This is a genomic window from Methylobacterium platani, from assembly GCF_001653715.1.
GTDB lineage: Bacteria > Pseudomonadota > Alphaproteobacteria > Rhizobiales > Beijerinckiaceae > Methylobacterium > Methylobacterium platani.
The window spans coordinates 112839-169882 of the sequence record NZ_LWHQ01000047.1 but is presented as its reverse complement, the minus strand read 5'-3'; the positions used below and the strand labels follow the sequence as shown (position 1 = coordinate 169882).

Annotated in this window: 49 protein-coding genes and 1 pseudogene (2 of these 50 cut by a window edge); 31 read left to right on the top strand and 19 right to left on the bottom strand. The window is 72.4% G+C overall.

Translation table 11 applies throughout. The features are described 5' to 3' along the window. The 3 genes from A5481_RS23395 to A5481_RS23385 all read right to left on the bottom strand — a co-directional run. A protein-coding gene (locus tag A5481_RS23395; RefSeq protein WP_197514229.1) for an AI-2E family transporter crosses the window boundary here: on the bottom strand, nt 1-1903 show its 5' portion. The gene continues 248 nt to the left of window position 1, outside the view; the window shows 1903 of its 2151 coding nt (coding positions 1-1903); its start codon is at nt 1901-1903; its stop codon lies beyond the left edge, outside the window. Nucleotides 1904-2017: 114 nt separating this feature from the next. Then, a complete protein-coding gene (gene pbpC / locus A5481_RS23390) occupies nt 2018-4075 on the bottom strand; it encodes a penicillin-binding protein 1C (RefSeq protein WP_048435647.1) in 2058 nt (685 codons plus the stop codon). A 155-nt stretch (nt 4076-4230) separates the two neighbouring features. Then, nucleotides 4231-5001: a GntR family transcriptional regulator gene (locus A5481_RS23385; RefSeq protein ID WP_048435646.1), complete on the bottom strand. Its 771-nt coding sequence runs from the start codon at nt 4999-5001 to the stop codon at nt 4231-4233. A 137-nt stretch (nt 5002-5138) separates the two neighbouring features. Here A5481_RS23385 and pcaB point away from each other — a divergent pair, with 137 nt between their 5' ends. The 3 genes from pcaB (at nt 5139) to A5481_RS23370 (ending at nt 9534) form a co-directional block, all read left to right on the top strand. After that, complete coding sequence (gene pcaB / locus A5481_RS23380) at nt 5139-6491, top strand: 3-carboxy-cis,cis-muconate cycloisomerase (protein WP_048435645.1); 1353 nt, start codon at nt 5139-5141, stop codon at nt 6489-6491. Nucleotides 6492-6707: 216 nt separating this feature from the next. Further along, nucleotides 6708-8051 carry a cation:dicarboxylate symporter family transporter gene (locus A5481_RS23375; protein WP_053082490.1) on the top strand — a complete coding sequence of 448 codons (1344 nt, stop codon included), beginning with the start codon at nt 6708-6710 and terminating at the stop codon, nt 8049-8051. Nucleotides 8052-8127: 76 nt separating this feature from the next. Beyond that, a complete protein-coding gene (locus tag A5481_RS23370; RefSeq protein WP_048435644.1) occupies nt 8128-9534 on the top strand; it encodes a class II fumarate hydratase in 1407 nt (468 codons plus the stop codon). 343 nt (nt 9535-9877) lie between these two features. Here A5481_RS23370 and A5481_RS23365 read toward each other — a convergent pair whose 3' ends face one another. From A5481_RS23365 to A5481_RS23350, 4 genes are all read right to left on the bottom strand, one after another. Beyond that, nucleotides 9878-10915, bottom strand: coding sequence for a DUF808 domain-containing protein (locus A5481_RS23365; protein WP_048435643.1), 1038 nt, complete (start codon nt 10913-10915; stop codon nt 9878-9880). 86 nt (nt 10916-11001) lie between these two features. After that, nucleotides 11002-12759, bottom strand: a complete 1758-nt coding sequence (locus tag A5481_RS23360; RefSeq protein ID WP_245239028.1) for an efflux transporter outer membrane subunit — start codon at nt 12757-12759, stop codon at nt 11002-11004. 5 nt (nt 12760-12764) lie between these two features. After that, the gene (locus A5481_RS23355) at nt 12765-15902 is read right to left on the bottom strand and encodes an efflux RND transporter permease subunit (RefSeq protein ID WP_048435642.1); all 3138 of its coding nucleotides are present in this window, start codon (nt 15900-15902) and stop codon (nt 12765-12767) included. A 28-nt stretch (nt 15903-15930) separates the two neighbouring features. Then, nucleotides 15931-17235 (bottom strand): efflux RND transporter periplasmic adaptor subunit, encoded by a 1305-nt coding sequence (locus A5481_RS23350; RefSeq protein WP_048435641.1) that lies wholly within the window; start codon nt 17233-17235, stop codon nt 15931-15933. A gap of 545 nt (nt 17236-17780) precedes the next feature. Between A5481_RS23350 and A5481_RS23345 the strand changes: the two genes are divergently transcribed. The 7 genes from A5481_RS23345 to murC all read left to right on the top strand — a co-directional run bounded on the left by A5481_RS23345 (nt 17781) and on the right by murC (nt 23563). Further along, nucleotides 17781-18398 carry a ParB-like protein gene (locus tag A5481_RS23345; protein WP_048435640.1) on the top strand — a complete coding sequence of 206 codons (618 nt, stop codon included), beginning with the start codon at nt 17781-17783 and terminating at the stop codon, nt 18396-18398. 65 nt (nt 18399-18463) lie between these two features. Then, the gene (locus tag A5481_RS23340; protein WP_245239026.1) at nt 18464-18817 is read left to right on the top strand and encodes a hypothetical protein; all 354 of its coding nucleotides are present in this window, start codon (nt 18464-18466) and stop codon (nt 18815-18817) included. Beyond that, complete coding sequence (locus A5481_RS33835) at nt 18814-18975, top strand: DUF6883 domain-containing protein (protein WP_156311976.1); 162 nt, start codon at nt 18814-18816, stop codon at nt 18973-18975. The genes A5481_RS23340 and A5481_RS33835 overlap by 4 nt, the downstream gene beginning before the upstream one ends. Nucleotides 18976-19288: 313 nt before the next feature. Then, nucleotides 19289-19531, top strand: a complete 243-nt coding sequence (locus tag A5481_RS23330) for a hypothetical protein (RefSeq protein WP_048435638.1) — start codon at nt 19289-19291, stop codon at nt 19529-19531. A 140-nt stretch (nt 19532-19671) separates the two neighbouring features. Next, nucleotides 19672-20811 (top strand): FtsW/RodA/SpoVE family cell cycle protein, encoded by a 1140-nt coding sequence (locus A5481_RS23325; RefSeq protein ID WP_048435637.1) that lies wholly within the window; start codon nt 19672-19674, stop codon nt 20809-20811. Nucleotides 20812-20955: 144 nt separating this feature from the next. Continuing rightward, entirely contained in the window at nt 20956-22074 is a 1119-nt protein-coding gene (locus tag A5481_RS23320; protein ID WP_048435636.1) for a UDP-N-acetylglucosamine--N-acetylmuramyl-(pentapeptide) pyrophosphoryl-undecaprenol N-acetylglucosamine transferase, read from the top strand. Between the two features lie 73 nt (nt 22075-22147). Then, on the top strand, nt 22148-23563 hold the full coding sequence (gene murC / locus A5481_RS23315) for a UDP-N-acetylmuramate--L-alanine ligase (RefSeq protein WP_048435635.1): 1416 nt from the start codon (nt 22148-22150) through the stop codon (nt 23561-23563). Nucleotides 23564-23570: 7 nt separating this feature from the next. Here the strand turns inward: murC and A5481_RS23310 are convergent, their stop codons facing one another. Next, nucleotides 23571-23951, bottom strand: coding sequence for a helix-turn-helix transcriptional regulator (locus A5481_RS23310; protein ID WP_048435634.1), 381 nt, complete (start codon nt 23949-23951; stop codon nt 23571-23573). 10 nt (nt 23952-23961) lie between these two features. Further along, nucleotides 23962-24216, bottom strand: coding sequence for a type II toxin-antitoxin system RelE family toxin (locus tag A5481_RS23305; RefSeq protein WP_342447354.1), 255 nt, complete (start codon nt 24214-24216; stop codon nt 23962-23964). An 89-nt stretch (nt 24217-24305) separates the two neighbouring features. Between A5481_RS23305 and murB the strand changes: the two genes are divergently transcribed. The 9 genes and pseudogenes from murB to A5481_RS23265 all read left to right on the top strand — a co-directional run bounded on the left by murB (nt 24306) and on the right by A5481_RS23265 (nt 34843). After that, nucleotides 24306-25223, top strand: a complete 918-nt coding sequence (murB, locus tag A5481_RS23300) for a UDP-N-acetylmuramate dehydrogenase (RefSeq protein ID WP_048435633.1) — start codon at nt 24306-24308, stop codon at nt 25221-25223. Nucleotides 25224-25507: 284 nt separating this feature from the next. After that, nucleotides 25508-25765, top strand: a pseudogene (locus tag A5481_RS35955) (D-alanine--D-alanine ligase); the annotation flags it as partial. Beyond that, the gene (locus A5481_RS23295; RefSeq protein ID WP_048435632.1) at nt 25732-26754 is read left to right on the top strand and encodes a cell division protein FtsQ/DivIB; all 1023 of its coding nucleotides are present in this window, start codon (nt 25732-25734) and stop codon (nt 26752-26754) included. The pseudogene A5481_RS35955 and the gene A5481_RS23295, both read left to right, overlap by 34 nt. 88 nt (nt 26755-26842) lie before the next feature. Continuing rightward, nucleotides 26843-28168 carry a cell division protein FtsA gene (ftsA, locus tag A5481_RS23290; RefSeq protein ID WP_048435631.1) on the top strand — a complete coding sequence of 442 codons (1326 nt, stop codon included), beginning with the start codon at nt 26843-26845 and terminating at the stop codon, nt 28166-28168. Nucleotides 28169-28283: 115 nt separating this feature from the next. After that, nucleotides 28284-30146: a cell division protein FtsZ gene (gene ftsZ / locus A5481_RS23285; protein ID WP_048435630.1), complete on the top strand. Its 1863-nt coding sequence runs from the start codon at nt 28284-28286 to the stop codon at nt 30144-30146. 399 nt (nt 30147-30545) lie between these two features. Continuing rightward, complete coding sequence (gene lpxC / locus A5481_RS23280; RefSeq protein ID WP_048435629.1) at nt 30546-31493, top strand: UDP-3-O-acyl-N-acetylglucosamine deacetylase; 948 nt, start codon at nt 30546-30548, stop codon at nt 31491-31493. A gap of 248 nt (nt 31494-31741) precedes the next feature. After that, nucleotides 31742-32644: an outer membrane protein assembly factor BamD gene (locus A5481_RS23275; protein WP_048435628.1), complete on the top strand. Its 903-nt coding sequence runs from the start codon at nt 31742-31744 to the stop codon at nt 32642-32644. Nucleotides 32645-32755: 111 nt separating this feature from the next. Beyond that, nucleotides 32756-34429: a DNA repair protein RecN gene (gene recN / locus A5481_RS23270; RefSeq protein ID WP_048435627.1), complete on the top strand. Its 1674-nt coding sequence runs from the start codon at nt 32756-32758 to the stop codon at nt 34427-34429. Nucleotides 34430-34639: 210 nt separating this feature from the next. Then, nucleotides 34640-34843 carry a hypothetical protein gene (locus A5481_RS23265; protein WP_048435626.1) on the top strand — a complete coding sequence of 68 codons (204 nt, stop codon included), beginning with the start codon at nt 34640-34642 and terminating at the stop codon, nt 34841-34843. A 123-nt stretch (nt 34844-34966) separates the two neighbouring features. Here the strand turns inward: A5481_RS23265 and A5481_RS23260 are convergent, their stop codons facing one another. After that, entirely contained in the window at nt 34967-35164 is a 198-nt protein-coding gene (locus A5481_RS23260; protein ID WP_048435625.1) for a hypothetical protein, read from the bottom strand. A 203-nt stretch (nt 35165-35367) separates the two neighbouring features. Here A5481_RS23260 and A5481_RS23255 point away from each other — a divergent pair, with 203 nt between their 5' ends. Continuing rightward, on the top strand, nt 35368-35544 hold the full coding sequence (locus A5481_RS23255; protein ID WP_048435624.1) for a DUF1328 domain-containing protein: 177 nt from the start codon (nt 35368-35370) through the stop codon (nt 35542-35544). Nucleotides 35545-35607: 63 nt separating this feature from the next. Here A5481_RS23255 and A5481_RS23250 read toward each other — a convergent pair whose 3' ends face one another. Then, entirely contained in the window at nt 35608-35847 is a 240-nt protein-coding gene (locus tag A5481_RS23250; protein ID WP_048435623.1) for a NepR family anti-sigma factor, read from the bottom strand. Between the two features lie 190 nt (nt 35848-36037). Here A5481_RS23250 and A5481_RS23245 point away from each other — a divergent pair, with 190 nt between their 5' ends. From A5481_RS23245 to A5481_RS23235, 3 genes are all read left to right on the top strand, one after another. After that, nucleotides 36038-36841: a response regulator gene (locus A5481_RS23245; RefSeq protein WP_048429093.1), complete on the top strand. Its 804-nt coding sequence runs from the start codon at nt 36038-36040 to the stop codon at nt 36839-36841. A 759-nt stretch (nt 36842-37600) separates the two neighbouring features. Continuing rightward, nucleotides 37601-38122, top strand: coding sequence for a hypothetical protein (locus A5481_RS35380; protein WP_048435622.1), 522 nt, complete (start codon nt 37601-37603; stop codon nt 38120-38122). Between the two features lie 37 nt (nt 38123-38159). Further along, nucleotides 38160-38366: a hypothetical protein gene (locus tag A5481_RS23235; RefSeq protein ID WP_048435621.1), complete on the top strand. Its 207-nt coding sequence runs from the start codon at nt 38160-38162 to the stop codon at nt 38364-38366. Nucleotides 38367-38623: 257 nt separating this feature from the next. On the opposite strand, the gene A5481_RS23230 is transcribed toward A5481_RS23235, so the two are convergent. After that, the gene (locus A5481_RS23230; RefSeq protein WP_048435620.1) at nt 38624-38818 is read right to left on the bottom strand and encodes a con-10 family general stress protein; all 195 of its coding nucleotides are present in this window, start codon (nt 38816-38818) and stop codon (nt 38624-38626) included. A gap of 336 nt (nt 38819-39154) precedes the next feature. Here A5481_RS23230 and A5481_RS23225 point away from each other — a divergent pair, with 336 nt between their 5' ends. From A5481_RS23225 to A5481_RS23210, 4 genes are all read left to right on the top strand, one after another. Beyond that, nucleotides 39155-39373: a hypothetical protein gene (locus A5481_RS23225; protein ID WP_064504340.1), complete on the top strand. Its 219-nt coding sequence runs from the start codon at nt 39155-39157 to the stop codon at nt 39371-39373. A gap of 93 nt (nt 39374-39466) precedes the next feature. Continuing rightward, nucleotides 39467-42466, top strand: a complete 3000-nt coding sequence (locus A5481_RS23220; RefSeq protein WP_245298656.1) for an ABC transporter ATP-binding protein/permease — start codon at nt 39467-39469, stop codon at nt 42464-42466. Continuing rightward, the gene (locus A5481_RS23215; protein ID WP_048436568.1) at nt 42463-42909 is read left to right on the top strand and encodes a Crp/Fnr family transcriptional regulator; all 447 of its coding nucleotides are present in this window, start codon (nt 42463-42465) and stop codon (nt 42907-42909) included. The genes A5481_RS23220 and A5481_RS23215 overlap by 4 nt, the downstream gene beginning before the upstream one ends. Before the next feature lie 60 nt (nt 42910-42969). Next, nucleotides 42970-43731, top strand: a complete 762-nt coding sequence (locus tag A5481_RS23210; RefSeq protein WP_048436569.1) for an SDR family NAD(P)-dependent oxidoreductase — start codon at nt 42970-42972, stop codon at nt 43729-43731. 108 nt (nt 43732-43839) lie between these two features. Here A5481_RS23210 and A5481_RS23205 read toward each other — a convergent pair whose 3' ends face one another. The 3 genes from A5481_RS23205 to A5481_RS23195 form a co-directional block, all read right to left on the bottom strand. Next, nucleotides 43840-45210, bottom strand: a complete 1371-nt coding sequence (locus tag A5481_RS23205) for a pilus assembly protein (protein ID WP_048436570.1) — start codon at nt 45208-45210, stop codon at nt 43840-43842. A gap of 149 nt (nt 45211-45359) precedes the next feature. Continuing rightward, the gene (locus A5481_RS23200) at nt 45360-45803 is read right to left on the bottom strand and encodes a VOC family protein (RefSeq protein WP_048436571.1); all 444 of its coding nucleotides are present in this window, start codon (nt 45801-45803) and stop codon (nt 45360-45362) included. Between the two features lie 80 nt (nt 45804-45883). Beyond that, nucleotides 45884-46081, bottom strand: coding sequence for a DUF1127 domain-containing protein (locus tag A5481_RS23195; protein WP_048436572.1), 198 nt, complete (start codon nt 46079-46081; stop codon nt 45884-45886). Between the two features lie 104 nt (nt 46082-46185). On the opposite strand from A5481_RS23195, the gene A5481_RS23190 reads away from it, so the two are divergent. Continuing rightward, nucleotides 46186-47523 (top strand): aminotransferase-like domain-containing protein, encoded by a 1338-nt coding sequence (locus A5481_RS23190; protein WP_048436573.1) that lies wholly within the window; start codon nt 46186-46188, stop codon nt 47521-47523. A 16-nt stretch (nt 47524-47539) separates the two neighbouring features. Here the strand turns inward: A5481_RS23190 and A5481_RS23185 are convergent, their stop codons facing one another. From A5481_RS23185 to A5481_RS23175, 3 genes are all read right to left on the bottom strand, one after another. Continuing rightward, nucleotides 47540-48790: a Tad domain-containing protein gene (locus A5481_RS23185; RefSeq protein ID WP_048436574.1), complete on the bottom strand. Its 1251-nt coding sequence runs from the start codon at nt 48788-48790 to the stop codon at nt 47540-47542. A gap of 228 nt (nt 48791-49018) precedes the next feature. Then, complete coding sequence (locus A5481_RS23180) at nt 49019-50017, bottom strand: fumarylacetoacetate hydrolase family protein (RefSeq protein WP_048436575.1); 999 nt, start codon at nt 50015-50017, stop codon at nt 49019-49021. Nucleotides 50018-50159: 142 nt separating this feature from the next. Next, nucleotides 50160-51221 (bottom strand): zinc-binding metallopeptidase family protein, encoded by a 1062-nt coding sequence (locus A5481_RS23175; RefSeq protein ID WP_048436576.1) that lies wholly within the window; start codon nt 51219-51221, stop codon nt 50160-50162. Between the two features lie 242 nt (nt 51222-51463). Here A5481_RS23175 and A5481_RS23170 point away from each other — a divergent pair, with 242 nt between their 5' ends. The 3 genes from A5481_RS23170 (at nt 51464) to A5481_RS23160 (ending at nt 56381) form a co-directional block, all read left to right on the top strand. Next, nucleotides 51464-53014: an acetolactate synthase large subunit gene (locus A5481_RS23170; RefSeq protein WP_048436577.1), complete on the top strand. Its 1551-nt coding sequence runs from the start codon at nt 51464-51466 to the stop codon at nt 53012-53014. A 119-nt stretch (nt 53015-53133) separates the two neighbouring features. Continuing rightward, nucleotides 53134-55608: a putative bifunctional diguanylate cyclase/phosphodiesterase gene (locus A5481_RS23165; protein ID WP_064504339.1), complete on the top strand. Its 2475-nt coding sequence runs from the start codon at nt 53134-53136 to the stop codon at nt 55606-55608. Nucleotides 55609-55736: 128 nt separating this feature from the next. Continuing rightward, the gene (locus A5481_RS23160; protein WP_048436578.1) at nt 55737-56381 is read left to right on the top strand and encodes a L,D-transpeptidase; all 645 of its coding nucleotides are present in this window, start codon (nt 55737-55739) and stop codon (nt 56379-56381) included. Between the two features lie 91 nt (nt 56382-56472). Here A5481_RS23160 and A5481_RS23155 read toward each other — a convergent pair whose 3' ends face one another. Next, nucleotides 56473-57044, bottom strand: partial view of a DUF3100 domain-containing protein gene (locus A5481_RS23155; RefSeq protein ID WP_048436579.1) — the end only. 790 nt of this gene lie beyond the right edge of the window; 572 of the gene's 1362 nt are visible here — the last part of the coding sequence; its start codon lies off the right edge, out of view; the stop codon is at nt 56473-56475.

Here is a 57044-nt window from a genome sequence, read left to right as displayed (position 1 = left end):
CGCCCGGATCGGTCAGCACCGCGTCGTCCGCCGGCCACAGCCCGACCAGCACCTGCGCCTCCGGCGCCCGCCGCCGCACCCGCTGGACCAGGTAGCGCAGATGGGCCGGCGTGCCGCTGATCTCGAGGTAGGAGATGCAGACCATCCGCGCGCCCGCGATGTCGAGCGCGGCGATCTCGGAGCGCGTGACGGCCTCGAACGGCACCACCCGGGTGCCGAAGCCGTGCTTGGCCAGGAGCTGGGCCAGCATCATCGAGGCCGCCTCGTCGAGGGGCCCGCGGCCGGCGACGCACAGGATCGCGCCCTCGCGCCGCCACGCCTCGGGCAGCTCGTCCGGGGCGGGGGCGTCGGGCACCGCGGGGGCGGCCTCGCACGGCGCCTCCTCGTCCTGGCGCCCCGACAGGAGGCGGCCGGCCAGGGTCTCGCGCTTCTCCGGCGCCGCGTCGTCGCGGTCGGCGAGGTCCTCGATCAGCTGGGCGATGCCGACGCGGATGCGGTCGAGCTGGCTCTCGGTGAGCACCCCGCGCCGGGCATCCGTCGCGGCGAGCTGGAGCCCCTTGAGCGCCACCTCGTCGTAGTAGGACGAGAGCGAGCACTGGGCGAGGATGGCCTCGGCCAGCTCCTGGGCCTCGTCCGGGTCGTCGGCGAGCATGCGCTGGTAGAAGTTCTCGACCGGGGTCAGCGCCGGCCGGTCGCCGAACAGCACGTCGAGGAATTCGAGCTTGTCGACGTGCCGGCCGAGCACCACGAGGCAGACGGTGAGCGGGGTCGAGAGCAGGAGCCCGACCGGTCCCCACAGCCAGGTCCAGAACAGGGCCGAGACCAGCACCGCGAAGGGCGACAGGCCGGTCGAGTGGCCGTAGACCAGCGGCTCGATGAACTGGCCGACGAGCGGCTCGAGCACCAGGAACAGGGCGGCGGTCGCCAGCACCATGTTCCAGCCCGGATCGACCGCGGCGGCGAGCGCCAGCGGCAGGAGCGCCGACAGGAAGGCGCCGATATAGGGCACGAAGCGCATCAGCGCCGAGAAGATGCCCCACAGGATCGGGTTCGGCACCCCGATCAGCCACAGGCCCGTGCCGATGACGAGGCCGAACCCGGCATTGAGCGCGAGCTGGACCAGGAAGAACCGGCTCAGGCGCAGCGCCGCGTCGTCCATCGCCACGGTGGTGCGGTGCAGGTCGCTCGAGCCGACGAGGCGGATCATCCGGTCGCGCAGGTCCTCGCGCTGCACCAGGATGAAGATCAGCACCACGAAGACGATGCCGAGGGTGGCGAGCGGCGAGATCACCGGCGCCAGCACCTTCTCGGCGAGCTCGACCGGGCCGGGCTCGCGGTCGCGCACCTCGACCAGCACCGGCTTGTCGGGATTCTGCACCGCGGGCGGCGGGGCGGGCTTGCCGGAGGCGGGCTTCGGCTCCGGAGGTTTCTCGGCCGGCTTCGGCTCGGGCGCGCCGGCCTGCTGGATCTGGTGGTTGATGCTGCGCAGGTACCCGGCGAGGTCGCCCAGCGGCCCGGCCTTCAGGTTCTCGGCCTTCTGGGCGATGGTGCGCTGGTAGCGCGGCAGGCCGGTCGAGAGGTCGGCGACCTGCATGCCGATCAGCCCGCCGAGGCCCGCCACCACGGCGAGCAGCAGCAGCACCGCGACGCCGACCGAGGGGATCCGGCCGAGCCGGATCTTGCGCAGGAGCGCCACCAGCGGGCCCATCACGAAGCTGAGCAGCACCGCGATGGCGATCGGGATCAGGATCTCGCGGCCGAAATACAGGGCCGCCACGATCACCGCCCCGATCACGAGCGGCGCCGCGAGGCCGTCGCCGGGGGTCTCCGCGGCCTGGACCCGGGCCGGCTTCGTCGGCAGGAGGCCCCTGCGATCGTCTCGCCCATCCGCCATGCGACGCATACTCCCGCACGCGGCGCCCATCGTCGCGCCACGCTTCCACCGGGGAGGAACGGGATCGGCGCAGAAACGATCCGCCGGTGACGCTGGGCCATCCTCGCGAAAACGTGTGCGGGCCTACTCGATCCGCACCGTCACGCTGTCGCTGGCGCCCGCGGCGTCGAGGACCGAGATGCGGGCGAAGCCGGCGCCGTCGGGCTGCCATTCGGCCTGGCGCCGGTCCGATCCGGTCACCGGCAGGCCGCCGACGAGCCAGGTCAGCGGCGGGGTGCCGCCGAGCGCCTTGAGGGCGAGGCCGGCGGGCGCGCCGCCCTCCGCCCCGAGGTCGATCCGGGCGCCGTCCGGCGGGTAGGCGATGCGCAGGCGGTCGGCCGGGCCGGCCTCGCCGCGCAGGCGGCGCAGGGGAGGGGGCAGGGCGCCCGTCGCCGCCACCAGGGCGTCGCGGGGACGCGGCACCGGCTCGGGATCCCGGCCGAGGCGGGCGAAGGCGTCGAACAGCAGGGGCGCGGCGGCGACCCGCCCGACGAGGCCCGGCACCCCGGCCCCGTCCGGCCGCCCGAGCCAGACCGCCACGGTGGTTCGCCGGTCGAACCCCACCGCCCAGGCGTCGCGGTAGCCGTAGGAGGTGCCGGTCTTGTAGGCGAGGCGGTTCGGCAGGGCGCTCTCCGGCGGGGGCGTGCCCCGCAGGGTATCGGCGACGTACCAGGCCGCCACCGGCTCGGCGATGCGCGGCAGGACCGCCTCCGCCGCCGGGGCGTCGAGGCGGCGGCGCAGGTCCGGCACCTCGCCGCCGCGGGCGAGCCCGGCATAGAGCCGGGCGAGGTCGGACAGCGTGATCCCGAGGCCCCCGAGCGCCACCGGCAGGCCCGGCGCGGCGTCCCGGGGCAGGGCGATGCCGGCGCCGGCCGCCCGCAGGCGGGCGATGAAGCGGGCCGGCCCCACCGCCTCCATCAGCGCCACCGCCGGCACGTTGAGGGAGAGCTGGAGCGCGCGCCGCGCCGTCACCGTGCCCTGGAAGGTGAGGTCGAAGTTCTCGGGCGCGTAGGACGCGCCGAAGCGAGACGGGCGGTCCTCGATCAGGGTCTCGGGATGGGCGACTCCGCTCTCGAACGCCATCGCGTAGACGAAGGGCTTGAGCGCCGAGCCCGGCGAGCGCACCGCCCGCGTCATGTCGACGGCGCCGGAGCGCGCGGCGTCGCGGTAGCCGGCGCTGCCGACCTGCGCCCGCACCTCGCCGGTGGCGTTGTCGACGACGAGAACCGCCGCCGACAGCCCGGGACCGAGCGCCGCCGCCCGCTCCGCCGCCAGGGGCTCGAGCCGGGCCTGCAGGCGGGCATCGAGGGCCAGGCGGTGGACGCGCCGGCCCGGCTCCTGAGCGACCGCCGCCTCGGCGGCGTGGGCGGCGAGCATCGGGAACGGCATGCGCGACCGCGGCACCGGCTCGGCCTTGGCGGATGCGGCGTCCGCCGCCGGCACGATCCCGGTCGCGGCCGCGATGTCGAGCACCCGGTCGCGGGCCCGGCGGGCGGCGTCCGGGAAGCGATCGGGCCGGCGCGCCTCCGGCGCCTGGGGCAGCGCCACCAGGAGCGCCGATTCGGCGAGCGTCAGGCGGGCCGGCTCGCGCCCGAAATAGGCGAGGCTCGCCGCCCTGAGGCCCTCGACCGGCCCGCCATAGGGGGCCAGCGCCAGGTAGAGCCGCAGCACCCCGGCCTTGCCGAGGCGCCGTTCCAGCGCGACCGCCCGGGCGATCTGGCGCAGCTTCGCCGTGAGCGAGCGCGCCCCCCGCGGCTCGACGAGGCGCGCCACCTGCATCGACAGGGTCGAGGCGCCCGACACGATCCGCCCGGCCGCGAGCCACTGCCCGGCGGCCCGCAGCAGCGCCAGCGGATCGACGCCCGGATGGGCGCGGAAGCGCCGGTCCTCGTAGGCCGTCAGCAGGGCGAGGAAGCGCGGATCGACCGCCGCCGGCTCGAGCGGCAGCCGCCAGCGGCCGTCCGCGGTCGCGAAGGGGCGCAGCAGGGTGCCGGCGCGGTCGAGGACGATCGGGGAGCGGGCCTCGGCCGCCGCGAGGTCGAGGGGCGGGAGCCGCGCGAGGGCGAGCCAGAGCCAGCCGGCAGCGACGAGGGCGGAGCCGATCAGGACCCGGGCGGCGAGGCGGCGCCGCGTGGCCGGCAACGTGCGCACTCTCGCCCTCCCGGCCGTTCCTCCCGCCGTCTCGGGCCGATCCTGTCACAGGTCGCGGGCCGGCGCGATGGGGGGCCGGGAGATGGCCAAGGCTGCTCGGCCCAAGGCTGCCTCGGCAAAGGCTGCTTCGGCTGCGGGGCGGCCCGTCACGCACGGGGCATGTCGGCGGGGTCGGACGGATCGCCGGCGTGTCGCTTGAGGACGCTTTGGTAGCTGTAGCGCTCGGCAGGATGGATGCTGAGGGACACCTCCGCCATGCCGTGGGGACTGAGGAAGTACTGGCGGCGGATGGCGAGCGCGTGGCTTCCCGGCTCGGCCTGCAGGGCGCAGGCGCAGGCGGCGGGCACCCCGACCGCGCGGATGCTCTGGCGGATCTCGACGATGCGCCGGCCGGACACCGCTTCCAGCAGCGTGCCGAAGATGCCCGAATGCGACGCGATGCGCTCGCGCAGCGGCTCGGCGTAATCCGCGTCGAGATAGACGTCGGTCCAGCAGATCGGCGGCGCCTCCGGGGTGTCGGGAATGCGCCGCAGGAACGACACGCGCAGCCAGCGCCGTCCCGGCTGGCAGTCGAGCGCCGCCGCGAGATCGGCATCGGCGACGATGTCGGCGACACCCTGGACGTGCCGCTCGGTCTCGGCGCCGAATTGCTGCACCGCCTCGATGGATTCGAGGTTCTGCGAGAAGCCCGAGGCCGGCGAGGCCGTCGCCGCCTCGACCCGGGTTCCCGCGCTCTTGCGGCGGCTGATGAGCCCTGAATTCTGCAACTCGCGCATCGCCGCGCGCACCGTCGACCGGCTGACCGCGAACTGGTCGGCGAGGTCGTGCTCGTTCGGCAGGAGCGAGCCCACGGGGTAGCGCCCATCCGCGATCGCCTCGGTGAGCAGGCGCGCGACGTATGCGTAACGGGTTTCCAAGGAGACGGGACCTCCACCTCGGCCGGCCGGCCTGCGGGAAGGAAGAGGGAACGGCCCGCGGCCCGTCAAGAGGGCTTGACAGCCATTATGTTCGAACATAGTTTTATGTACGAACATAAGGTCCGGGAGGAAGGGCCATGGCCGCCACCGTCATCGATTCGCTGCTGTTCCGGGATGCCTTCGGCACGCCGGCGATGCGCGAGGTCTTCTCAGACCAGTCCCTGATCCGGCGCTACATCGAGGCCGAGATCGCCCTGGCGCGGGCGGAAGCCGCCTGCGGCGTGATCCCGGCCGAGGCGGCGGAGGCGATCGCGCGCGACTGCTCCTTCGAGGCCCTCGACCTCGACCTCCTGCGCCGGGAGACCGACATTGTCGGCTACCCGATCCTGCCGCTCGTCCATCAGCTCGTGCGCCAATGCGGCGAGGCCGGCCGCTACGTCCACTGGGGCGCGACCACCCAGGACATCATGGACACCGCCAGCGTGCTCCAGATCCGGGCCGGCCTGGAGATCGTCGAGGCCGACCTCGCCGCCCTGCGGACGATCCTGGCCGACCTCTCGGCGCGCTACCGCGACACGCCGATGGCCGGGCGCACGCACCTGCAGCAGGCCCTGCCCGTCACCTTCGGCTACAAGACGTCGATCTGGCTCGCCATGATCGACCGCCACGCCGTGCGCCTCGAGGAGCTGAAGCCGCGCGTCCTCGTCGGCCAGTTCGCCGGGGCGGCGGGGACGCTCGCGTCGCTCGGCGCCGAGGGGCTGCACGTGCAGGAGGCGTTCTGCCTGGAGCTCGGCCTCGGCGCCCCGGCCTCGACCTGGCACGTCGCCCGCGACGGCTTCGCCGAGGTGGTCAACCTGCTCGCGCTCGTCACCGGGACGCTCGGCAAGATCGCCCTCGACATCATGCTCATGGCCTCGACCGAGTTCGCCGAGGTCGCCGAGCCGTTCGTCACCGGGCGCGGCGCCTCCTCGACCATGCCGCAGAAGCGCAACCCGATCTCCTCCGAGCTGATGCTCGCCGCCGCCAAGGGCGTGCGCCAGCAGGCCGGCCTGATGCTCGACGCGATGGTCCAGGATTTCGAGCGGGCGACCGGGCCCTGGCACGCCGAGTGGATGGCGATCCCCGAGAGCTTCGTGCTCACCGCCGGCGCCCTGCACCAGGCGAAGTTCGCCCTCGGCGGCCTGATCGTCGACGAGGCGCGGATGCGCGAGAACCTCGGGATCAGCCGCGGCCTGATCGTCGCCGAGGCGGTGATGATGGCGCTCGCGCCCCGGACCGGCCGGCAGCAGGCCCACGACCTCGTCTACGCCGCCTGCCGGGTCGTCGACGAACGGGGCGGGACGCTGGCCGAGGCCCTGATGGCCGTCCCCGAGGTGACGGCGCATCTCGACCGCGCGGCGATCGACCGCCTGACCGACCCGGCGAACTATCTCGGCTCGGCGCCCGAGATGGTCGACCGTGTGCTCTCCGGGGCGGCCCGCGGCCGCTGACGCCGGCATGTTCATTTATTGACCTAAGGTCAAAAACAAGTATCGTCCTGTTAAAGTCCAGGTGACGCTCAAGCGAACCGGCCGGAAATCAGCGCATGATTTCCGGGCGCCGCCTCGCCGTGACTTTCGTCGTCTCCGAACGCGCCGCACCGCCCGGGCTCCCGCCCGGCGGCAACGGGAGCGCGTGCCCTCTCAACGTCCCGACCTGAGGAAGCCATGTCCGACGCCACGCTCGATCCACGCGCGATTCCCCCGACACCATCCACCTCCGCCGCGAAGCCGAAGAAGAAGGCGCTCTGGCGCAATCTCGGCGTCCAGATCATCATCGCGATGGTGCTCGGCGCCGCCGTCGGCTTCCTGCTCCCGGGCGTCGCCGTCCAGCTCAAGATCCTCGGCGACATCTTCCTGCGCCTGATCAAGACCGCGGTGGCGCCGCTGGTCTTCCTGTGCGTCGTGATCGGCGTCACCTCGGCCGGCGACTTCAAGCGGGTCGGCAAGGTCGGCCTGATCGCGATGCTCTACTTCGAGATCGTCTCGACCATCGCGCTCGGTATCGGCATGCTCGCCGGCAACCTGCTCGGCGTCGGCGAGGGCATGGCGGCATCGACCCGGGCGAACCTGTCCCACGGCAAGGCGCCGACCGGCGCGACCGCGCCGCACTCCACCCTCGACTTCATCCTCAACGTCTTTCCCGACAACTTCATCGGCGCCTTCGCCAAGGGCGAGCTGCTCCAGGTGCTCGTCATCGCGCTGGTCTTCGGCGCCGCCCTGCTGCACCTCTCGCCCGAGAAGCGCCAGCCGATCGAGAACGGCCTCAACCGCATCTCCGACGCCTTCTTCGAGTTCATCCACCTGATCATGCTGGTGGCGCCGATCGGCACCTTCGGGGCGGTCGCCTTCGCGGTCGGCTCGAGCGGCACCAGCGTGCTCCTGTCGCTGATCTACCTGATCCTGAGCTTCTACGCCGTGGTGATCCTGTTCATCGTGGTGGTGCTCGGCGCGATCTCGGCCATGTTCAAGATCAACCTGTTCCAGTTCCTCGATTTCATCCGCGAGGAGATCTACATCGTGCTCGGCACCGCCTCGTCCGAGAGCGTGCTGCCGCGCCTCCTCGAGAAGCTGCCGACCTACGGCTGCTCGCGCCAGAGCGTCGGCCTCGTGCTGCCGACGGGCTACGCCTTCAACCTCGACGGCACCTCGATCTACATGTCGATGGGCATCGTCTTCCTGGCCAATGCCTACCACGTGCCGCTCGACGTCTGGCAGCAGCTCGGCATCCTCGGGATCATGCTCCTGACCTCGAAGGGCGCGGCGACCGTCTCGGGCGGCAGCTTCGTGGTCTTCGCCGCGACGGTGGCGGCGACCGGCGTCCTGCCGCTCGAGGGCCTGCCGATCCTGTTCGGCGTCTACCGCTTCATGTCGATCGCCGTCGCCACCACCAACGCCATCGGCAACAGCGTCGCCACCGTGGTGACGGCCAAGCTCGCCGGGGAGTTCGATCCCGCCATGGCGCAGGAGGCGATGGCCCGCCTGCGCGCCGAGCGCGCCGCCGCGGCCTGACGCCCCCGGGGAGCCCGCGGGGCTCCCCGCCCCTCCGACACCGCGACCGCCACGACCCATCGAAGGACCTGAGCCCATGACCGTCCAACCGGGCACCCGGATCGAGCACGACGCCTTCGGTCCCGTCGAGATCCCCGCCGACCGCTACTGGGGCGCGCAGACGCAGCGGGCGCTCGGCGTGTTCGAGATCGGCGACGAGCGCTTCCCGGCCTGCCTCGTCTGGACCTTCGGGCTTCAGAAGCTCGCGGCGGCCCGCGCCAACCGGCGCCTGGGCACGCTCGACCCCGCCCTCGCCGAGGCCATCGAGGCGGCGGCCCTGGAAATGTGGAAGGGCCGCTTCGACGGCCATTTCCCGCTGCCGATCTGGCAGACCGGCTCCGGCACCCAGACCAACATGAACGCCAACGAGGTCATCGCCAACCGCGCCAACGAGACCCTCGGCCAGCCGCTCGGCCAGCGCCGCCCGGTCCATCCCAACGACCACGTCAACCGGTCGCAATCCTCGAACGACAGCTTCCCGACCGTCATGCATCTGTGCGTCGGCATCGAGCTGCACGACCGCCTGCTGCCCGAGCTCCGGCTCCTGCGCGACACCCTCGCCGCCAAGGCGGCGGAGTTCGACGACGTCGTGAAGATCGGCCGCACCCACCTCATGGATGCCGTCCCGATGACGGTCGGGCAGGCCTTCGACGCCTTCGCGCGGCAGGTCGGCCTCGGGATCGAGCGGATCGAGGCCGCGTCCCCGCGCCTGTACCGGCTCGCGCAAGGGGGCACCGCCGTCGGCTCGGGCCTCAACGCGCCGGCCGGGTTCGACGAGGCCTTCTGCGAGGAGGTCGCGGCCCTGACCGGGCTTCCCTTCGTTCCCAATCCGAGCAAGTTCGAGGGCATGGGCGCCCACGACGCCCTCGTCGAGGTCTCGGGCGCGCTCAACGTGCTGGCGGTCTCGCTGATCAAGATCGCTAACGACATCCGCCTGCTCGGCTGCGGACCGCGCACCGGTCTCGGCGAACTGGTCTTTCCCGACGACGGCCTGTCGTCGTCGATCATGCCGGGCAAGCGCAACCCGACGATCGCCGAGGCGCTGCTGCAGGTCGCCTTCCAGGTCGTCGGCAACCACGGGGCGATCTCGGCGGCGGGCGCCTCCGGGATGTTCGAGCTGAACGTCGCCAAGCCGGTGATCGTCCACAACCTGCTCCAGTCGATCCGCCTGCTGGCGGACGGGTCGCGCGTCTTCGCGACGAAGTTGGTCCACGGCCTCGACGTCGACCGCGAGCGCCTCGCCGCGAACGTCGCCAACGCACTGCTGCTGGCGACGGCGCTCAATCCGGTGCTCGGCTACGACCGCGTCGCGACGATCACCAAGAAGGCGATGGCCGAGACCATCACCCCGCGCGCGGCGGCCATCGCGCTCGGCTACGTGACGGGCGAGGAGTACGACCGCGTCGTCGACCCGAAGGCGATGATCGCGCCGACGGCTGCCTGAGGCCGGCATCGTCAGCCGGCGCAGCGCCCGCGCGACGCCGATATTCGCCTCGCGAGGCAACCGGTCGAATTTCGCGTGATACCGGCACGCTCGTGCATCGGCCGGTCGATGCACGAGCGTTCGGCGCACCGGCACCTGTCGCCTTCCGCGCAAACCCATCGGCGAGACGGCGGCGTTCGCCGCACGGCCGTCGGACGGACGGGGCACGAAGCGCGTCGGTGACGTTCTGGCAGGCGACGATGGACGGGCGGCCGATCCGCGACCGGATCCTCCTCCCCCCGCTCGCCGGCGCCGGAACAGGGTGCCGGTGTCCGAAGAAGCGATCGGGCCACCGGACAGGCGCTCACGCCCCGGTCTGCGCGGGACGTTTTTCGACGGGGGTCTTTTCGGCGGGGATCTTTTCGGCGGGGGTCTTGCCGCCACCGCCCAGCAGGCGCGAGGCGACGCTCGCGACCGGGATCAGCACCCCGCCGACGAGGAGGCCGACGAGGCCCGACGCCACCGCCGTCACCAGCCACTCGACGACGCCCCGGACCGGGGGGACGCGCGCGCCCAGGCTCGCCGCAGCATCATGCGCCGCATGCGCCGGACCCGACAGGCCGTACTCCTCCAGCCCGTGCAGCAGGATGCCGCCGCCGACCCAGACCATCGCCGCCGTGCCGACGATCGCCAGGAGCTTGAGCAGGACCGGCATGCCCTTGACCACGCCACGGCCGATCCGGCGGATGAGGCCGCCGAAGGGCGGTCCCGCCCGGCTGCCGGCGAGCGCCATCCCGGCATCGTCGGCCTTCACGATCAGGGCCACGGCGCCGTAGACCGCCACGGTGATGCCGATGCCGACGATCGTCAGCACGGCCGCCTTCATCCACACGCTGCCCTCCGGCAGGGCGGCGAGCGTGATGGCCATGATCTCGGCCGACAGGATGAAGTCGGTCTTGACGGCGCCGGCGACGCGGCGCTCCTCCAGCGCCGTGTCGTGGCCCGCGTCGGCTTCCGAGCCCTCCTCGTCGGCATGCGCGCGGTGCGGGAAGACCGCCTCGTAGACCTTCTCGGCGCCCTCGTAGCAGAGATAGGCCCCGCCCAGCATCAGCAGCGGGGTGATCGCCCAAGGAGCGAAGGCGCCGAGCGCCAGGGCGCCGGGGAGCAGGAACAGCAGCTTGTTGCGCAGCGAGCCGAGCGCGATCTTGCCGACGATCGGCAATTCGCGCTCGGCCGCGAAGCCCACGACGTAGCGCGGCGTCACCGCCGCGTCGTCGATGACGACGCCGGCGGCCTTCGTGCCGGCGCGCGCTGCCTGCGCGGCGACGTCGTCGAGGGAGGCCGCCGCGCTCCTCACCAGGAAGGCGACGTCGTCCAGAAGAGCCAGCAACCCGACGCTCACGAAAATCCCCCCGGCCCGTCACGGCTGCGCTGGAAACGGGGCAGAAACGTTTTGGATCCCCGCCGCGTGTCCACCGGGCGGCGGCCCTACAGGAACGGCGCCGGGTCCTTCGGGTCGCGGGCCGGCTTCACGTCGCGCCGGTTCCACCAGCCGCCGCCGAGCGCCTGGAACAGGGCCGCGGTGTCGGCGTACTGGTTGGCCTGGGCCTGGGCCTGCGTCACCACGGCCTGCAGGTAGGACGACTGGGTGATGAGCAGCGAGGCGCTGCTGACCGCGCCGAGGCCGAACTGCTTGCGCACGAGCTCGACGCTCTGCCGGCTCGCCGAGACGGCGGCGTTGGCGGCCGCCACCGCGCGGCCGTCGGACTGGAGGGCGCGCAGGGCGTCCGCGACGTTCTGATAGGCGCCGATGACGGTGGCGCGGTACTGCGCCTGGGCCGCGGCCAGGGTCTCCTCCGCCGCCTGCTGGCGCCGGAACAGGGTGCCGCCGTCGAAGAGCGGCTGGGCCACCGCGCCGGCGATGGTCCACAGGCTCGCCGCCGGGTTGAGGAGCGCCGCGAAGTTGGTCGCGCTGGCGCCGATCGCGCCCGAGATGGTGAATTGCGGCAGGCGGTTCGCCACCGCGACGCCGACCTGGGCGCTGGCTGCATGCACCGCGGCCTCCGCCGCCTTCACGTCGGGGCGCTGCTCGATCAGCCGCGAGGGCAGGCTCACCGGCAGGGAACGGGGCAGGTGCAGCGAGGCGAGGGTGAAGGTCTGGCTCACCTCCTCGCTCGGGAAGCGGCCGGCGAGGGCGGTCAGCAGGTTGCGCTGCTGGGCGAGCGCCCGCTGCAGCGGCGGCAGCAATTGCTGCGACTGGGCGAGCAGCGCGGTCTGCTGCACCACGTCGGCGCCCGCGACCTGGCCGGCATTCGACTGCTTGGTGATCAGCGACAGCAGGTCGGTCTGGGCCTGGATCACCTTCTCGGTCGCGGCGATCTGGGCCCGCAGCGACGCTTCCTGGATCGCCGCCGCGACGACGTTGGAGGTGAGCGTCAGATAGGCCGCCTCGAGCTGCCAGCGCTGCCCCTCCTCCTGCGCCGCCTGCGATTCGAGCGCGCGACGGGTGCCGCCGAACACGTCCGGGGCGAAGCTCACCGTCACCTGCGGGGTGACGAGGCTGTAGAGCAGGTCGTTGTTGTTGAGGGGCGATTGCAGGTCGCCGCCCGGGGCCTTGTTGTAGGAGGCCTGGGAGTTGAAGCCGACCTGCGGGAACAGCGCGCCGCGCTGCGCCTCCGTGGTGGCCCGCGCCGCCCGCAGGCTGGCCTGGGCCGCGTCGAGGGTCGGGTTGCGGGCGAGCGCCTCCGCCACCAGGCTGTCGAGGGCGCGGGAGCGGAACAGCGTCCACCACTCGCCCGGCACGTCGCGCCCCTGGGCGAAGCGCTGACCGAGCGCGCCGTTCCGGCGGTCCTCGTCCGTCACCGCGGGGTTGCGCAGCCCCTCCCTGGTGTAGGAGGAGACGGGCGGCGGCGTCGCGCCCTGGAAGTCGGGCCCGACCATGCAGGCCGAGGCGGACGCGCTCGCGAGGGCGGCCGCCAGGATGCGGGCGGCCGTGCGCACCGCGGGGCGCGCCGCGGCCCGGGCCTCCCGCTCGCCCGATCCCCCGTCGTCCGAAGCCTCGCCGTCCCTGGCCTCGTCTTGCGCGCCCCCGGCATGCAGGGCCCGGCCGTCGGCCCGCCCCTCCGGGGAGCCCGGGGCGGGGGCGACGCCGCGCGGCACCGTGATCGCGGTCGAGAGGCGCAGGATGGCGCGCATGGGATCGGGCAGCTTCGCGTCGGCGGGGGAGGGGGCGGGTCCAGCCAGCATCTAGCTCACTCCGCCGCCTCGGACTGTCGCGCGGAAGCGACAGGCGCCCGGGCACGGTGGCGCGAGAACGCCGCGATGAGCACCGGGAGCACCACCAGGATCAGGATCGGGGCGAGCAGGATGCCGCCCACCACCACCAGCGCCAGGGGCTTCTGCACCTGCGAGCCGATGCCGGTCGAGATCGCCGCCGGCAGCAGGCCGACGCAGGCCGCCACGCAGGTCATCATCACCGGGCGCATCCGCACGTCGGCGGCGTGGTGGATCGCCCGGGCGCGGGCCCAGCCCTCGTCCATCAGCTGGTTGCAGTACGAGAGCAGGATCACGCCCTCCATGGTCGAGATGCCGAACAGCGCGATGAAGCCGATCGCCGCCGAGACCGAGAACGGCGTAGCCGTGAAGACGAGGGCGAAGATGCCGCCGATCAGCGCCATCGGGATCACGCTCAGGGTGAGCAGCGTGTCGGTGAGCGAGGCGAAGTTGACGTAGAGCAGCAGCGCGATCAGCCCGATCGTCAGCGGCACCACGAGCTTCAGCCGCGCGATCGCGCCCTGCAGGTTGCTGAACTCGCCGACCCATTCGAGGTGGTAGCCGGCCGGCAGATCGACCTGCTCCGAGACGCGCCTCTGCGCCTCGATCACCGCGCCGCCGAGGTCGCGCCCGCGCACGCTGAACTTGACCGGGATGTAGCGCTCCTGGTTCTCGCGGTAGATGAAGGCCGCGCCCGAGACGAGCTCGACGCGGGCGATCTCCGAGAGCGGCACCTGGACCACCCCGCCGCTCGGCGGCGTCACGCCGACCGTGATGTTGCGGATGGTCTCGAGCGAGCGGCGGTAGTCCGGCGCCAGCCGCACCCGCATCGGGAAGTGGCGGTCGCTGCCGTACTCGTAGAGGTCGCCGGCGGTCTGGCCGCCGATCGCCGCCGAGATCGTGGTGGCGATGTCGCCGGGCGCGAGCCCGTAGCGGGCGGCCCGGGCCCGGTCGATGTCGATGCGCACCGTCGGCTGGCCCAGCGACGTGAACACCGCGAGGTCGGTGACGCCCGGTACCGTGGCGAGCGCCGCCTTCACCTCGTTGGCGGTGCGGGTGATCTGCTCGAGGTCGGTGCCGTAGACCTTGACCGAGTTCTCGCCCTTCACGCCGGAGGCCGCCTCCTGGACGTTGTCCTGAATGTATTGCGAGAAGTTGAACTCGATGCCGGGCAATTCCTCGCGCAGGCGGCCCGAGATCTCCTCGATCAGCTTGTCCTTGGTGAGCCCCGGCCGCCACTGGTCGGCGGGCTTCAACGGCGCGAAGATCTCGACGTTGAAGAACCCGGTCGCGTCGGTGCCGTCGTCGGGACGGCCCTGGTGCGAGACGACCGTGGTCACCTCCGGGTAGGAGCCGATCAGCTTGCGCATCCGCTCGACGTAGGGGTTGCCGGCCTCCAGCGAGATCGAGGCCGGCATCGTGCCGCGGATGTAGAGGTTGCCCTCCTCCAGCGTCGGCAGGAACTCGAGGCCCAGCGTGCGCATCGCGACCCCGGTGCAGCCGAGCATCGCCACCGTCATCAGGATCGTCAGGATCCGGTTGTTGAGGGTGAAGCCCTGGAGCGGCCGGAACAGCGCCCGCAGGAGCTTGACCACGATGGTGTCGCGCTCCTCGACGTGGTTCGGCAGGATGAGCGCCGAGAGCGCCGGCGACACCGTGTAGGTGGCGAGCAGACCGCCGACGAGCGCGTAGGCATAGGTTTTCGCCATCGGCCCGAAGATGTGGCCCTCGACGCCGGTGAGCGTGAAGAGCGGCAGGAAGCCGACGATGATGATCGAGGCGGAGAAGAAGATCGCCCGGTTCACCTCGCGGGCGGCCGAGGCGATCAGCCCGATCTTGACCCCGCTGCCGCGATGGGTCGGCCCTTTGTGCTCGGCGAGGTGGCGGAAGATGTTCTCCACCATGATCACCGTCGCGTCGACGATGAGGCCGAAATCGATCGCGCCGAGCGACAGGAGGTTGGCCGATTCGCCCCGCGCCACCATGATGGCGATGGCAAATCCGAGCGCGAACGGGATCGTGGCGGCGACGATGATCGCGCTCTTGAGGCTGCCGAGGAACAGCCACTGCACCAGGAACACCAGCACCACGCCGAAGACGAGGTTGTGCATCACCGTGTGGGTGGTGGTGTGGATAAGCGCGCTGCGGTCGTAGAGCGGCACGACCTGCACGCCCGGCGGCAGGATGCCGGAGGAGTTGATCTTCTCGATCTCGGCCTCGACCCGCTGGATCGTCGGCAGGCTCTTGCCGCCGCGGCTCAAGAGCACGATGCCCTCGACGATGTCGCCGTTGTTCTCGTGGCCGACGATGCCGAGGCGCGGCGCGTTGCTGACCTGGACCTCGGCCACGTCCTTCACCAGCACCGGCACGCCGTTGACCTGCGTGATCATGGTGTTGCGGATGTCGTCCATGTCGCGGATCAGGCCGACGCCGCGCACCACCGCCGATTGCTCGCCGACATTGAGCGTCTGGCCGCCGACGTTGGTGCTCGAATTGTTGAGCGCCGAGACGAGCTGGACCAGGGTCAGCCCCTGCGCCTGGAGCTTGTGCAGGTCGACCGCGACCTCGAACTCCTTGGTCTTGCCGCCGAAGGCCGAGACGTCGACGACGCCGGGAATCGCCTTGAAGCGGCGCTGCAGCACCCAGTCCTGCAGGGTCTTCAGGTCGGTCGAGGAGAAGCCCGGCGGTCCCGTCACCTGGTAGCGCATGATCTCGCCGATCGGGCTCGTCGGCGAGATCTGCGGCTGGGCGTTGTTCGGCAGCGGCGGCAGCTGCGACAGCCGGTTGAGCACCCGCTGCAGCGCCTCCTGGTAGGTGAAGTCGTAGGTGAACTGGATCTTCACGTCGGAGAGGCCGAACAGCGAGATCGTCCGGGTCACCGTGGCATTGGGGATGCCGGCGAGCTGCACCTCGAGCGGGATGGTGATGTAGCGCTCGATCTCCTCGGCCGACTGGCCCGGATTCTGGGTGATGACGTCGACGAGCGGCGGCACCGGGTCCGGGTAGGCCTCGATGTTGAGCTGCATGAAGCTCGCGTAGCCGATCCCGAGCATCGCCAGGAACAGGAGCAGCACCAGCACCCGCTGGCGCAGGGCGAAGTCGATCAGGCGGTTCATGGGGCGGAGATCCTCAGGACGCCGACGATCAGGACGCTTTGTCGCCGGAGGCGGCCCGGTCGATGAACAGGCTGCCGCGGGTCACCACGCGCTCGCCGACCTTGAGGCCGTCGACGACCTGGACGAGGCCGCCGCCGGTGAGCCCGAGGGTGACGTTGCGCGACGCGATGGTGCCGTCCGGCCGCTCGATCCAGATCCGGGCGCGGGCGCCCTCGTAGACGATCGCCGAGGCCGGGATCGCCGGGGCGCTCTCGTCGCGGCCGGTCAGGATCGTGAAGGTCGCGAACATCTCGGGCCGCAGCAGGCCCTCGGCATTGTCGATCTCGGCCCGCACCGGCAGGCGGCGGGTCGCGGGATCGAGGGAGGCCGCCATGTAGTTGATGCGCGCCTTGAACACCCGGTCGGGGAAGCCGATCACGCTGGCCTCCAGCTCCTGGCCGAGCTTGATCCGCGGCACCTCGGTCTCGCGCACGTTGGCGACGAGCCACACCGTCGAGAGGTCGCCGATGACGAAGGCCGGGTCGCTGCCCGAGCCGAGATACTGGCCGAGGCCCACCTTGCGCTGCACGATGGTGCCGGCGATCGGCGCGCGGATCTCGGTCTCCGGGCTCATCGCCCCGCTGCGCGCGAAGGCGTCGATCTCCGCATCCGACTTGCCGAGGATGCGCAGGCGGTTGCGCACCGCCTGGAGCGAGGCCTCGGCCGAGCGCTGGTCGCTCTGCGCCGCGATCACGTCGTTCTGGGCCTGCTGCCAGTCCTTCAGCGCCACAGCCTTGGCCTGGAACAGCTCCTGGAGCCGGGCCGCCACGGTCTGGTTGAGCTTGAGCAGGGCCGAATTCTTGGCGAGCGCGTTCGAGGCCGCCTGGAAATCGTTGAGGGCCGAGACCATGTCGGCGGCCTCGAGGGTGAACAGTACCTGGTTGGCCTTCACCCGGTCGCCGGCCCGGACCATCACCTTGGTCACCCGGCCCGCATAGGGCGAGTAGACCGGCACGTTGTCGTCCTCGTTGACGCCGATCCGCCCCTCGGCGAAGCCTTCGGGCCGGAACTCGCGGGCCTGCACGGTCTCGATCCCGAAGCTCGCGAGCTGCTGCTTCGTCGGCCGGAAGACCGGCGGCGCGGCGGTCTCCGCGGTGTCCGGCGCCTGGCCCTCGACTCCCTGGCGCTGCGCCAGCAGCCCTTCCAGGCGCTCGCGCACGGGCGCCAGGGCCGGCACGGACCAGACCGCCAGGCCGGCGCCCGCCAGGAGCAGGATCGCGACGGTCCAGCCGAGGCCGCGCCGGCGCGCCCGCGTGGTCGGGGGCTCCGTGGTCAGAGGATTGTTGGTGTCCATCGCGCGCCGACCATTCGCCGGGACGGTTCGGCCGATCCTGGGACATCCTCGGGCGGGCCGCCCCCGGCGACGGGGCGTATCCGAGAAGTCCCGGGCCAGCCGACCGGCCCCTGTTTACGTGACCCGATACCGGAAGCCACCGGGTCTCCTGCCGTGTCCCTGCGTCAGTTCCATGACAGGGACCGACCGCGGGGCAGGATCCGGGCCGGGATGCCGCGCCTCGCGGTCGGCTTCCCGTGGTCGTCTCTTGGCGAGCAAACCGAACCCAAGTCAAGGACGCCCGCCGGTGCATCGGCCGGGCGCCGCGGCGGCGCGCCCGGTCCCGCCGCGACGGTCGATCCTCGGGCGATACGCCCATGGCGCGAAGGGCTTACGGAACGCGAAAACCGGTGTCCGGCGGCGCGGACTAGGCCGTCCGGCCGAGGCGGTCTCCCGGTCCGTTAGACCGTGCGGCCTCGGTCCGGCACCTTGACCCAGGGGAGGGTGCGACCAACCTTGCCCTGTCAGGCGCGGGCATCCCGCGCGCAAGAACCCCGATGAGCCGCATGTCCGTCCGCGAGCCGATTCTCCACAGCGTGCCGATCGCCGAGCTGCGCCCGACCCAGATGACGGTCGGCTACCGCGAGGTCGCGGCCAAGCGCAAGCGCTGGCGCGAGATCGCCGACGCGGACCGGGAGGCTTTCCTCGCCTCGCACATGATCCCGGTGCTGCTCGGGCCGAAGAAGCGGCGCTACCTCGTCGACCACCACCACCTCGCCCGCGCCCTCAAGGAGGAGGGGGTCGAGAACGTGCTCACGACGGTGGTGGCCGACCTGCACCACCTCGAGAAGGACGCCTTCTGGGTCGTGGCCGACCACCGCGCCTGGGTCCACCCCTACGATGCGGACGGCGTGCGCCGGGACGTCGCCGACCTGCCGAAGAGCATCGAGGACCTCGCGGACGATCCCTTCCGCAGCCTCGCCGGCGAGCTGCGCCGTTCCGGGGGCTTTGCCAAGGACACGACGCCGTTCAGCGAGTTCCTGTGGGCGGATTTCCTGCGCCGGCGCATCAAGCGCAAGGACGTGAAGGACGATTTCTCCGACGCCCTCGAGGAGGCGATGGCCCTCGCCCGCTCCAAGCACGCGGCGTACTTGCCGGGCTGGTGCGGGCCGCACGGGGATTGAGCGTGCCGCCTCGGGGCTCGGACGTGTTGCGAGCGCGCTCTCCGATCCCGCCGCCGCAGAGCTCGGTGGCGGATCGCGACCGATTCTCGTGCATTCAGCGTGCGGGCCGGCTGATCGGGGGCGGCGTTGACACGGCGTCCGACCCGGCCAAATCTCTCCCCATGTCGATCGAATTCGCCTATCGGTTTGAAGAGACGTCAACCTCGTCGAGGTTCCGCGACCTTGACGATGTCGTGCTGACGGCTGCCGTCGTCAGCGACGACGGAATTCCGGTCCCTGCCAGCACGGAAGGGACGATCGTCGCCGTCCATCTGCGTGCCTCGGGCGACAGCTACGTCGTGGAATTCGCGGAGCCGGAATGGACTCTCGCGACCCTCGGGCCTGATCGGATCCGTCTCGTTGAAAGCGCGAAGCGTTGACGCTGCCGCAGGTCCCGGCCGCCTGGTTGATCGACGGCCGCAAGATCTCGGCATATCTGATGAATACCGAGCATCCCCGTGGCGCCTCGAAGGCAAAGTATTTGATGGGCTTCGGCTTCACTCGGATGCTCCTGACATCCTGGCAGATGCAATCGTGATGCACGCGCTGTCGAATCGGCTCGGCATGAGAATCATGCCTTCGTGCGATCCTCCGCGCGTTGTCTTCGAGGGCACCGTGGTCGCGCCGGACGGTCGTGCGATGCCTTTGCGGACCGTGTGGGAAGCGCGGGTCTCGACCGGGATGCACTTCATCACTGCCGTCCCGCTGACGCGATAGCAGGCGCCGGGCGCCGCGCCTCCGAGGACGTCCGGCCCATCCTCCCATCAAGTTTATTTGCCGCAGCCCCTCCATCCGGCTTAAGTCTCTCCTGCGGCGCGACGGGGATCGGGCCGGAACGGGGGACCTCCGTGATGTTCGAGTCGCTCCTGAAGGGCATCGGCGCCGAGCCGGTCGACAACGAGACCCATTTCTACCGCTTCGACCCCAAGCCCGACATCACCGCCTACGAGCTCGCGCTCATCCTGCAGCGCTTCGGCGCCCTCACGGCCGGGGCGGCGCCGCTGCACGGCGTGATGCTGATGCCGTGGGAGACGCTGGACGACGCCTATGCGCGGCATTTCGAGCTGGCGCCGCACGGCATGTTCCAGGGCTGACCGCCGGGGCCGGCCGCAAGGACCGACGGCGCAAGGACCGGGGGCACAAGGCCGATCCGCGTCGCTGGGGCGGCACGGCAACGCTCGGTTTACCATTCCGTCCGATGGTCGGGGCTGGTGAACGAGGGTCTCTGCAAGCCATGATGTCCCGCGCGGAACGCTCGCATCTCGGCGACTGGTGGTGGACGGTCGACCGGGCGCTGCTCGCCGGCCTCGGCGTGCTGATGACGGCCGGGCTGGTCTTCCTGATGGCCGGCGGTCCCCCCGTGGCCGAGCGCCTCGGCCTGCCGACGTTCCACTTCCTGAACCGGCAGGTGATGTACCTGCTGCCGACGATCGCCCTGATCCTGGCGGTGTCGTTCCTGTCCCTGCGCCACATCCGGCGCATGGCGCTGGTCACCTACGGCCTCGGCATCGTGCTGTGCATCGCGGCGACCAAGTACGGGCCCGAGATCAAGGGCGCGCATCGCTGGATCCAGTTCGGCTCGATCGGCGTGCAGCCGTCCGAATTCGTCAAGCCCGCCTTCGTGATCCTGGCCGCCTGGGCCTTCGCCGAGGGCGCGCGCCGGCGCGACATGCCGGGCGGCACGCTCGCGGTGCTGCTCCTGCCGATGACCATCGTGCCGCTGATCCTGCAGCCGGATTTCGGCCAGACCATGCTGGTGACCATGGTGTGGTGCGCGATGGTGTTCGTCGCCGGCCTGCACTGGTTCTGGGTCGGCGGGCTCGGCGGCGCCGGCCTCGTCGGCGTCGCGGCGGCCTACGAGTTCCTGCCCCACGTGCGCGCCCGCATCACCCGCTTCATGGACAAGGATTCGGGCGACAACTTCCAGACCTTCTGGTCGCAGGAATCCTTCAGCTCCGGCGGCTGGCTCGGCACCGGCCCGGGCGAGGGCATCGCCAAGCGCCACCTGCCCGACGCCCATACCGACTTCATCTTCTCGGTGGCGGGCGAGGAATTCGGCGTCATCATCTGCATCGGCATCGTGCTGCTGTTCGCCTTCATCGTGATGCGCGGCCTGGTGCTGGCGCGGCGCAGCGACGACATCTTCTGCCGGCTGGCGATCACCGGGCTGACCGCCCTGTTCGGCCTCCAGGCCTGCATCAACATGGCGGTGAACGTGCGGCTGATGCCGGCCAAGGGCATGACCCTGCCGTTCATCTCCTACGGCGGCTCGTCGCTGATCTCGCTCGCCCTCGGGATGGGATTCCTCATCGCCATCACCCGGCGCCGGCCGCGCACGACGCTCCTCAACCGCGACGAGGGCCTGGCGCACTGACCCCGCGCCGTCCCCTCGGGGGCGAATCACCCCGAGGGGCGACTCGCCGGGAAGGGGTGACCTGGGCGCCCCGCCGTGACACACGGGGCCGCCGACCCTGACCGGAGACCGTCCATCCATGCCCCGTCCCGCCCCGGCCGCCCGATGACCGTCGCCCAACCCCTCGTGCTCCTCGCCGCGGGCGGCACCGGCGGCCACCTGTTCCCGGCCGAGGCCCTGGCTTTGCGCCTGCGCGAGCGCGGCATCCGGGTCGTGCTCGCCACCGACAGCCGGGTCGCGGCGCTCTCGGGCGAGTTCCCGGCCTCCGAGATCGTGGCCGTGCCCTCCGCCACCCCGTCGAGCGGGCGCTCTCCTTTACGCCGCGTCGCCGCCTTGGCGACCCTCGGGCGCGGCTTCGCGGCCGCCGTCGCGCAGGTGCGCCGCCTCAACCCGGCGGTCGTCGTCGGCTTCGGCGGCTACCCGACGGTGCCGCCGCTGCTCGCCGCCCAGATGCTGCGGGTGCCGACGCTCCTGCACGAGCAGAACGCCGTGATGGGCCGCGCCAACGCCTTCCTGGCCCGCGGCGCCAGCGTGATCGCCACCGGCTTTCCGGAGGTGCGGGGCGTGCCCGCCAAGGCGAAGGCCCGCCGCGTCCATACCGGCAACCCGGTCCGCCCGGCGGTGCTGGCGGCGGCCGCGATGCCCTATCCCGCCGTCGGTCCCGACGCGCCGCTCCAGCTCCTCGCCTTCGGCGGCAGCCAGGGCGCCCGGGTGATGAGCGACGTGGTGCCCGACGCGGTGGTGCGGCTGCCGGCGCCCTTGCGCGCCCGCCTCACCGTGATCCAGCAGGCGCGGGCCGAGGACCTCGCCCGGGTGCAGGCGCTCTACGAGGGCGCGGGCCTCGCCGCCTTCGCGGCGGCGCCGTTCTTCAAGGACCTGCCGGCCAAGATGGCGACCTCCCACCTCGTCGTCGCCCGCTCGGGCGCCTCGACGGTGGCGGAGCTCGCGGTGATCGGACGACCGTCGATCCTGGTGCCGCTCCCCGGTGCCCTCGACCAGGACCAGGCGGCCAACGCCGCGGTGCTGGGGGGAATCGGCGCCGCCTTTCCCAGACCACAAACGGACTTCACCCCTGAGCGGCTGGCCGCCGATCTCGGCGCGCTGCTCGGCGATCCCGACCGGCTCGCCAAGGCCGCCGCCGCCGCCAGGGGCGCCGGCCTGCCCGACGCTGCCGAGCGCCTCGCCTCCCTGGTGGTGGAGACCGCCATCGCGGCGGCCCGGTAGCGGCCGCCCACGGACCATGTCGGCCCGCCGACGGCCGCCGATCCAACAAGAAGACGTGAAGGACCCCGACTCCATGAAGCTGCCGAACCAGCTCGGACCCATCCACTTCATCGGCATCGGCGGCATCGGCATGTCCGGCATCGCCGAGGTGATGCACAATCTCGGCTACACGGTGCAGGGCTCGGATGCGTCCGACAACGCCAACGTGCGCCGCCTCGCCGAGAAGGGCATCCGCACCTTCGTGGGCCACCGGGCCGAGAACCTCGCCGACGCCGCCCTGGTGGTGGTCTCGACCGCGATCCGCCGCGACAACCCGGAGCTGGTCTCCGCCCGCGAGCGCCGCCTGCCGGTGGTGCGCCGGGCCGAGATGCTGGCCGAGCTGATGCGCTTCAAGTCCTGCGTCGCGGTGGCCGGCACCCACGGCAAGACCACCACCACCTCGCTCGTCGCCACCCTGCTCGATGCCGGCGAGCTCGATCCGACCGTCATCAACGGCGGCATCATCAACGCCTACGGCACCAACGCCCGCATGGGCGAGGGCGACTGGATGGTGGTCGAGGCCGACGAATCCGACGGCACCTTCCTGAAGCTGCCGGCCGACATCGCCATCGTCACCAACATCGACCCCGAGCACCTCGACCATTTCGGCTCGTTCGACGCGATCAAGGACGCCTTCCGGGCCTTCATCGACAACATCCCGTTCTACGGCTTCGCCGTGATGTGCATCGACCACCCGACGGTGCAGGACCTCGTCGGGCGCATCGAGGACCGGCGCATCATCACCTACGGCGAGAACCCGCAGGCCGACGTGCGCCTGATCGACGTCGACCTGAAGGGCGGCCAGAGCCGGTTCCGGGTGATGATCCGCGACCGCCGCCCCGGCTTCCGGATGGAGATGGAGGACCTCGTCCTGCCGATGCCGGGCAAGCACAACGCGCTCAACGCCACCGCGGCGCTGGCAGTGGCCCACGAGCTCGGCGTCTCGCCCGAGGCGATCCGCAAGGCGCTGGCGAATTTCGGCGGCGTCAAGCGCCGCTTCACCCGCACCGGCGAGTGGAACGGCGTCCAGATCTTCGACGATTACGGCCATCACCCGGTCGAGATCCGGGCGGTGCTGAAGGCCGCCCGCGCCTCCACCGACGGCCGCGTCGTCGCGGTGGTGCAGCCGCACCGCTACTCGCGCCTCGCCTCGCTGTTCGACGATTTCTGCACCTGCTTCAACGACGCCGACACGGTGATCGTCGCCCCCGTCTACGCCGCCGGCGAGGCGCCGATCGAGGGCATCGACCGCGACACCCTGGTGGCGGGCCTGACCTCCCGCGGCCACCGCAACGCCGTCGCGCTCGAGCGCACCGAGGATCTCGCCGGCATCGTCGGCGGCCTCGCGGGGCCGGGCGACTACGTGGTGTGCCTGGGCGCCGGCAACATCACCCAATGGGCCTACGCGCTGCCGGGCGAGCTCGCCTCGATCGGCGAGAAGGCGGCGTGAACTACCCTCACGGATCCGGGACGAGATCCTCGATCTCGACCCCGAGCGCCCGGGCGAGCCGCCGGTAGAGCTGGACGTCGCCGATGCTCTCGCCGCGCTCGACCGCGCTCACGTGCTCCTCCGGCAGGTCCGCCTGCCGGGCGAGCGCCGCCGCGCTCAAGCCCCGCCTGCCGCGCCAGAAGGCGAGGGGGGTCGGCGCGGCGCGCAAGGCATCGAGATCGTCTCCGTTCAGCAACTCCTCGTCGCCCGCCTGCAGGCGGGTGAGAGAAGCGGCGAGGACACGGGCATCCGCGGCCTCCTCGGCGAGGTCGTGCAGCCGCTCGAACTCGGCCTCCGGCAGGATCACGATCGCCTCGCCGGAGGGCGTCCTGGTGCGGACGATGGTCATGCCCGGAAACCTACTCGTAGACCGAGCCGCGCGGCCCGACATCGTGCACAATGATCGCTGCATCCTCGCTCGTGAAGAGGGCGCGCCAATCCCCGACCCGCAGCCGGTAGCCCGGGATCCCCTTCATCGCCCGGATGTTGTTGGCGAGCGAGGTCGGATCCCGGGCGACCTGATCGAGCTTGGCCCGGATCAGCGCCTCGGCGTCGGCCGGCATCCGGGCAAGCGCCCGTGCCGCCTTGCGGGTGTAGACGACGGTCCTGGCCAATCGCGCCAACCTCCGAACGCGCCCGACTCGACTGTCCTTGCGTCAACTCTAGAGCGCTCCGCCCCCGCGCGTCGAGCCGGAACCGAACCATGACCTCCGCCGCCATCCTCGCCGCTCTGGCGCCCGCGTCCTTGCGCGGCCGCCTCCTGCCCGACCATCCGCTCGCCGACCTGACCTGGTTCCGGGTCGGGGGGCCGGCCGACGTGCTGTTCACGCCCGCCGACGAGGAGGACCTCGCCGCGGCGCTGGCCGTGCTGCCGCCCGAGGTGCCGGTGACGGTGATCGGGCTCGGCTCGAACCTGATCGTGCGCGACGGCGGCGTGCCGGGTCTCGTCATCCGCCTCGGCGGCAAGGCCTTCGGCTCGGTCGCGATCGAGGGCGAGACGATCCGGGCCGGCACCGCGGTGCCGGACATGAAGCTCGCCCGCGCCGCGGCGGAAGCCGGGCTCGACGGCCTCGCCTTCTATCGCGGCATCCCGGGCTCGGTCGGCGGCGCGCTGCGGATGAATGCCGGGGCGCATGGCGGCGAGACCACCGACGTCCTGGTCGAGGCCCGGGCGGTCGACCGGGCGGGCGCCCTGCACGTCCTCTCGCATGCCGAGATGGGATTCGCCTACCGCCACTGCGCGGCGCCGGCCGACCTGATCTTCACCCAGGCGACCTATCGCGGGAGGCCCGGCGACCGGGCCGCGATCGAGGCCGAGATGGACCGGGTCACCGCGGCCCGCGAGGCGGCGCAGCCGATCCGCGAGCGCACCGGCGGCTCGACCTTCAAGAACCCGCCCGGGGGCAAGGCCTGGCAGCTCGTCGACGCCGCCGGCTGCCGCGGGCTGACCCGCGGCGGCGCGCAAGTGTCGGAGATGCACTGCAACTTCCTGATCAACCGCGGCGGCGCGTCCGCCGCCGACATCGAGGGCCTGGGCGAGGAGGTGCGGGCGCGGGTGCGCGAGACCTCCGGCATCGACCTGCACTGGGAGATCAAGCGGATCGGCGTGCCCGCCCGCTGATTCGCGAATCGGCCCGCGGCGCAGGCGTCGCGGCCGGGACGGTAACCATCCGGGCCGCCCCGGCCGGACGCGATCGCGGGTGCGCCCCGCCGCGCGCAGGACCCCGCCGGGGGCGGGGGCGGCCCGCCCGGACCGGGATGTAAGTTCTTGATGCGCCGTCACTTCCCGGCGGCGGCCCGGCCGCCCGGCGGGGCGGGCCCGGTCTCCCGCCGGGGCGTGGCGCTCCGGCGACGCGCCGCCGCGCGGGGCGTGCGAACCCCGTGCCCGGGCCGAAAACTTTACCGGATATTTACCAGCGAGTTCGAGAGTTGGCGTTAACGGCGCATCAAGCACTTGGATGCCGGGGGTGAGCCGTGCCGACCTCTCGTGACGACGAACGCCGGTCCTCCGCGACCGGTGCGCTCGTGGTCCGGCATGCGGCACGCGAGGCCCCGGACGACCGAGACCAAGCCTTGACGCGCCGGAGATCGCAGCCCGTGCCGGGTATCGTTTTCGGTGAACTCGTCCGATGGATGGTGGTGGACGCTTCCCTGAGCCGCTGACCGTCGCCGGCTATGCCGGCGAGGAGGCCGGCACGCCCGCTCCCCAGCCGGGGATGGCGCCGGCCTGGAGCGGCCCCTCGTCGCGCGAGGCGCGGCCGGGAGAATCGCGGCTCGGCGAGTCCCTCGCGGCCCGCGTCCTGCCGCGGTTCCTGCGTCGGCGCCGCGCCTCGGTGGCGGTGCCGATCGAGCGGCGGATGCCGCGCCATCTCGGGATGGGCCTGGCCTTCGGGTTCTTCGGCCTCGTCGCCGCCGCCGGCTTCGTGTCGGGTGGCGGCTACGCCGAGATCTCGGCCCGCTACGGCACGCCCCTCGACATGGCCGCCCGGGCGCTGGGCTTCGGCCTCGACAAGGTCACGATCTCGGGGCTGGTGCAGCTGCGCTCGGCCGAGATCCTGCAGGCCGCCGGCATCGACCAGCGCAACTCGCTGCCCTTCCTCAGCGTGGTCGACGTGCGCGACCGCCTCTCCTCCGTGCCGCTGATCGGCGGGGTCTCGGTGCGCAAGATCTATCCGCGCGAGCTCCTGATCACGCTCACCGAGCGCGAGCCGAGCGCCCTGTGGCAGCGCAACGGCGAGATCGCCGTGATCGCCGCCGACGGCACGGTGATCGACCAGATGCGCGACGGCCGCTTCGCCGACCTGCCGCTGGTGGTGGGCGAGGAGGCGAACCTGCGCACCAAGGACTACCTCGCGCTCCTCGACGCGGCGGGTCCGCTCAAGGACCGCATCCGGGCCGGCACCCTGGTGTCGGGCCGGCGCTGGACCCTCAAGCTCGACGGGATCGACGTGCGCCTGCCCGAGACCGGCGCCCGCGAGGCGGTCGCCCGGCTCGTCAAGCTCGAGGCCGAGTCGAGCCTGCTCGAGAAGGACATCATCGCGGTCGACCTGCGGCTGCCCGACCGGGTGGTGGTGCGGCTGACCGAGGAGGGCGCGGCGGCGCGCCTGGAGGCCCAGAAGAAGAAGCAGAAACCGAAGGGAACCGAGACATGACCCGCGCGCGAGACGTGACGCCCGCCGGTCGGGTCGGTTCCCCCAGTCCCTCCATCTCCGTTTCCTCCTCCCCGGTGAGCGTCGCGTCATGAGTCTCCTCCAGCACGGTCTCACGCCGCGCTTAAAGCCGCTCTCGGCGCGCCGCAGCGCGACCCTGTCGGTGCTCGACATCGGCACCAGCAAGATCGTCTGCCTCGTCGCCGAGCTGCAGCCGGTCGAGACGCTGGCCACCTTGCGCGGCCGCACCCACCTCGCCCGCATCATCGGCATCGGCCACCAGCGCTCGCTCGGCCTGAAGGGCGGCGCCGTGGTCGACCTCGAGGCGGCCGAGACCTCGATCCGCCAGGCGGTGCACGCCGCCGAGCGCATGGCCCGGGTCGAGGTGCAGTCGGTGATCGTCAGCCTGTCGGGCGGGCGGCTCGGCTCGCAGCACTTCGACGCCAAGGTCCCGGTGCGCACCGGCGCCGTCACCGGCGCGGACGTGCAGCGGGTGCTGGAAGCCGCCAGCACCCACAGCATCAGCCCGGGGCGCGCCGTGCTGCACGCCCTGCCGACCGGCTACTCCCTCGACCAGCAGAGCGCGGTGGTCGATCCGTCGGGCATGCTCGGCGAGCGCCTCGGCGTCGACCTGCACGTCGTGACCGCCGAGATCGCCGCCGCCCGCAACCTGATGCTGGCGGTCGAGAACACCCACCTGCGGGTCGAGGCGGTGATCGCGACCCCGTACGCCTCGGGCCTCTCGGCGCTCGTCGACGACGAGGCCGAGATGGGTGTGGCCGTCGTCGACATGGGCGGCGGCACGACGAGCGTCGGGGTGTTCTCCGGCGGCCACCTCGTCCATTGCGACGCGCTCGCGGTCGGCGGCCACCACGTCACCATGGACATCGCCCGCGGCCTCTCGACCCGGGTGGCGGCGGCCGAGCGGCTCAAGACCCTCTACGGCGCCGCCATGGCGACGGCGTCGGACGAGCGCGACATGATCGCGGTCCACGGCGTCGACGAGGACGAGCGCGACCTGCCGCACCACATCCCGAAATCGCACCTCGTGCGGATCATCCGCCCGCGGGTCGAGGAGGTGCTGGAGCTGGTGCGCGACCGCCTGCGCAACGCGGGCTTCGCCGCCCAGGCCGGGCGCCGGGTGGTGCTCACCGGCGGCGCCAGCCAGCTCGTCGGGCTGCCGGAGGTCGCCCGCCGCATCCTCCAGGGCCAGGTCCGGATCGGCCGGCCCCTCGGCATCAAGGGGCTGCCCGAGGCCGCCAAGGGCCCGGCCTTCTCGGCCGCGGTCGGCCTCCTGGTCTACCCCCAGGTCTCGCATGTCGAGCATTTCGAGCCCCGCGGCCAGGCCGGCCACGCGGGTCTCGGATCGGACACCTACCTCTCCAAGGTCGGACGCTGGATCCGGGAGAGCTTCTAACGGGATCGCCTCCCGGCGCGGGCCCCGGAAACGGGCCGCGGCGGCGGGGCGGGACGGCAAACGGCGCCGTCACGGCGCCACCAGAAACGTAACGATCATCAGAGGCTCGCGCATCATGGCCATCTCCCTGCAAGCTCCGGACATCCGCGAACTGAAGCCCCGCATCACCGTGTTCGGCGTCGGCGGCGCCGGCGGCAACGCCGTCAACAACATGATCGAGTCGGGGCTCCTCGGCTGCGAGTTCGTGGTCGCCAACACCGACGCCCAGGCGCTGACCTCCTCGAAGGCCGAGCGCGTGATCCAGATGGGCATCGGGGTGACGCAGGGGCTCGGCGCCGGCTCGCAGCCCGACGTCGGCCGCGCCGCCGCCGAGGAGGTGATCGACGAGATCCGCGACCAGCTCTCGGGCGCCCACATGTGCTTCATCACCGCCGGCATGGGCGGCGGCACCGGCACCGGCGCCGCCCCGGTCATCGCCCGCACCGCCCGCGACATGGGCATCCTGACGGTCGGCGTGGTGACGAAGCCGTTCCAGTTCGAGGGCGTGCGCCGCATGCGCACCGCCGAGTCGGGCATCAACGAGCTGCAGCAGGCCGTCGACACCCTGATCGTGATCCCGAACCAGAACCTGTTCCGGGTCGCCAACGAGAAGACCACCTTCGCCGACGCCTTCGCGATGGCCGACCAGGTGCTCTACTCGGGCGTCGCCTGCATCACCGACTTGATGGTGAAGGAGGGTCTCATCAACCTCGACTTCGCCGACGTGCGGGCGATCATGCGCGGCATGGGCAAGGCGATGATGGGCACCGGCGAGGCGTCGGGCGAGAAGCGCGCCAACCGCGCCGCGGAGGCCGCGATCGCCAACCCGCTCCTCGACGACGTCTCGATGAAGGGCGCCCGCGGCCTGCTGATCTCGATCACCGGCGGCAACGACCTGACCCTCTACGAGCTCGACGAGGCCGCCACCCGCATCCGCGAGGAGGTCGATTCCGACGCCAACATCATCCTGGGCGCGACCTTCGACGAGAGCCTCGACGGCATCATCCGGGTCTCGGTGGTCGCCACCGGCATCGAGCCGGCGCTGATCAACGCCAACGCGATCGGCTCACCGGAGATCGCCCAGACCGAGCAGCGCATCGCCGAGGTCGCCGAACGCCTGCGCGCCGAGGCCCGGGCCCGGGCCGCCGCCCCGTCGGCGCCCGCCGCCTCCTTTCGTCCCACCGAGGCCCCGGTAGCGCGGGCCCCGGCGCCGGAGCCGGTGGCGCATGCCCCGATGCACGCCCCGATGCATCCCCAGGCCTCGGCGCCCGAGCCCGTCCGGATGGAGCTGCCCCCCGTCCACCAGGCCGCCGGCCTGATGCGCGACGAGGTGCAGATCACCCCGGCCCAGCCGCGCACAGCGCCCGTCTACGAGCCGGCCCCGGCCCCGGCGCCCGAGGCGCAGATGCCGATGGCCTCCGGCCCGTTCATCCCGCCGTCCCCGGCGGTGGTGCGCGCGCCGCGCATGCCCCGGGTCCAGGACCTGCCGATGCCGGCCCAGAACCAGATCCGGGCCAGCCGCGGCGAGGAGCCGGTGCAGCAGGTGACCCCCGACGCCAAGCGCACCTCGCTGCTGCGCCGCCTCGCCACCGTCGGCTTCGGCGGCCGGCGCGAGGACGAGGCCGGCCACCCGGCGCAGGCGCCCGCTCCCGCGGCGCACGCCCCGCAGCCGGCGCCCCGGCCGATGCCTCAGGCTCCCCTGCAGCAGGCCCACCTGCATCAGGCGCCGCAGCATCAGCCGATGCAGCAGGCCCCGGCCCCGCGCCAGGCCGCGCCGCAGGCCTACGCCCCGCAGGGCTACGCGCCGCAGCAGCCCCAGGGCTACCGTCCGGCGCAGGGCAACCTCGACCCGCAGGGCCGCGCGGTGCCGGCCGGCAACCGCATGATGGACGACGACCAGCTCGAGATCCCGGCCTTCCTGCGTCGCCAAGCGAATTGAGGAAGGCGAACTGAGGATCCCGGCCCGGCGGGGCCTCGCCCGAAAGGCGAAGTCCCCCGGGGCTTGTGCCCCGCCACGATCTCGTCACGGCGGCGCCCGGTGCCGCCCAAAAGACACACCCCGAGGCCGCCCGGCCTCGGGGTTTATGCATTCTTCAAGCTTTTGATGCAGAACGCTTTTTTGCGGCCCGACGTGGGCCGCCGGACTGTTACAGAGCGTAAGAATCCGTGATTTGGCCGTGCTTGAGAGCGCGACTATAGCTGTCCTACGCACAAGGGCGAAGGCCGCGCCACCCGCCGGCACCGACACCCACAGGGGCTTCAAGCAACGGACGGATCGCCTCGAAACGTGGGCCCGGGAACGGGACACGATGGTGAGTCGCGGCCGAGGGCTGAGGTAATGAGAACAAGTCAGCAGACGACCCTACGCTCGGCGGCGGGCCTTTCCGGCATCGGCGTCCATTCCGGCAACCCCGTCTCGATCACTCTCCATCCCGCGGAGGCGAATCACGGCATCGCCTTCCTGCGCACCGGCCTCGCGAATGGCCGCGACCGCCTGATCCAGGCCCACCACGCCCAGGTCAGCGCCACCGAGCTCTGCACCGTCATCGGCAGCCGCGAGACCGGCGCCGTCGCCACCATCGAGCACCTGATGTCGGCCCTGTACGGCCTCGGCATCGACAACTGCCTCGTCGAGATCGACGGTCCCGAGATGCCGATCCTCGACGGCAGCGCCGGTCCCTTCGTGACGGCGATCGAGGCGGTCGGCACCACCTCCTGCGGCACGCCCCGCCGCTTCATCAAGGTGCTGAAGACCGTCCGCACCGAGAAGGGCCGCGCCTATTCCGAGCTGCGTCCGTTCGAGCGCGGCTTCCACCTCGACGTCGAGATCGACTTCGAGAGCCCGGTGATCGGCCGCAGCCGCAAGGCGCTGACCCTCACCCCCGCCGCCTATCGCCGCGAGATCGCCCGCGCCCGCACCTTCGGGATGATGCGCGACGTCGAGCGCTACTGGAAGGCCGGCTTCGCGCTCGGCGCCTCGCTCGAGAACACCGTCGCTGTCGGCGACGGCGGCGTCGTCAACCCGGAAGGCCTGCGCTACCCGGACGAGTTCGTCCGCCACAAGCTCCTCGACGCCGTCGGCGACCTGGCGCTCGCCGGCCTGCCGATCCTCGGCGCCTACCAGTCCTTCTGCGGCGGCCACGGCCTCAACGTCGCGGTGCTCACCGCGCTCTTCGCCGACCGGTCGAACTACGCCATCGTCGAGGGCGCCGCCGCCCGCCGCGAGCCGGTCTTCGCCGAGTTCGGCGTCGGCCTCGGTGCCGCGGTCTACGCGCCCGAACTCTAGGAATACGGTGCCGCGGGCTGTTGCAACGAGGCAACGGCCGGCCGCTTTCGCCGCGAAGCGGCGGAACCTTCGCCTCTTCGCGCCGCTTTGGCGCCCTATTCGCCCCGCAGGGTTAAGAGGTTCCTGACCGATGGCCGCCCGCTCTCCGGGCAGTGTGGCCGTCACGGGCTTGGCGCGCCGCGCCGGCCTGCGCTAAGGGGCTCGTGGATCAGCGGCACGACAAGCCGCCTGCTTGGGGAAGAACCCGAATGCCGTTCGCCCACCCGCTTCGCGACGCGAAGGTAACCGTCCTGCGGACCGCGCTGCTCGCGGCATGCGGCCTGGGGCTCGCCGGCTGCGACGCGATCGATTCCATCAATCCGTTCGCGAACGAGAAGTACAAGACCGAGGTCGTCGCCGACGTCCCGGCCGACAAGCTCTACAGCCAGGGCCTCGGCAAGCTCGAGGATCGCGACTACGAGGGCGCGACGAAGAAGTTCGAGGACCTCGACAAGCAGTACGCCTATTCCGACTGGTCGCGGAAGGCGGTGCTGATGACCGCCTACTCGAACTACGAGGGCGGCCGCTACGAGGACGCGATCACCGCCTCGAAGCGCTACCTGCAGCGCCATCCCGGCTCGAAGGACGCGGCCTACGCCCAGTACCTGCTGGCGATGTCGCACTACAAGCAGATCCCGGACGTGACCCGCGACCAGGACCGCTCCGAGAAGGCCCTCGTGGCGCTGACCGAGCTGGTGCAGAAGTACCCGACCTCGGAATACGCCGCCGACGCCAAGGCCAAGATCCAGATCACCCGCGACCAGCTCGCCGGCAAGGAGATGGAGATCGGCCGCTACTACCTCGAGCGGCGCAACTTCCCGGCGGCGATCAACCGCTTCCGCGACGTGGTGAGCAAGTACCAGACCACCCGTCACGTCGAGGAGGCGCTGGAGCGCCTCGCCGAGGCCTACATGGCGCTCGGCATCACCGGCGAGGCGCAGACCGCCGCGGCGGTGCTCGGCCACAACTTCCCCGACTCGCCCTGGTACAAGGACGCCTTCAACCTGCTCCAGAGCGGCGGCCTGCAGCCGCGCGAGGAGAAGGCGTCCTGGATCAGCAAGGCGTTCCGCGGCGTGATCGGGATGGACACCCGCACCGCCGAGGCGCAGTAAGAGCCTCGCGGCGTCCCACCGGACATGCGGCCGTGGCGCGCACTCGCGCCGCGGCCCGTTCGGCTGTAGATACCCGCCCGATCTCCTCCTCCACGTCCCGGCAAGGGTGGCATGCTGGTTCAGCTCGCGATCCGCGACATCGTCCTGATCGACAAGCTCGAGCTGAACTTTCGCGAAGGCCTGAGCGTCCTGACCGGGGAGACCGGCGCCGGCAAGTCGATCCTCCTCGACGCCTTCACGCTGGCGCTCGGCGGCCGCGGCGACGGGCGGCTGGTGCGCCAGGGCGAGGCGCAAGGGCAGGTCACGGCGGTGTTCGACGTGCCCGCCGACCACCCGGCCCGGGCGCTCGCGGCGGCGTCCGACATCGACACCGAGGGCGACCTGATCCTGCGCCGCATCCAGGTCGCGGACGGGCGCACCCGGGCCTTCGTCAACGACCAGCCGGTCGGCGTGCAGGTCCTGCGCGCCATCGGGGCGGCGCTGGTCGAGATCCACGGCCAGCACGACGACCGTGCCCTCTCCGATTCGACGACCCACCGGGCGATCCTCGACGCCTTCGGGGGCCTGAGCGCGCGCCAGGCCGCGGTGGCGGAAGCGGCGCGCCGGGTGCGCCAGGCCCGCACCGCCCTCGCCGAGCACCGCGCCCGGGTCGAGGCCGCCCGCAAGGAGGTCGACTTCCTGCGCCACGCCGTCGAGGAACTCGCCGCCCTCGATCCGAAGCCCGGCGAGGAGACCGAGCTCGCCGAGCGCCGCACCGCGATGCAGCAGGGCGAGAAGGTCGCCCGCGAGCTCAACGAGGCCCTCGATGCCGTCGCCGGCCAGGGCTCGCCCACCGCCCATCTCTCGGCGGCCCTGCGCAAGCTGGAGCGCCGCGCCGCCCAGGCCCCGGGGCTGGTCGAGCCGAGCATCAACGCCCTCGACAACGCCCTCGTCGCCCTCGACGAGGCCCGCACCAGCCTGGAGGATGCGCTCCAGGCGGCGGAATTCGACCCGCGCGAGCTGGAGCGGGTCGAGGAGCGCCTGTTCGGCCTGCGCGCCGCCGGACGAAAGTACAACGTCGCGGTCGACGATCTCGCGGCACTCCGCCAGCGCTACGAGGGCGACGTCGCGGTGATCGATGCCGGCGAGGAGGCGCTCGGCCGCCTCGATGCCGCCCTCGCCACCGCCGACGCGGCCTATCTCGACAAGGCGGAGGCGCTGAGCAAGGGCCGGCGCAAGGCGGCCGCGTCCCTCGACAAGGCGGTGCAGGCCGAGTTGCCGCCGCTGAAGCTCGAGCGCGCCCGCTTCATCACCGAGATTGCCACCGATCCGGAGGCCCGCGACCCGGCGGGCCTCGACCGGGTCGAGTTCTGGGCCCAGACCAACCCGGGCACCCGGCCCGGCCCGATGATGAAGGTCGCCTCGGGCGGCGAGCTGTCGCGGTTCATGCTCGCCCTGAAGGTGGTGCTGGCCGACAAGGGCTCGGCCCCGACGCTGATCTTCGACGAGATCGACACCGGCGTCGGCGGCGCGGTGGCGGACGCGATCGGCGCCCGCCTCGCCCGGCTCTCGGCCCGGGTCCAGACCGTCGCCGTCACTCACGCGCCGCAGGTCGCGGCCCGCGCCTCGACCCATTTCCTGATCGCCAAGGAGGCGGTGAAGGGCTCGGACCGGGTCGCCACGCGGGTGAAGCCGCTGGCCGCGATGCCGCGCCAGGAGGAGATCGCCCGGATGCTCGCGGGCGCGACGGTGACCGAGGAGGCCCGCGCCGCTGCGGCCCGGCTGCTGCAGGGTGCCGAAGCGTGACCGTTACGCCGTCGGGCGTAGCGGCCCTCGACAGGCGTTGCTTTATGGTTAAGCTCTAAGAACGATTCGCCGGGCGGCCACGACCGAGCCCGGTATGGTGAACGAAGAGGAAATGTTAACTCTTTCTTTACCATATGCCGTGAGACTGCTCGTCTCGGCACGGGTCAGCCTTCCCTCGGACCCGCGCGATGTCACGGGGCCAGTGGTCCGATGAAGCAGGACGTGAGTTCGTTTCGGGAAGCCGTTCAGGATCCGGCACTGCCGGCGCTCTGCGTCGAGGCGCAGCACCGGCTCGGGCGCACGTTGCGGTCGCTCTACGAGCGCACCGTGGACGGCCAGCCCATCCCCCTCGATCAGGTCGATCTGCTGCTGCGCCTGCGCCATCGCGAGCGCGAATTGCAGCGCCAGCGCTGACCCGGCGGGACCCGCTTCACCGATGACGCGCAGCGCTCCGCCGGGCGGCGGAGCGGATCGGCGGCCGCGGGGCGTGCCGCCAGGGCCGATCCCGCGGGCGGGACCGGCAGGGACGGGCGGTCCTCAGCGCCGCCGGCGGTCGCGCACACGCACCGGAACGAGGGCCGGGGCCTGCGCCCGCGAACCCGCCACGGCGAGGGCGCCCGCGAGACCGAGGGCGGCGAGGATGCCGGCGACCACCATCGGCGAGACCGTGAGAAGACCCGCCACCAGCAGGGCGAGCAGCGCGAGGCCGGCACGCGGGGCATTGGAACGGATCATCTCTTACCCTCCATCCAGACGCCGGTGAGAACGTGTGGCGCGAAACCGGGGTTCCGCGCCGCCCCCGTCACCGGCAGCCACCCGAATGTGGGGTGCCCGACCCGGTTGCGCCACCTGCGACAAAGCGGAACCCAAATTCAGGCTTGACGTTGTCTGCTCACGATCGGCCGAAAGCCGAGAGATCAGGCAAGAGGGGTCACGCCATGCTGGGTTGGGCTATCACGTTCCTCGTCGTGGCTCTGGTGGCCGCGCTGTTCGGTTTCGGCGGTATCGCCGGGACGGCGGTCGAGGCTGCCAAGCTCATCTTCTTCGTCGCCGTCGTGCTGTTCGCGATCTCGGCCGTCATCGGTCTGATGCGGGGCCGGTCGCCGACGCTCTGACGACCACGCGGCAAACGATCCATCGAACGGCGGCGCCGTCCCTCTCCCGGAGGGGCGGCGTCGTCACGAATCCGTCGTCGGCTTGGTCGCGCTGCGCTCCAGCTCGGCGAGCAGATCGATGAAGCGGTCGGGAATAGGCTGCTGCATCAGCTCGTCATACATGGCGCGCAAGTGCGAGCCGATGCGTCCCTGGACGTTGCGGTCGAGGGCGGGCTGGTCCGGCCCGGCGGCTTCGCCCTCGCCCTGGGGCGCCGGCTCCCCCGGAGGCACCTGAGGGCCCCGCATCCCCTTGCCATCGATCATGCAATTCCCCTTCGCCCGTCCTGGACACGCGGACAGGGCGATGCCATGGCGCCCGGTATGCCGGGTCGCGCGCTTGCGGCGACAACGCGCGCCGGCGCAGTCAGTTCCGTGTCGGACCGGAACGAACGCGCCCGCAGGGCGTTGAGGCACGAGGGCCGACGCGCGCAACGACAACACCAAGGGGACCTGAATGTCGACAGCACAACTCGTGGTGCAACACCTGCCTTACCTGCGTCGCTACGCGCGCGCCCTGACGGGCAGCCAGGTGGCCGGCGATGCCTACGTGGCCGCGACGCTCGAGACGCTCGTGAACGAGCCCGAGACCCTCGGGCGCAGCACCAACGTCAAGGCCGACCTGTTCCGCGTCTTCACCCGGATCTGGAACTCGCTGTCCGTCAACGGCCAGACCGAGCAGACGCAGCACGACCTGCCGGCCGAGGTGCGGCTCGGCCAGATCACCCCGCTGCCGCGCCAGGCCTTCCTGCTCTCCTGCCTCGAAGGCTTCTCCGAGGAGGATGCCGCGACGATCCTGGGCGTCGACGTGTCGGAGGTGCGCGACCTCGTCGACGAGGCCGGCCGCGAGCTCGCCGCCGACATGGCGACTGAGATCCTCATCATCGAGGACGAGCCGCTGATCGCCATGGACCTCGAGGCTCTGGTCGAGGGTCTGGGCCATAACGTCACCGGCGTCGCCCGCACCCGCACCGAGGCGGTCAAGCTCGCCTCGACCAAGCGCCCGGGCCTGATCCTCGCCGACATCCAGCTCGCCGACGGCTCCTCGGGCCTCGACGCGGTGAACGACCTGCTGAAGTCGTTCGAGGTGCCGGTGATCTTCATCACCGCCTATCCCGAGCGCTTCCTCACCGGCGAGCGGCCGGAGCCGGCCTTCCTCATCGCCAAGCCGTTCCAGCCCGCCAACGTCTCGGCGGTGATCAGCCAGGCGCTGTTCTTCCAGCAGAGCGCCCGCCGGCGCGAGGCCCGCGCCAGCGCCTGAGGGCGCGCCGCCGACCGACGCATAACGCCATCCCACGAAAGCCCGGGCCCGCCGTCAGGCGGGTGCCGGGCCTTCGTCGTTTCAAGCGGCGCGTTTGATGTTCCAGCCATCAGGCGCGGGCTCGCGCGACGTCGCTTCTCCCTCGAGGGTCCGGGCCTGTCGAGAATGGGTGTCTCTCCGGCGCGTCCCGCCGATCACCGCGGGCCCGTCTTGCCGCGACCGTGGGGGAGGGCGCACCGGATGCCCCTTGACCGTCGCGGGGCGCGCTCCCACGGCGCCGACGCAGTCCCGCTCGCGGCGGCGTCGCCGGCCGGCTCGGGCCATCGAAGGGAGGGGCGGGGCCGACCATCGGAGGAGGGCGACCGCCCGGCCGCGATCTTCGGCTGAACTTGGCTGTAACTGAAAGCGGGCGATCAATACGAAAGAACGGGCCGGATCAGGATCCGGCCCGTTGGAAGAGTTTCCGGCCAATGCACAAGGGGAATGCGGGGAGGACCAGGTGGCCGGGTTGCCGTATCAACGGGAAACCCGCCGGATTGGTTCCTCGCAGTCGCGCCTGCGGCATATTTTTCGTTGCCTGTGGCGAAATTGCTTCGATTGAGCCTTCCCGGCCCGGTGCGGGCGTCGGTTAACGAGGGGTTGACGGGGTATCCGGCATTCTCGGCATGAACTGTCCCGTTCGGGTACGGGCGCGGGAACTACTTCGTGGGGGAGCGCGTTAAGGAAGCATTCTCAAGCTTCGCCCCGAGGGCCCTGCGTATGCTCCGCCCGCACTTCTTCCTCGGCATTACGGTTCCGGCCGCGTTCCTGGCTCTGGTCGGGCAGCCCCTGATCGAGCATTCCGTCGAGGCGCTCGCCCGTCCGGCGGGCGTCGAGCAGGCGGCGATCAAGGGCGATCGCCTCGCGCTGGTCCGCCCGGCCGCGAAGGCGCAGGTTCCGGTCGCGGTCGAGATCACCGGCCTCGGCGCCGCCAAGGTCATCCTGCGCAACGCCGCCGGCGACGTCGTCTACCAGGCCGACACGACCCGCAACACCACCCTCGTCGCCCGCGACACGGCGCTCCCCCACGTGACGGTGCGCGAGCGCGCCGGCAGCCCGGTGGCGCAGCGCGAGCCGGCCGCCGCCAGCCAGACCGGGCGGCGGATGCTGGAGGGTTGCGAGGGCGCGATCAGCGGCCTTGCGGGCCACGAGGCGCGCCGCCTGCTGCCGAGCCGCTGCGTGGCCGATGCCGGAGACGTCGTGCCGGCCACCCTTTCCCCGGCCCCCGTCGCGACGCTCTGAGCGCGGCCGGGACCCGACCTCATACAGGACCGTTCCCATGATCGATCTGCGTGATCACGAGGCACCCACGCCTCAGGCGCCGCCGCCCGAGCGGGCCCACCGCGACGGCCACCTCGATCCCGACATCGACCGTCTCGCCTGCCTGCTGGCCGGCGTGACGGCCGTGCGCCCGGTCGACGACGTGATCTGCGCCGCCCTGGCGCGGCGCAACCTCGTGGTCACCGCGCGGGCGCGCGCCGCCTGAGGATCCGATCTCCCGAGGATCCGATCTCCCCAAGACGAGACACCCCGGAGGCTGCGTGGCCTCCGGGGTGTCTCGTCGCGTCTTTCGGCCCCTGCACCGACCCACGCTGATGCGCCGGAGGCGAGACGGGCTGCCTCCGGCGCATGAGCGTGGGTCTCTCACAAGGTCCGCAGACCGGCGGACCGCGATCCGGGCGGGCGCCCGGTCACGCGGATCGGGTCCTCGGCGGGCGCTGCCGGCCGGGCCGATCCCGTCAGTCACTCGTCGTGGGCGCGCCCGCTGCCCGATGCCTGGCCGCCCTTGCGGCCGGCCGACGAGGCCAGTTCGCGATCCTGCGAGAACGACCGCTTCTCGGCCGGCACGCTGCGGCCGCCCTTGCTGGCGATCTCGCGCTGACGCTCGAGGTCCATGGACGCGAAGCCGCGCTTCGAAGTCGAATTTCCGGTAGCCATGATTGCCTCCTTGGCCAGGGTTCTCAGTGCGGACAACCTTCAGCGGAAATGATGGTTCCTGCCACGCATGCGGGTCGTGGGACTGACAGTCCCGAATCGGGGCAGTCGAGACGGCCCGCCCTGACGTCGCGTCGGCCCGGCGACTTGAGCTGACGTGACGGACGAACACCTCGGCCCGGCCGGGTCATCGCCGGCAAAGCTTGGCCGTGACCCTCCGGATCGGGCGGAACCCCGTGCAGGGGCCGGCGTTCGCCCCTGGTTCCGCGCCAGACCGGCCCGTCGCGGCCGGGATGCCGCGCACAGGACGCCTCGAACCGGACCTCCCGGAGCAGCCCGATGACCAACAAGAGCATGGTGAGCCGCGAAGCCGCCGCCCACCCCGAGACCGCGCCGACGCCCAACCGCGACGTCACCCCGCCGATGCCGGCCGAGGAGGGCAGCCCGCGCCTGGTCACCACCGAGGAGCCGGGCGACTCGCCCCAGCCGAACCGCCAGTTCGGCGACGAGCCGATCGGCGGCCTGACCACCCGCAAGGACTATCCCCGCAGGGGGTGAGCGGCCCGACCGGCGGGGCTTCGTGACGCAGCGGCGGTTTCCAGTCCCGCTCCGGCCCTCTACACAGGCAGACGGGATCTGGGGCGGCGGACCATGAGCGGCGGGGCGCAGGCGGCGGGGCGGACGGACGGCGGGGCGGCGCAGCGGGCGGGCGGGGCCCAGTCGGCCGCGCGCGGCCGCACCGCGGGCCGGGAGATCGCCGATCCCCGGGCCGGCAACGATCCGGAGGCCGCCGACGCCTCGGGCGGCCTAGACCGCAGCCTGTTCCGCTACATCTGGCGGCATTCGAAGCGCGACCAGATCCTGATCTGCTGCGTCGTGCTGGCCTCGCTGCCGCTCTACTTCGCCTCGCTCGACCTGCCGCGCCGCATCGTCAACGAGGCGATCCAGGGCCACGCCTTCGAGAAGGGCAACACCACCGCCAAGTTCCTGGTACTGCGCCTGCAGATGCCGGACTGGTTCGGTCACGACGTCTCGCTGTTCGACGGCTTCGACGTCGACCGGTTCGAGCTGCTGTTCGGCCTCTCCTCGATGTTCCTGCTGCTGGTGCTGATCAACGGCGCCTTCAAGTACTGGATCAACGTGGCGAAGGGCGCGCTCGGCGAGCGCATGCTGCGGCGCCTGCGCTTCCAGCTGTTCTCGCTGATCATGCGCTTCTCGCCGGATGCCTTGCGCCAGACCAAGGCCTCCGAGGTCGCCACCATCATCCGCGACGAGGTCGAGCCGATCGGCGGCTTCATCGGCGACGCCTACATCCTGCCGGCCTTCCTGGGCACGCAGGCCGCCACCGCGATGACGTTCATCCTGCTCCAGAACGTCTGGCTCGGGCTGCTCGCCGCCGGGGTGGTGGGGGTGCAGTTCGTGGTGATCCCGCGCCTGCGGCGCGAGCTCCTGCGCCTCGGGCGCCAGCGCCAGCTCGCCTCGCGCCGCCTCGCCGGCCGGGTCGGCGAGGTGGTGGACGGCATCGCGGCAGTGCATTCCAACGGGGCCGAGGCCTGGGAGCGGGCCGAGATCGGCCACCGCCTCGGCGGGCTGTTCGACCTGCGCCTGCGCATCTACCGGCGCAAGTTCATGGTCAAGTTCCTGAACAACCTGCTGGCGCAGATGACGCCGTTCCTGTTCTACTGCATCGGCGGCTACTTCGCCCTCAAGGGCCAGCTCAGCATCGGCCAGCTCGTCGCGGTGATCGCGGCCTATCGCGACCTGCCGCCGCCGCTGAAGGAACTGATCGACTGGGACCAGCAGCGCCTCGACGTGCAGGTGAAGTACGAGCAGGTGCTGCAGCAATTCCTGCCCGAGCGGCTGATCGGGCTCGACGCGCCCGGCCGCGACGACAGCCTGTGCGGGCGGCTGGCCGCCGAGGGCGTCGGCGTCCAGGAGCCGCACGGGCCGGTCCTCGCCGGCGTGTCGCTGAGCCTGGATCTGCCCGCCCGCGTCGCCATCGTCAGCGACGGCGGCCCCGCCGCGTCGACCTTCGCGCGGGTGCTGGCGCGCCGCGCCGTGCCGACCTCGGGGCGGATCACCATCGAGGACCGCGACCTCGCCGAGTGGTCGGGCGCGGCGCTGACGCGGCGGATCGCCTTCGCGGGGGTCGACCCGATCCTGTTCCCGGGCTCGCTGCGCGACAACATCCTGTACGGCCTCAACCGCCGCCCGCCCGATTCCGCCGTCGTCGACGCCAAGGCGCTCGCCGAGGCCCACCGCACCGGCAACCCGGTCGAGCCGTTCCCGGCCGACTGGACCGACTACGCCCAGGCCGGCGTCGCGGATGCGGGCGCCCTCGACGCCCTGATCCTCGACTGGCTCGCCCGCATCGGCATGGGCGAGGAGGTCTACCGCTTCGGCCTCCTCGGCCAGGTCGATCCCGACCGCCACCCGGACCTCGCCGCCCGGCTGATCGAGGCCCGCATCGCCTTCCGCGAGCGCCTGGCGGCGGAAGGGCACGCCCATCTCGTCGAGCCGTTCGATCCGACCCGCTACAACCGCCAGGCCACGGTGGCCGAGAACCTGCTGTTCGGCGTGCCGACGACCACGGCGCTGACCGGGCGGGCGCTCGTCGAGCACCCGGTGGTGCGCCTCGTCCTCGACCGCAGCGGGCTCGCCGACGACCTCGTCACCATGGGCGAGCGGATCGCCGCCACCATGCTGGAGATCTTCCGCGGCCTGCCGAGCGGGCACCCGCTGTTCGAGCAGTTCTCGTTCCTGGCCGCCGACGAGCTGCCGGAATACGAGGCAATCCTCGCCCGCCGGACCGCCACCGAGGCCTCGGCCGAGCGCCACGGCGGCGGCGCGCTCAACCGGATCCGGCGGCGCTGGATTGGGCTCGGCCGCTACGGCTCGGCCGACGCGACGCGGCTCATCGCCCTGCCGCTCGCCTATATCGAGCCGCGCCACCGCCTCGGGCTGATCGACGATGCGTTCCGCGACCGGGTCGTGGCGGCGCGGGGCGAGCTGCGCGCCGCCCTCGATGCCGCCGGCATGGGCGGGGTCGACTTCTACGATCCCGACCAGGTCTGCGCCGCCGCCCCCTTGCGCGACAACCTCCTGTTCGGCCGCATCAACCAGTCGGTCGCCGACGCCGTCGAGACCGTGACGGCGACCGGCACCGCCCTCGTCCAGGAGATGCGGCTCGCCCCCGCCATCACCCGCGTCGGGCTCGACCATCAGGTCGGGCCGGAGGGGCGCTTCCTGTCGAGCGGCCAGCGGGCCGTGGTGAGCCTGGTGCGGGCCCTGATCCGCCGGCCGGACCTCCTCGTCCTCGACGGCGCCCTCTCGCCGATGGGCGAGAACCGCGCCCGCACGGTGCTGGGCCTGCTGCTGGAGCGGTTCGGCCACGAGAACAGCCTCGTGGTCGTGCTGCCGAACGACCGGGTCTCCGACCGGTTCGAGCTGGTGCTGCGGGCCGCGGGCACGCAGATTCACGGCCCGGAACGGCCGGCGGCGAGCCGGGCCGCACCGGGCGGCGGCGAGGCGTCCCCCGGAGAGACGAGGGCGGGGGCTGGCGTTGCGGCCCCGGCTGCGGCAGTCTCCGGGCGCGCCGGGGATGAGACGGGGCCGGAGCCGGCGCGCGTCGAGCAGGATGTGAAGGCATGACGCTTGAGACCGAGGTGCAGTCGCTGCGCCAAGTGCCGATGTTCCGCGAGGTCGATCCGGCCCGCCTGAAGCTGCTTGCCTTCACCAGCGAGCGGGTGCACTTCGCCGACGGCCAGCGCTTCTTCGACCGGGGCGACGCGGCGGACGCCGCCTACCTGATCCTGGAAGGGGAGGCGGCCGTGACCCTGGAGGGGCCGCAGGGGCCGATCCGCCTGGCCCTGCTCGGGGCCAACGCCCTCGTCGGCGAGATGGGCATCCTGGCCGACCAGCCGCGCTCCGCCACCGTCACCGCGGTGGTGCCGACGACGGCCCTGCGCATCGACCGCCGGGTCTTCCTCGAGCTCCTGAGCCAGTTCCCGCAGATCGCCATCGCGGTGATGCGCGAGCTCGCCCACCGCCTCGAGCTGACGAACCAGCAGCTCGCCCAGATGCGGACCGGCTGACGACGAGGACGAGCGAAGGCGCGCCCGGGCAAGAGGCGCGCCCGACAGGGGGAAGACGCCATGGATCTCGCAGCCGGCCTCAAGGGCCGCCACGTCCTCGTCACCGGCGCCTCGGGCGGCCTCGGCGACCATTTCGCCCGGCTCTGCGCCGGGTGCGGCGCCGCCGTGACGGTGGCGGCCCGGCGCAAGGAGAAGCTCGACGCCCTGGTGCGCGATCTGACCGCCGCCGGCGCGCCGGAGGCCCGGGCGGTCTCCCTCGACGTCGCCGACCCGGACTCGATCGCCGCCGCCTTCGCGGGCCTGCACGCCCTGCCGGACGTGGTGGTCAACAATGCCGGCATCGCCGAGGGCGGGGCGGCGATCGACGTCGACCTCGCGACCTTCGACCGGGTGATCGACACGAATCTCCGCGGCGTCTGGGCGATGTCGACCACCGCGGCCCGGGCCTGGCGCGAGGCCGGCCGCGGCGGCGTGATCGTCAACGTCGCGTCGATCCTCGGCCTGCGGGTGACCGGCGGGGTCGGGCCCTATACGGTGTCGAAGGCCGGCGTGGTGCAGATGACCCAGGCGCTCGGCCTCGAATGGGCCCGCTACGGCATCCGCGTCAACGCGCTGGCGCCGGGCTATATCGGCACCGACATCAACCGCGAGTTCTTCGAGACGCCCCCCGGCCAGGCGATGCTCAAGCGCATCCCGATGCGGCGCCTCGGCCGGCCGGAAGACCTCGACGGCGCCTTCCTGCTGCTCGCCGGCGATGCGTCGGGCTGGATGACCGGGGCGACCATCCCGGTCGACGGCGGGCATCTCGTCTCGGGGCTGTGACACGAGATCCGGAAGATCGCCTGCGGATCTCGTGTCACGAGCCTGCGCGTCGCTTGAGCGAGGCCGATTTCCGCGTCGCGAGGCGATCACCGGGAAATCGCAGGACCGTCAGTCGGTGAGCCGGACCTGCGCGAAGGTGCTGAACAGCTTGGCCATCGCATCGCCGATCGAGGTCGTGCTGCCGGCGGTCATGAAGAAGTCCGGGCCGGAGGCGCAGGCGGTCAGGCGGGACGGGATGTCGTCGCGCCGCGTGCCCCTGCCGCCGACCTGGCTCGGCTGGCCGAGCGTCGCGGCGTAGCCCCAGTCCCAGGGCATCGCCAGGTAGGGCGTGTAGATCACCCCGACCCAGACCGGCTGCTTCGCCGCCCCGCCCGGAGCCTTGAGGGCCGCGCACTGCGCCGGGTCGAAGGGGGCGACGAGGGCGCGCTTCGGCTCGTCCCAGGTCCAGGACCGGCCTGGATCGGCGACGCCGTCGGTGGCCAGGATCACGAGCTTCTTCGGCGCGGTGACGCCGTCGCCGCTCGTGCCGATCGCCTTGGTGAAGTCCGGCATGACGGCGTTGAACAGGGTCGCGCCGTCGCTCTCGCCCGAGGCGCTCGGCGCCTTCGGCAGGTTGCCGGCCACCTGCGACAGGTCGCTGGTCAGGTCGAGCACCTTGGTGAGCGTGGTGCTGAACGCATAGATCGAGATTCGCATCCGCCGGCTGACGGCCTCCTGCCTGCGCAGCCAGGCGACGAAGTCGAGGATGCCCTGGTTCATCTCGTCGAGGCGCAGCGTGATGCCGTTCGCCTTGGCCCAGAGGTAGCTGTCCTTGTCGGTGTTCCTGACCGGCTGCCCGTCGTGGCAGGCGAAGGCGCAGCCCAGCTTGGCCTGGAGCGCGGTGATGTCGGCGCTCGTCGCCCCCAGCGCCATCGAGCCCGAGACGTCGATCAGCAGGGTGACGTCGATGAGCGGCGACAGGTCGACGCCGGACTTGGCGACGCCGGAATACGCCATCGTCCTGAAGCCTGCGATGCCCATCAGGCTCGTCCGGGTCGAGGCCGTGTAGCGGCCCGAGACGACGACGCTGCGGCCGTTGAGGGCGACGTCGAACTGCGGCTGCGGCGCGTTGGCGGCGACCGCGGAGGCCGCCAGGCTGTCGAACACCGTCGCGGCGGCGGCAGCGCCGGCGGCGCGGATCGCCGCGTCGGTCTGGCCCTTGGCATCCGCCGCCCTGACCGCCTGCGCCCCCGCCAGCACCGCGGCGTCGAGGGCGGCGTTCAGGCGCGCCTCGTCCTTGCGCGCCCGGGCGTAGTCGAGGCCCGCGCCCGCGAGCATCAGGAGCACGAGGCCCGTCAGGGCCGTCAGGATCGCGACGCCGCCGCGACGGTCGCGCCCGAAGGCCGGGATCGTCGTCGTCGGGCGGCGCGAGAGAGGGGACGGAGGGTGAGGCGGCATGCGGGTCGGCAGGAGGGTGTGGCGGGGCAGGGCCTCCCTCATCGCATCCCGGCCATTTCTCCCCCGTAAACCGGCGCCGGTCGTCGCCCGGCGGTCGATCCGTGTCGCGGCTCGTGCTCTTTGCGCCCTCGAACTCTCGCGCCCTCGAACTCTTGCGCCCTCGAACGGATCCGTTCGAGGGCGCTGCGGTATCATCCCGTCGGATAGGTGATGAACTCCATCAGCGACCCGTCCGGATCGCGGAAATAGACGCTGATCCCCTCGCCCACCGCCCCGTGGCGCGGCACCGGCCCCAGCTCGACCGGGACGCCGTGGCGCTCCAGATGGGCCACCGCCTCCTCGATCGGGCCGTGCCAGCGGAAGCACAGGTCGCTGTTGCCGGGCGCCACCGGGATCCGGGCCCGCGGCTCGCCGATCTGGCCGGGGCCGTGGCAGTTCAGCTGCACGCCGCCGAAGCGGTAGGCGTAGCCGCGCCCGACCGGGATGACCTCCGCGTCGAGGACGTCGCGGTAGAACGCGGTCGAGCGCTCCCAGTCCGAGACGTGGATGACGCAATGGTCGAGGTGGATCGCCGGGCGCACGGCGGTCACCGGCGCCTCCGGCACGAGTTCGGCGAGGGTTTCAGTGTCCGGCATCGACGGCCTCCGGGATTGCTCGCCTCAAGGTAAGGCGGGAGCCGGCTCCGGTGAACCGTCCTTGCGTGCGGGCGCAGCGGTCAGGCACGCCAGAACGGCTTGCGGCTCTCCCGCCGCACCGCGTCCGGATCGAGGCCGGCGTCGCGCATCTGGGCGGGGGAGAGGTCGGCGAGGACCCGGCGGTCCCGGAGGCGCCGCCACCACAGGCGCGGGAGCGCCGGACGGGACGGGGCGGGAAGGCGGGCGGAGCCGGGAAGGGGCAGCGAGACGACGGGCATGATGGTCGATCCGAGCGGGGAGGGGCAGTCCGGCCGGGATTGCGCCGTCAGGATTGTACCGATAAAGTTCTCGGTGCAATCGGAACATTGCGCTCGGAGCAATCATGGCCGGTACCGATTACCGCGGCATCGCCGACGCGGTCGCGGCGGAGATCGCCGCCGGCACCCTGCGCCCGGGCGACCGGCTGCCGCCCCAGCGCGACTTCGCCTATGCCCGCGGCATCGCGGTCTCGACGGCGAGCCGGGTCTACGCCGAGCTTGCGCGCCGCGGCCTCGTCCTCGGCGAGGTCGGGCGCGGGACCTACATCCGCTCCGATCTCGGTGCGCCGGAGCCGATCCAGGCCGAGCCGCCGCCGACCGCCCTCGACCTCCAGCGCACCATGTCGCGCCTGCCGGAGCAGGAGGACCTGCTCGCCGAGACCCTGGCGGGGCTCGGGCGCGGCGCCGTCGAGGCGGCGCTGACCCTCCACGGTCCGGCCGGCACGCCGCAGGCCCGGGCCGTCGCCGCCCGCTTCCTCGCCCGTGGCGACTTCTCGCCCGATCCGGCCGGGATCCTGTTCGCCGGCAACGGCCGCCAGGGGCTGGCCGCGGCGCTCGCGGCGCTCGCCCCGCCGGGGGAGCGCGTCGGCTGCGAGCCGCTGACCTACCCGGTGATCAAGGGCATCGCGGCGCGGCTCGGCATCGCCCTGGTGCCGCTTTCCGTCGACGGCGAGGGCGTGCGGCCCGATTCCATCCTCCAGGCGCACCGCGCCACGCCGCTCCGCGGCCTCTACCTGCAGCCGACCCTGCAGAATCCCCTCGGCCTGACCATGGGGCCGGAGCGCCGGGCGGAGATCGCCGCCGTGCTGGCGCAGACCGGGCTCGTCGCGGTCGAGGACGCGGTCTACGGCTTCCTGCGCGACGCCGACCCGATCGCCGCGCGGGCGCCGGAGCACGCGATCCTGGTCGACAGCCTGTCGAAGCGGGTGATGCCGGGCCTGACCGTCGGGATGATCGTCAGCCCGCCCGCCCTGGTCGGCCGCCTCGCCGCCTCGGTGCGCCAGGGCGGCTGGAGCGCGCAGGGGCTGGCGCTCGCCGCCGGCACGTGCTGGATGGGCGACGGCTCCGCCGCCCGCCTCGCCCTGGCCAAGCGGCGCGACGCCGCCGAGCGCCAGGCGCTCGCGCGGGCCTGCCTCGCCGGCCTGACGGTGGCGGGGGACGAGGCGGCCTATCACCTCTGGCTCGAACTGCCCGAGACCTGGCGCGCCGAGGCCTATGCGGCCGCCGCCCTGCGCCGCGGCATCGCCCTCATCCCCGCCGCCTCCTTCGCGGTGAGCCCCGGCCACGCCCCCAACGCCGTCCGGCTCGCCCTCGCGACGCCGGCCCGCGACGACTTGGCGCGGGCGCTCGCGACCCTGCACCGCCTTGCCCTGGCGGGAGACGACGACCCGGTCGTCGAATAGGCGCCGGATCTTTCCACTACTGGGTCAGGCGTGCCGGCTGGTCCTTCGGCGGCCCGACCCCGGGCGGTGTCGGCACCGGCGAGAGCGCGTAGTTCGCGTTGATGGTGAGGGTGGCGCTGCCCTGCGTCCGGATCGTCCGCGCCACCACGACGGTCCAGGGCGACTGGTCGGCGACCCGGTTGTTGTTGCCGCTCACGGTGAGGCTCGCATTCGGCAGGTAGACCGTGCCGATCAGCCTGCGGGCGTTGTTGGTCGAAATCGCGACATCGCCGACGAAGCTGCGGGCGGAGACCAGCACGAAGCCGGCAAAGGGCCCGCTCCTGCGGCCCTCGAGGTCGAGCACGGCGTTGCCGGTGACCTGCAGCGCCGGCACCCCGGCGAGGATGACGACGACGTCGCTGCCGCTGATCGTGGACCGGCCGCCGACGTTCAGGGTCGGGCCGACGAAGTAGTGCTCGCCCGGCTCGAGGATGAGGTGCAGGTCCCCCAGCACCGTGATGGTGCTGCAATGCACGCCGGGCTTGAGATAGACCGTGTTGCTGCCGAGACCGAGCACGATCGACTGGCACAGGACCGGCGCGTCGATCCGCAGGCCGGCGAACGGGTCCGGCAGCGCCGGCGCGTCGGTCACCGCCGCCGGCGAGATCGCACCCGAGGCGCTGCCGGCCGCGCGGGCCTCGCCGGCCCGGACCGAGGAGGCCCCGGCCGCGGTCAGGCTGGCGTTGCTCTGGACGAGGCAGTCGCTCGCGGCGACCGCGGAATTGCCCTGAAGCGCGATGCTGTCCGGGTTGCCCAAGGGGCCGCCGCCCTGGAGGCCGAGGACGCAGAGCGGCTTGCGCGCGGTGCGGACCGCCGTGGCGGAGGCCTGCAGGGTCCAGCCGCCCGGCGGCAGCAGGCTGCCGAAGAACGAGGCCCGATGCGCGGTCTGGCGCACCGTGACGGCGCGGGACGCGGCATCGATCGCGACGGTCGAGGCGATCGTCCAGCGCCGGCGCAACGGGGCGGCCATGTCGTCGGCGTAGAGGCGCGTGCGCTCCGCCGTGGCGGCGGACTGGTCGACGCCGAACTCCCCGGCGCCCTGGAGCGCCGCCGCATCGACGTCGCCCTGGAGCTTCGACCGCGCGAGCATCACCTCGGCGATCTCGGCCGCGCCGACCATGCCCATCGCCACGATCGGCAGCAGCACGCCGAACAGCATGACGATCGTGCCGCGCCGGTCGTGCCGGAAACGGGCGAGCGCGAGGGCGAGGTCCGATCGAAGGCGCATCGTCGGGATGGAGGGCAATCCAGGTTGTGGCTGGATCAAAAGCGACCATCGGTTGTATCCCGATGCCGACGACGCCAGCGTGACCTGTTCCTGTCACCCAATTCCGAACGAAGCCCTAACTCGATGGCCGCGTTGATCTTGCATTCAGTTGCAACAGTGCCGCAAGGCGGTTGCATCGTTCCGCCGGATCCGGCGCAGGACGAGGTCCCGCGCCGGGCCGCCTCTGCGTCAGCCGGCGACGTCGTGCTCGATCGCCCCGAAGATCGAGTGCCCGCCGGCATCCTTCATCTCGATCCGGAAGCGGTCGCCGGCCGCGAGATAGGGCGTGCGGGCCCAGCCGGAGGTCAGGGCCTCGGCCGCCCGGGCTTCGGCGAGGCAGGCATGGCCCGCGCCGCCCTCGGCGGCTGCGCGGCCGGGTCCGCCGTCGATGCCGCGGTTCGAGACCGGGCCGGCGCTGACGATCGTGCCGGCGCCGAGGGCGCGATGGCGCGCCGCCTCGGCCACCAGGGCGACGAGGCTGTGCCCGAGATCCGCGCCGGACTCGGGGCAGCCGAGCGTCTTGCCGTTGCGGCTGACCAGGAGCTTGCGGTGCAGAGCGCCGTCGCGCCAGGCCTCGCCGAGCTCGTCGGGTGTGACCGCGACGGGGGACAGGCTCGCGGCGAGCGCCGGCGCCTCGGCCCCGTCGAGGTCGAGCCCGTCCGGCCGCAGCCGGTCGTGGCGGATCACCTCGGCCACCAGCGCCACCAGCCGGACGGCGCCCGCCGCCGCGGCCGCGTCGGCGCCCCGGGGCACGTCGCCGGTGACGACCGCGAGGCCCGCCGAGAGGTCGAGGGAGGCGGCCGGATCGTCGTGCGCGAGGGGATCGCGGGGCCCCAGGAAGGCGTCGGAGGCGGCGTGGCGCAAGGGGGCCGCCTCGCCCGCCGGCGCCTCGGCGCCCGCGGCCTGGCGCAGCAGGGCCGGGTAGGCCGGCCAGGCGGCGGCGTGGCGGCGGGCATAGGCGCGGGGGAGGGGGGCGGCGCAATCGTGCTCGTGGAAGCGGAACGAGGGCACCGAGCCGTGCTCGAGCTGCTCGGCCAGGGCCTCGAGCGCCGGGGCGTAGCGCTCCCACTCGTCGAGGGCGCGCTGCAGCGTCGGCACCACGATGAAGGCGTCGGTGGCGCGGGTGAGGTCGCGCGAGACCACGACGAGGCGGCCGTCGCGGCCGTGCTTCAGGCTGGCGAGCTTCATTCGGCGTGTCCCTCCATCGGCCCGCTCGCGCGGGCGGGGCGGCCCGATTCTTCGGGCGCGTCGGCCCATCATGGACCGCCCCGGCCGCGGAGGCTACGGCCGTGGCGAGACGGATTGCTTCCTCCGGGTCAGGGCATGCCCATCAGATCGTCCCGTGGACGAGGCCGTGGATGAAGCCGAGCTTGGCGATCACCGGCGGGGCCAGCACGAAGGGGTAGAGGTCGCCCTGGCCCATCGCCCGGTTGACGCTGTTGAGGGCGAAGACGAAGGGCAGCCAGGCCGCCACGATCTGCTCGATGCCCTGCGCCTCGTAGGGGTCGAAGTCGATGCGTGCCGCGAGCTCGCCGCCCGCGTCGAGCAGCGGATGGACCTGCATGCCGAAGGCGCTCGCCATCTCCAGCGTGTCGACGATGTGCAGGTAATGCGCCCAGGTCTCGGCGAAGTCCTCCCACGGATGGGTGGTGGCGTAGGCCGAGACGTGGGTCTCCTGCCAGTTGGCCGGCGTGCCCTGCTCGTAGTGGCGCTGCAGCGCCGCGTCGTAATCCTGCGAATCGTCGCCGAACACCGCCCGGCAGGCGTCCAGCCGGCCGGCGTCGCGCACCAGGATGTCCCAGTAATGGTGCCCGACCTCGTGGCGGAAATGCCCGAGCAGCGTGCGGTAGGGCTCGCCCATCTCGCGCCGGCGCTTCTCGCGCTCGGCGTCGTCGGCCTCGACGAGCGCGATGGTGATCACGCCGTTGTCGTGCCCGGTCATCACCTTCGGGCCCTGGTTCTCCGGCGGATCGGCCAGGAAGTGGAAGATCAGCCCGTGCTCTGGATCCTCGGCCCGGGTCTTCAGCGGCAGGTTCCAGCGCAGGAGGCTGTAGAACAGCCGGTGCTTGGCGAATTCCATCTCGCGCCACTTGGCGAGGTAATCCGGGTTCGAGACGTCGGGGATCGTTCCGTTGTGGCGGCAGGCGAGGCAGAAGGCGTCGCCCGAGCCCGGCGGCACCAGCCAGTTGCAGGCATCGTGCACGGCGTTGGCGCAGAACCGGCTCGGCCGGTCGGGCACCGCGAGCGGCGACCAGTCCTCTCCGCCGGCGGGCACGAGCGCCGAGAGCGTGCGGGTCTCCGGCAGGTAGGCGAGGCGGTGGCCGCAGCGCTGGCAGGTCCGGTTCTCGAAATACAGGATGTTGCCGCAGGATTGGCACTGGAACAGCTTCATCGGGGTCTCCACCGGGTGCACCACCCGCCGCACGGTGCAACGAACGTGCTAGCGGGGCGGGGGTTGCGGCGCCCCGGAACGTTCGGGGTCAGCATCGATCGTGCCGCTGCGGCACGGCTGCGTGAGACCGGCGCCTACCCACCCATGCCCCCGAGGCCCTCACACACCCCGGCGAAATCCCCTATCACCGAGATCACAACCCGAACCGGGCCGCCAGATGCCCGCGAGACGAGGAGACGCCGATGGCGATGAACGGGGCCGAGAGCCTGGTGCGCACCCTGGTGGCGGGGGGCGTGGAGGTGTGCTTCACCAATCCGGGCACCTCGGAGATGCACTTCGTCGCCGCCCTCGACCGGGTCGAGGGGATGCGGGCGGTGCTGTGCCTGTTCGAGGGCGGGGCCACGGGCGCCGCCGACGGCTATGCCCGCATGGCCGGCAAGCCGGCCTCGACGCTGCTGCATCTCGGGCCCGGCCTCGGCAACGGCATCGCCAACCTGCACAACGCGCGCCGCGCCCGCTCGCCGATCGTCAACATCGTGGGCGAGCACGCCACCTATCACCGCGCCTTCGACGCGCCGCTGACCTCCGACATCGAGGGGCTGGCAGGTCCCGTCTCGGCCTGGGTCCGCACCGGCATGAGCGCCAAGGCGGTGGCGGCGGACGGGGCCGACGCGGTCGTCGCCGCCCGCACGGCGCCGGGCGGCGTCGCCACCCTGATCCTGCCCGCCGACACCGCCTGGGAGGAGGGCTCCGGCATCGCGCCGCTGCCGGCGATCCCTGAGCGCCCGCTGGCGAGCGACGAGGCGATCGCCCACGCCGTCGCGGCCTTGCGCAGCGGCGAGCCGGTGCTCCTGCATCTCGGCGACCGGGCCGTGCAGGGCGAGGGACGGCGCATCGCCGCCCGCATCGCGGAGAAGACCGGGGCGAAGCTCCTCGCCATGACCTCGAACGCCCGCATCGACCGCGGCGCCGGCACGGTGCCGATCGAGCGCCTGCCCTACCCGGTCGATCCGGCCCGCGAGGTGCTGGCGCCCTACAAGCACGTGATCCTCGTCGGCGCGACCCTGCCGGTGGCGTTCTTCGCCTATCCGGGCAAGCCGAGCGCGCTCGCCCCGCCCACCTGCGACGTCTTCGCCCTCGCGACGCCGGAGCAGGACCAGATCGACGCGCTCTCGCGCCTCGCCGAGGCGGTCGGCGCGCCGGCCGAGGCGCCGCTGCCGCCGCTCTCCCGCCCCGAGCTGCCGGGGGAAGGGCGCCTCGACCAGGATTCGATCGCCCGGGTGCTCGGCGCGCTGATCCCCGAGGGCGCGATCGTCTGCGACGAGTCGGTCACGACCGGGCGCAACTTCTTCCCGGCGACGCATGCGGCCGCGCCCCACAGCTGGCTCCAGCTCAACGGCGGCGCGATCGGGCTCGGCATCCCGATGGCGACCGGCGCCGCGGTCGCCTGCCCCGACCGCAAGGTGATCTCGCTCCAGGCCGACGGCAGCGCCCTCTACACCGCCCAGGCGCTCTGGACCCAGGCGCGCGAGCGCCTCGACGTGGTGACGCTGATCTGGTCGAACCGCTCCTACGCGATCCTGCGCCACGAACTGACCAATGTCGGCGCCAATCCGGGCCGCAAGGCGATCGACATGCTCACCCTCGACGATCCGGCGATCGACTGGGTGAGCCTGTCGCGGGGCTACGGCGTCGAGGCGCGCCGGGTCGAGACCCTGGCGCAGTTCGTCGACACCCTGACGGGGGCGCTGGCGCGGCGCGGGCCGTTCCTGATCGAGGTGGCGCTGCCGTAGCGGCAGCGCCGCGGTCCCGTCGCGCGCCGCGCCGATTCGTCGTGTAGCCGGCTGACTTTAACGTTCCGGAAGCGTCCGAAGCCCTACCAGAACGACGTTTCGGGTTCGGATCGGACGGAATGAGCGGGAACGCGACGCGCGACGGCACCGAGAGGCTGCTGCACCGCTGGCACGCCGCCCGGGCCGCCGCCCGCGGGCTGCCTCCCTACGAGGACGTGGTCCTGGGCAATCTCGGCCGCATGGCGGGCCACGCCGCCCTGGTCGGCGGCCTCCCGGGCAGCCCCCGGCTGCTCTGGACCGGCGAGGCCTTCGAGGCCTGGCTCGGCCGGTCCGGCCCCGCCCTCGCGGACCCGGCCCACGAAACCCCGGCTCATGAAACCCCGGCCCGCGAAGCCCCGGCCCTCGACACGCTCGTCCTCGACGACCTGCCGGGCGGCCTCGCCCAGGCCCTGCGCGAGATCGTCGGCGATGCTGTCGCCGGCGGCGTCCCGGTGCGGGCGCCCTGCACCCGGGTCGCGGGCGGCGTCGCCTACACCACCGGCCTGGTCGGCCTGCCGCTCGCCGCGCCGGGCGGCGGGCGCCTGGTGCTGCTCGCCCTTTCGACCGAGACCACGCGGACGAACCTTCTCAAGACGCTGTTCCGCTCGACCCGGCAGGGCATGGCGGCCCTCGCGGCGGTGCGCGACGAGGCCGGCATGGTGCAGGATTTCCGGATCCTCGCCCTCAACGAAGCCGCCGCCGCGATGCTGCGCACCGGCGTCGAGCAGGCCCAGTGGCGTCGCCTGACCGCGCTCCTCGCGCCCGAGAAGGTCGCGCCGATGCTGGCGCGCCTGACCGGAGCCCTCGACGGGGGCCGGCGCAGCTACGAGACCGCCTATGCCCGGGCCGACGGGAGCCCGCTGCACGTGCGCGTCGAGGTCGCCGCGATGGGCGACCTCATCGGCGTCACCCTGACCGATATCGGCGACCTGATGGCGCGGGAGGCCTCGGCCCGCCTGCTGTTCGAGCACAACCCGGTGCCGATGTGGCTCTCGGGCGAGGACGGCGCGGTGCTGGCGGTCAACGACGCCGCCGCCGGCCATTACGGCTTCTCGCGCGACGACTTCCTGGGCCTGTCGGCCGGCGACCTCGTGGCGCCGGGCGAGCCCGGCCCGTCCCAGCGCCACCGCCGCCGCGACGGCAGCGTGATCGACGTCGAGGTCTTCTCCGGGCCGATCCCGTTCGCGGGGAGGAGCGCCACCCTGACCGCCTGCGTCGACGTCACCGAGCAGCGCCGGGCCGAGCGGCGCATCGCCCACATGGCGCTCCACGACGCCCTGACCGGGCTGCCGAACCGCGTCCTGTTCCACCGGCGCCTCGCCGAGGCGGTGGCGGCGGGCGCGCCGGTCGGGCTGCTCTGCCTCGACCTCGACCATTTCAAGCTCGTCAACGACACCCTCGGCCACCCGGCCGGCGACGCGCTGCTGCGCCAGGTCGCCGAGCGGCTGCGCGCCTGCCTGCCGGCCGCCGGGCTGGTGGCGCGGCTCGGCGGCGACGAGTTCGCGGTCCTCGGCCCGGCCGGGCGGGACGCGCTCCTCGGCCTCGCCGACCGGATCATCGCCGCCCTCGGGCGCCCCTTCGCGCTGCCCGAGTTCCAGGACGTGACCGTGGGGACGAGCATCGGCATCGCCCTGGCGCCCGAGCACGGCGACGATCCCGACGGGCTCCTGCGCAAGGCCGACACCGCGCTCTACGCCGCCAAGGCCGACGGGCGGCGCACCCGGCGGGTGTTCGAGCCCGCCATGGACGCCGCGCTCCAGCGCCGCCGCGCCCTCGAGCGCGACCTGCGGGCGGCCATCGCCGCGGACGCGCTCGAGGTGCATTACCAGCCCCTCGTCGCCACGGGCGACCTCGCGGTCACCGGCTGCGAGGCGCTGCTGCGCTGGCGCCACCCCGAGCGCGGCTTCGTCTCTCCGGCGGAGTTCATCCCGGTTGCCGAGGAGACCGGGATGATCGCGGCCCTGGGCGAGTGGGTGCTGCGAGAGGCCTGCCGCGAGGCCGCCGGCTGGCCGGGGGGCGTGCGGGTCGCCGTCAACCTCTCGCCGGCGCAGTTCCGCACCCCCGACCTCGCCGGCACCGTGGCGCGGGCGCTCGCCGAATCGGGCCTCGATCCGGCGCGGCTCGAGCTCGAGATCACCGAGCAGGTGATGCTGGAGGAGACGGTCGCCAACGTCGCGGTGCTGCGCCGGCTGCGCGGCCTCGGGGTGCGCATCGCCATCGACGATTTCGGCACCGGCTACGCCTCGCTGAGCTACCTGCAGGCGTTCCCGTTCGACAAGATCAAGATCGACCGCTCCTTCACCGCGGCGCTCGGGCGCGAGGCCACGGCGGTGGCGATCGTCCAGGCGGTGATCGGGCTCGGCGCCAGCCTCGGCATCACCACGCTGGCGGAGGGCGTCGAGACCGAGGCGCAGCTCGCCTCGCTCCGGCGCAGCGGCTGCGCCGAGGTGCAGGGATTCCTGTTCAGCCGCCCGGTTCCGGCGGACGCGCTGCGCGGCCTGCTCGCGGCCGGGGCGGCGCCCTGGATGACGGCGCCCCGGATGGCGGCGGCCTGACGACCGTCCCCGGGGCCCGACTTTCCCGGGACCTTGCGTCCGGGAGGACACAACCTGCGGCGGCGGGAGCGGCTAGGCATGGGGCACCTCGTGCCGAAAGGCCGCCTCGTGCCGAAAGGGTCTCCCGCATGCTCCCGCGCCGCCTCGTCCTCGCCCTCCTCGCCGGGCTGCCGCTCGCGGCCTGCAACACCCGCGGGCCCGCGACCGTCGCGGCGGTCGATCCGGATGCGGCCTGGTACATCGGCAGCATGCCCGACCAGCCCTACGACGTGCCGCTGGTCGACCGCAGCCGGATGGACCCGAAATACCGGCGCCAGACCGTCGCCTATACGGGCCTGGAGAAGCCCGGCACCGTCGTGGTCGATATCGACGAGCGCATGCTCTACCTCGTGCAGGACGGCGGCCAGGCGCTGCGCTACGGCGTCGGCGTCGGCAAGCTCGGCTTCTCGTGGAAGGGCACCGCCACGGTCGGCCGCAAGGGCGTGTGGCCCGATTGGGGGCCGACCGCCAAGATGGTCAGCCTCAACCCCGACCTGCCGCGCACCCGCAAGGGCGGCGTCGACAACCCGCTCGGCGCCCGCGCCCTCTACCTCTACCAGGGCGGCCGCGACATCCTGTTCCGCATCCACGGCACCAACGAGCCCTGGAGCATCGGCGAGCAGATGTCGTCGGGCTGCGTGCGGATGCTCAACGAGGACGTGGTCGATCTCTACAACCGCGTGCCGGTGGGCACGACCGTGATGGTGAAGCGGAACGGCAAGTACCGGGTGTAGGGGGAAACCGACGGGCCAAGGGCTCGCGCCCGAACCCTCCCCCCGGGACAGCCCTGCGCAGAAGGGGGGAGGGTTCGGCCGGTGCCCCACCTCACACCGGCGGGTGCATCCAGAACTGGGCGATCAGCGCCGCGCCGAGGAACGTCCCGGCATTGGCCATGAACGACACCACGACGATGCGCCAGCCGAGGCGGCGGAAGGCCGGGAAGTCCTTGGCGAGGGACAGGCCCGCGAAGGCGAGGATCGGGGTGGCGAGGGCCAGGAAGTTGATCCGGCCCGTCGCCGCCGCGATCTCGGCGGAAAACGGCGTGCCCGGATAGGTGAGCGCCATGCCGATCAGGGACACCCAGACCACGGCCGGCAGCCGGCGCCCGGCCAGCCGGTACAGCCCCTCGCCGACCACCACCGCGCCGACGATGATCGCGGCCCCGACCAGCACCTGCCCGTCCGGCCGCGTGCCGTAGGTGAGCCAGTTGCCGACGAGCCCGAACGCCGCCGTCGCGAGCCAGATCAGCACCAGGGCGGGCAGGCCGAAGGCCGGGGCGGCATGCGCCGCCGCGGTGGCCGCCGGCTCGGGGGCGGCCTGCGCCCGGCCGCGGCCGCGGCCGAGGACCGGCTCCAGCACGCCGTAGGCCCAGATCGTGAAGGGCAGCGACAGGAACA

Coding starts and splice junctions, on each gene's coding strand:
- pcaB (WP_048435645.1), top strand. CDS start 5,139: ATGGCCGCCACCGTCATCGATTCGCTGCTGTTCCGGGATGCCTTCGGC.
- A5481_RS23375 (WP_053082490.1), top strand. CDS start 6,708: ATGTCCGACGCCACGCTCGATCCACGCGCGATTCCCCCGACACCATCC.
- A5481_RS23370 (WP_048435644.1), top strand. CDS start 8,128: ATGACCGTCCAACCGGGCACCCGGATCGAGCACGACGCCTTCGGTCCC.
- A5481_RS23360 (WP_245239028.1), bottom strand. CDS start 12,759: ATGCTGGCTGGACCCGCCCCCTCCCCCGCCGACGCGAAGCTGCCCGAT.
- A5481_RS23355 (WP_048435642.1), bottom strand. CDS start 15,902: ATGAACCGCCTGATCGACTTCGCCCTGCGCCAGCGGGTGCTGGTGCTG.
- A5481_RS23350 (WP_048435641.1), bottom strand. CDS start 17,235: ATGGACACCAACAATCCTCTGACCACGGAGCCCCCGACCACGCGGGCG.
- A5481_RS23345 (WP_048435640.1), top strand. CDS start 17,781: ATGTCCGTCCGCGAGCCGATTCTCCACAGCGTGCCGATCGCCGAGCTG.
- A5481_RS23330 (WP_048435638.1), top strand. CDS start 19,289: ATGTTCGAGTCGCTCCTGAAGGGCATCGGCGCCGAGCCGGTCGACAAC.
- A5481_RS23325 (WP_048435637.1), top strand. CDS start 19,672: ATGATGTCCCGCGCGGAACGCTCGCATCTCGGCGACTGGTGGTGGACG.
- A5481_RS23320 (WP_048435636.1), top strand. CDS start 20,956: ATGACCGTCGCCCAACCCCTCGTGCTCCTCGCCGCGGGCGGCACCGGC.
- murC (WP_048435635.1), top strand. CDS start 22,148: ATGAAGCTGCCGAACCAGCTCGGACCCATCCACTTCATCGGCATCGGC.
- A5481_RS23310 (WP_048435634.1), bottom strand. CDS start 23,951: ATGACCATCGTCCGCACCAGGACGCCCTCCGGCGAGGCGATCGTGATC.
- murB (WP_048435633.1), top strand. CDS start 24,306: ATGACCTCCGCCGCCATCCTCGCCGCTCTGGCGCCCGCGTCCTTGCGC.
- A5481_RS23295 (WP_048435632.1), top strand. CDS start 25,732: ATGGATGGTGGTGGACGCTTCCCTGAGCCGCTGACCGTCGCCGGCTAT.
- ftsA (WP_048435631.1), top strand. CDS start 26,843: ATGAGTCTCCTCCAGCACGGTCTCACGCCGCGCTTAAAGCCGCTCTCG.
- ftsZ (WP_048435630.1), top strand. CDS start 28,284: ATGGCCATCTCCCTGCAAGCTCCGGACATCCGCGAACTGAAGCCCCGC.
- lpxC (WP_048435629.1), top strand. CDS start 30,546: ATGAGAACAAGTCAGCAGACGACCCTACGCTCGGCGGCGGGCCTTTCC.
- A5481_RS23275 (WP_048435628.1), top strand. CDS start 31,742: ATGCCGTTCGCCCACCCGCTTCGCGACGCGAAGGTAACCGTCCTGCGG.
- recN (WP_048435627.1), top strand. CDS start 32,756: ATGCTGGTTCAGCTCGCGATCCGCGACATCGTCCTGATCGACAAGCTC.
- A5481_RS23265 (WP_048435626.1), top strand. CDS start 34,640: ATGAAGCAGGACGTGAGTTCGTTTCGGGAAGCCGTTCAGGATCCGGCA.
- A5481_RS23260 (WP_048435625.1), bottom strand. CDS start 35,164: ATGATCCGTTCCAATGCCCCGCGTGCCGGCCTCGCGCTGCTCGCCCTG.
- A5481_RS23255 (WP_048435624.1), top strand. CDS start 35,368: ATGCTGGGTTGGGCTATCACGTTCCTCGTCGTGGCTCTGGTGGCCGCG.
- A5481_RS23250 (WP_048435623.1), bottom strand. CDS start 35,847: ATGATCGATGGCAAGGGGATGCGGGGCCCTCAGGTGCCTCCGGGGGAG.
- A5481_RS23245 (WP_048429093.1), top strand. CDS start 36,038: ATGTCGACAGCACAACTCGTGGTGCAACACCTGCCTTACCTGCGTCGC.
- A5481_RS35380 (WP_048435622.1), top strand. CDS start 37,601: ATGCTCCGCCCGCACTTCTTCCTCGGCATTACGGTTCCGGCCGCGTTC.
- A5481_RS23235 (WP_048435621.1), top strand. CDS start 38,160: ATGATCGATCTGCGTGATCACGAGGCACCCACGCCTCAGGCGCCGCCG.
- A5481_RS23230 (WP_048435620.1), bottom strand. CDS start 38,818: ATGGCTACCGGAAATTCGACTTCGAAGCGCGGCTTCGCGTCCATGGAC.
- A5481_RS23225 (WP_064504340.1), top strand. CDS start 39,155: ATGACCAACAAGAGCATGGTGAGCCGCGAAGCCGCCGCCCACCCCGAG.
- A5481_RS23220 (WP_245298656.1), top strand. CDS start 39,467: ATGAGCGGCGGGGCGCAGGCGGCGGGGCGGACGGACGGCGGGGCGGCG.
- A5481_RS23215 (WP_048436568.1), top strand. CDS start 42,463: ATGACGCTTGAGACCGAGGTGCAGTCGCTGCGCCAAGTGCCGATGTTC.
- A5481_RS23210 (WP_048436569.1), top strand. CDS start 42,970: ATGGATCTCGCAGCCGGCCTCAAGGGCCGCCACGTCCTCGTCACCGGC.
- A5481_RS23205 (WP_048436570.1), bottom strand. CDS start 45,210: ATGAGGGAGGCCCTGCCCCGCCACACCCTCCTGCCGACCCGCATGCCG.
- A5481_RS23200 (WP_048436571.1), bottom strand. CDS start 45,803: ATGCCGGACACTGAAACCCTCGCCGAACTCGTGCCGGAGGCGCCGGTG.
- A5481_RS23195 (WP_048436572.1), bottom strand. CDS start 46,081: ATGCCCGTCGTCTCGCTGCCCCTTCCCGGCTCCGCCCGCCTTCCCGCC.
- A5481_RS23190 (WP_048436573.1), top strand. CDS start 46,186: ATGGCCGGTACCGATTACCGCGGCATCGCCGACGCGGTCGCGGCGGAG.
- A5481_RS23185 (WP_048436574.1), bottom strand. CDS start 48,790: ATGCGCCTTCGATCGGACCTCGCCCTCGCGCTCGCCCGTTTCCGGCAC.
- A5481_RS23180 (WP_048436575.1), bottom strand. CDS start 50,017: ATGAAGCTCGCCAGCCTGAAGCACGGCCGCGACGGCCGCCTCGTCGTG.
- A5481_RS23175 (WP_048436576.1), bottom strand. CDS start 51,221: ATGAAGCTGTTCCAGTGCCAATCCTGCGGCAACATCCTGTATTTCGAG.
- A5481_RS23170 (WP_048436577.1), top strand. CDS start 51,464: ATGGCGATGAACGGGGCCGAGAGCCTGGTGCGCACCCTGGTGGCGGGG.
- A5481_RS23165 (WP_064504339.1), top strand. CDS start 53,134: ATGAGCGGGAACGCGACGCGCGACGGCACCGAGAGGCTGCTGCACCGC.
- A5481_RS23160 (WP_048436578.1), top strand. CDS start 55,737: ATGCTCCCGCGCCGCCTCGTCCTCGCCCTCCTCGCCGGGCTGCCGCTC.